The 57671-nt window shown below is 41.7% G+C and carries 57 protein-coding genes, 2 tRNA genes and 1 pseudogene; 16 read left to right on the top strand and 44 right to left on the bottom strand.

Translation table 11 applies throughout. The annotated features are described in order from the left end of the window. Positions 1-94 precede the first annotated feature (94 nt). Genes BMZ28_RS09055 through BMZ28_RS09045 form a run of 3 tightly spaced genes read left to right on the top strand, consistent with a single transcriptional unit; the run spans position 95 to position 2478 of the window. A complete protein-coding gene (locus BMZ28_RS09055) occupies positions 95-1588 on the top strand; it encodes a DNA-3-methyladenine glycosylase 2 family protein (protein ID WP_074822569.1) in 1494 nt (497 codons plus the stop codon). Further along, the gene (locus BMZ28_RS09050) at positions 1585-2097 is read left to right on the top strand and encodes a methylated-DNA--[protein]-cysteine S-methyltransferase (RefSeq protein ID WP_074822566.1); all 513 of its coding nucleotides are present in this window, start codon (positions 1585-1587) and stop codon (positions 2095-2097) included. Before BMZ28_RS09055 ends, BMZ28_RS09050 begins: the two co-directional genes overlap by 4 nt. Before the next feature lie 57 nt (positions 2098-2154). Continuing rightward, a complete protein-coding gene (locus BMZ28_RS09045) occupies positions 2155-2478 on the top strand; it encodes a YnfA family protein (RefSeq protein ID WP_047781529.1) in 324 nt (107 codons plus the stop codon). 43 nt (positions 2479-2521) lie between these two features. On the opposite strand, the gene BMZ28_RS09040 is transcribed toward BMZ28_RS09045, so the two are convergent. Beyond that, positions 2522-3430, bottom strand: a complete 909-nt coding sequence (locus tag BMZ28_RS09040; RefSeq protein ID WP_074822564.1) for a bifunctional helix-turn-helix transcriptional regulator/GNAT family N-acetyltransferase — start codon at positions 3428-3430, stop codon at positions 2522-2524. Between the two features lie 238 nt (positions 3431-3668). On the opposite strand from BMZ28_RS09040, the gene BMZ28_RS09035 reads away from it, so the two are divergent. Then, a complete protein-coding gene (locus tag BMZ28_RS09035; RefSeq protein WP_074822562.1) occupies positions 3669-3959 on the top strand; it encodes a hypothetical protein in 291 nt (96 codons plus the stop codon). A gap of 59 nt (positions 3960-4018) precedes the next feature. Here the strand turns inward: BMZ28_RS09035 and BMZ28_RS09030 are convergent, their stop codons facing one another. The 5 genes from BMZ28_RS09030 to frsA form a co-directional block, all read right to left on the bottom strand. Next, a complete protein-coding gene (locus BMZ28_RS09030) occupies positions 4019-5134 on the bottom strand; it encodes a DUF1266 domain-containing protein (RefSeq protein WP_074822559.1) in 1116 nt (371 codons plus the stop codon). Positions 5135-5214: 80 nt separating this feature from the next. After that, on the bottom strand, positions 5215-6468 hold the full coding sequence (proA, locus tag BMZ28_RS09025; RefSeq protein ID WP_074822556.1) for a glutamate-5-semialdehyde dehydrogenase: 1254 nt from the start codon (positions 6466-6468) through the stop codon (positions 5215-5217). Positions 6469-6479: 11 nt separating this feature from the next. Then, positions 6480-7583, bottom strand: coding sequence for a glutamate 5-kinase (gene proB / locus BMZ28_RS09020; protein ID WP_074822552.1), 1104 nt, complete (start codon positions 7581-7583; stop codon positions 6480-6482). Between the two features lie 116 nt (positions 7584-7699). Next, positions 7700-8098: a sigma factor-binding protein Crl gene (crl, locus tag BMZ28_RS09015; protein WP_074822547.1), complete on the bottom strand. Its 399-nt coding sequence runs from the start codon at positions 8096-8098 to the stop codon at positions 7700-7702. Positions 8099-8158: 60 nt separating this feature from the next. Next, complete coding sequence (frsA, locus tag BMZ28_RS09010) at positions 8159-9406, bottom strand: esterase FrsA (RefSeq protein ID WP_074822544.1); 1248 nt, start codon at positions 9404-9406, stop codon at positions 8159-8161. Positions 9407-10018: 612 nt separating this feature from the next. Between frsA and BMZ28_RS09005 the strand changes: the two genes are divergently transcribed. From BMZ28_RS09005 to BMZ28_RS08980, 6 genes are read left to right on the top strand one after another with little or no spacing between them, the layout of a single operon-like run. After that, positions 10019-10543, top strand: coding sequence for a Csu type fimbrial protein (locus BMZ28_RS09005; protein ID WP_074822541.1), 525 nt, complete (start codon positions 10019-10021; stop codon positions 10541-10543). A 38-nt stretch (positions 10544-10581) separates the two neighbouring features. Then, positions 10582-11109, top strand: a complete 528-nt coding sequence (locus BMZ28_RS09000) for a Csu type fimbrial protein (protein WP_164720462.1) — start codon at positions 10582-10584, stop codon at positions 11107-11109. A gap of 10 nt (positions 11110-11119) precedes the next feature. After that, positions 11120-11686 (top strand): Csu type fimbrial protein, encoded by a 567-nt coding sequence (locus BMZ28_RS08995; RefSeq protein ID WP_074822537.1) that lies wholly within the window; start codon positions 11120-11122, stop codon positions 11684-11686. Between the two features lie 26 nt (positions 11687-11712). Further along, positions 11713-12492 (top strand): fimbrial biogenesis chaperone, encoded by a 780-nt coding sequence (locus tag BMZ28_RS08990; protein WP_074822532.1) that lies wholly within the window; start codon positions 11713-11715, stop codon positions 12490-12492. Between the two features lie 17 nt (positions 12493-12509). Continuing rightward, positions 12510-15050, top strand: coding sequence for a fimbria/pilus outer membrane usher protein (locus BMZ28_RS08985; RefSeq protein WP_248296100.1), 2541 nt, complete (start codon positions 12510-12512; stop codon positions 15048-15050). Positions 15051-15056: 6 nt separating this feature from the next. Further along, positions 15057-16046 carry a Csu type fimbrial protein gene (locus BMZ28_RS08980; protein ID WP_074822529.1) on the top strand — a complete coding sequence of 330 codons (990 nt, stop codon included), beginning with the start codon at positions 15057-15059 and terminating at the stop codon, positions 16044-16046. A gap of 72 nt (positions 16047-16118) precedes the next feature. Here the strand turns inward: BMZ28_RS08980 and gpt are convergent, their stop codons facing one another. Both gpt and BMZ28_RS08970 read right to left on the bottom strand, forming a co-directional pair. Next, positions 16119-16577 (bottom strand): xanthine phosphoribosyltransferase, encoded by a 459-nt coding sequence (gene gpt, locus BMZ28_RS08975; RefSeq protein WP_047781539.1) that lies wholly within the window; start codon positions 16575-16577, stop codon positions 16119-16121. A gap of 151 nt (positions 16578-16728) precedes the next feature. Next, entirely contained in the window at positions 16729-17229 is a 501-nt protein-coding gene (locus BMZ28_RS08970) for a glutathione peroxidase (RefSeq protein ID WP_074822526.1), read from the bottom strand. Positions 17230-17526: 297 nt separating this feature from the next. On the opposite strand from BMZ28_RS08970, the gene BMZ28_RS08965 reads away from it, so the two are divergent. Then, positions 17527-18987, top strand: coding sequence for an aminoacyl-histidine dipeptidase (locus tag BMZ28_RS08965; RefSeq protein WP_047781541.1), 1461 nt, complete (start codon positions 17527-17529; stop codon positions 18985-18987). A gap of 162 nt (positions 18988-19149) precedes the next feature. Here the strand turns inward: BMZ28_RS08965 and dinB are convergent, their stop codons facing one another. After that, positions 19150-20205, bottom strand: a complete 1056-nt coding sequence (dinB, locus tag BMZ28_RS08960) for a DNA polymerase IV (RefSeq protein ID WP_047781542.1) — start codon at positions 20203-20205, stop codon at positions 19150-19152. A gap of 78 nt (positions 20206-20283) precedes the next feature. Next, positions 20284-21285, bottom strand: coding sequence for an FAD:protein FMN transferase (locus BMZ28_RS08955; RefSeq protein ID WP_047781543.1), 1002 nt, complete (start codon positions 21283-21285; stop codon positions 20284-20286). Positions 21286-21923: 638 nt separating this feature from the next. Here BMZ28_RS08955 and BMZ28_RS08950 point away from each other — a divergent pair. Continuing rightward, entirely contained in the window at positions 21924-22661 is a 738-nt protein-coding gene (locus BMZ28_RS08950) for a L,D-transpeptidase family protein (RefSeq protein WP_074822523.1), read from the top strand. Positions 22662-22670: 9 nt separating this feature from the next. Here BMZ28_RS08950 and BMZ28_RS08945 read toward each other — a convergent pair whose 3' ends face one another. The 26 genes from BMZ28_RS08945 to BMZ28_RS08820 all read right to left on the bottom strand — a co-directional run bounded on the left by BMZ28_RS08945 (position 22671) and on the right by BMZ28_RS08820 (position 46534). Next, positions 22671-23438, bottom strand: a complete 768-nt coding sequence (locus tag BMZ28_RS08945) for a class II glutamine amidotransferase (protein ID WP_074822522.1) — start codon at positions 23436-23438, stop codon at positions 22671-22673. 54 nt (positions 23439-23492) lie between these two features. Then, positions 23493-24071, bottom strand: coding sequence for a D-sedoheptulose 7-phosphate isomerase (gene lpcA, locus BMZ28_RS08940; RefSeq protein ID WP_047781546.1), 579 nt, complete (start codon positions 24069-24071; stop codon positions 23493-23495). A gap of 108 nt (positions 24072-24179) precedes the next feature. Further along, positions 24180-24788: a hypothetical protein gene (locus BMZ28_RS08935; protein ID WP_047781547.1), complete on the bottom strand. Its 609-nt coding sequence runs from the start codon at positions 24786-24788 to the stop codon at positions 24180-24182. Between the two features lie 155 nt (positions 24789-24943). After that, a complete protein-coding gene (locus BMZ28_RS08930; protein WP_047781548.1) occupies positions 24944-25480 on the bottom strand; it encodes a tail fiber assembly protein in 537 nt (178 codons plus the stop codon). A gap of 2 nt (positions 25481-25482) precedes the next feature. Continuing rightward, a complete protein-coding gene (locus BMZ28_RS17575; protein WP_197723506.1) occupies positions 25483-26949 on the bottom strand; it encodes a phage tail fiber protein in 1467 nt (488 codons plus the stop codon). Positions 26950-27086: 137 nt separating this feature from the next. Further along, positions 27087-28559, bottom strand: a complete 1473-nt coding sequence (locus BMZ28_RS08920) for a hypothetical protein (RefSeq protein WP_074822517.1) — start codon at positions 28557-28559, stop codon at positions 27087-27089. A gap of 90 nt (positions 28560-28649) precedes the next feature. Further along, complete coding sequence (locus BMZ28_RS08915; RefSeq protein ID WP_074822515.1) at positions 28650-29003, bottom strand: hypothetical protein; 354 nt, start codon at positions 29001-29003, stop codon at positions 28650-28652. Further along, complete coding sequence (locus tag BMZ28_RS08910; RefSeq protein WP_074822513.1) at positions 29003-30037, bottom strand: hypothetical protein; 1035 nt, start codon at positions 30035-30037, stop codon at positions 29003-29005. The genes BMZ28_RS08915 and BMZ28_RS08910 overlap by 1 nt, the downstream gene beginning before the upstream one ends. Before the next feature lie 127 nt (positions 30038-30164). Continuing rightward, entirely contained in the window at positions 30165-30602 is a 438-nt protein-coding gene (locus BMZ28_RS08905; protein ID WP_169052211.1) for a tail fiber assembly protein, read from the bottom strand. 22 nt (positions 30603-30624) lie between these two features. After that, entirely contained in the window at positions 30625-32436 is a 1812-nt protein-coding gene (locus BMZ28_RS08900) for a gp53-like domain-containing protein (RefSeq protein WP_074822510.1), read from the bottom strand. Positions 32437-32505: 69 nt separating this feature from the next. Further along, positions 32506-34152 carry a hypothetical protein gene (locus tag BMZ28_RS08895; RefSeq protein WP_074822507.1) on the bottom strand — a complete coding sequence of 549 codons (1647 nt, stop codon included), beginning with the start codon at positions 34150-34152 and terminating at the stop codon, positions 32506-32508. An 85-nt stretch (positions 34153-34237) separates the two neighbouring features. Further along, the gene (locus BMZ28_RS08890; RefSeq protein ID WP_074822505.1) at positions 34238-34828 is read right to left on the bottom strand and encodes a tail fiber assembly protein; all 591 of its coding nucleotides are present in this window, start codon (positions 34826-34828) and stop codon (positions 34238-34240) included. Further along, positions 34828-36084 carry a phage tail protein gene (locus BMZ28_RS17625; protein WP_074822502.1) on the bottom strand — a complete coding sequence of 419 codons (1257 nt, stop codon included), beginning with the start codon at positions 36082-36084 and terminating at the stop codon, positions 34828-34830. Before BMZ28_RS17625 ends, BMZ28_RS08890 begins: the two co-directional genes overlap by 1 nt. Further along, positions 36081-36734, bottom strand: a complete 654-nt coding sequence (locus BMZ28_RS08880; RefSeq protein WP_074822500.1) for a baseplate wedge 1 family protein — start codon at positions 36732-36734, stop codon at positions 36081-36083. Before BMZ28_RS08880 ends, BMZ28_RS17625 begins: the two co-directional genes overlap by 4 nt. Beyond that, complete coding sequence (locus tag BMZ28_RS08875; protein ID WP_074822497.1) at positions 36731-37876, bottom strand: baseplate J/gp47 family protein; 1146 nt, start codon at positions 37874-37876, stop codon at positions 36731-36733. Before BMZ28_RS08875 ends, BMZ28_RS08880 begins: the two co-directional genes overlap by 4 nt. Before the next feature lie 33 nt (positions 37877-37909). Further along, on the bottom strand, positions 37910-38257 hold the full coding sequence (locus BMZ28_RS08870; RefSeq protein ID WP_074822495.1) for a contractile injection system sheath initiator: 348 nt from the start codon (positions 38255-38257) through the stop codon (positions 37910-37912). Next, positions 38247-38957: a Gp138 family membrane-puncturing spike protein gene (locus tag BMZ28_RS08865; protein WP_074822491.1), complete on the bottom strand. Its 711-nt coding sequence runs from the start codon at positions 38955-38957 to the stop codon at positions 38247-38249. Before BMZ28_RS08865 ends, BMZ28_RS08870 begins: the two co-directional genes overlap by 11 nt. After that, complete coding sequence (locus BMZ28_RS08860) at positions 38950-39771, bottom strand: phage protein (RefSeq protein ID WP_074822488.1); 822 nt, start codon at positions 39769-39771, stop codon at positions 38950-38952. Before BMZ28_RS08860 ends, BMZ28_RS08865 begins: the two co-directional genes overlap by 8 nt. Beyond that, on the bottom strand, positions 39758-40084 hold the full coding sequence (locus BMZ28_RS08855) for a phage baseplate plug family protein (protein WP_047781560.1): 327 nt from the start codon (positions 40082-40084) through the stop codon (positions 39758-39760). Before BMZ28_RS08855 ends, BMZ28_RS08860 begins: the two co-directional genes overlap by 14 nt. A 19-nt stretch (positions 40085-40103) precedes the next feature. Then, positions 40104-40877: a phage baseplate protein gene (locus tag BMZ28_RS08850; protein ID WP_074822484.1), complete on the bottom strand. Its 774-nt coding sequence runs from the start codon at positions 40875-40877 to the stop codon at positions 40104-40106. A 3-nt stretch (positions 40878-40880) separates the two neighbouring features. After that, positions 40881-42734, bottom strand: a complete 1854-nt coding sequence (locus tag BMZ28_RS08845) for a phage tail protein (protein ID WP_074822481.1) — start codon at positions 42732-42734, stop codon at positions 40881-40883. A gap of 160 nt (positions 42735-42894) precedes the next feature. Beyond that, entirely contained in the window at positions 42895-43284 is a 390-nt protein-coding gene (locus BMZ28_RS08840; protein WP_047781563.1) for a phage tail assembly chaperone, read from the bottom strand. Beyond that, complete coding sequence (locus tag BMZ28_RS08835; RefSeq protein WP_047781564.1) at positions 43284-43715, bottom strand: phage structural protein; 432 nt, start codon at positions 43713-43715, stop codon at positions 43284-43286. The genes BMZ28_RS08840 and BMZ28_RS08835 overlap by 1 nt, the downstream gene beginning before the upstream one ends. A 67-nt stretch (positions 43716-43782) precedes the next feature. Further along, on the bottom strand, positions 43783-45288 hold the full coding sequence (locus tag BMZ28_RS08830; protein WP_074822478.1) for a DUF3383 domain-containing protein: 1506 nt from the start codon (positions 45286-45288) through the stop codon (positions 43783-43785). Between the two features lie 13 nt (positions 45289-45301). After that, complete coding sequence (locus tag BMZ28_RS08825) at positions 45302-45859, bottom strand: phage neck terminator protein (protein WP_126467864.1); 558 nt, start codon at positions 45857-45859, stop codon at positions 45302-45304. Between the two features lie 321 nt (positions 45860-46180). Continuing rightward, positions 46181-46534, bottom strand: coding sequence for an antiterminator Q family protein (locus tag BMZ28_RS08820; protein ID WP_047781567.1), 354 nt, complete (start codon positions 46532-46534; stop codon positions 46181-46183). 148 nt (positions 46535-46682) lie between these two features. On the opposite strand from BMZ28_RS08820, the gene BMZ28_RS08815 reads away from it, so the two are divergent. Continuing rightward, positions 46683-47381: a LexA family transcriptional regulator gene (locus BMZ28_RS08815; RefSeq protein ID WP_053007634.1), complete on the top strand. Its 699-nt coding sequence runs from the start codon at positions 46683-46685 to the stop codon at positions 47379-47381. A gap of 138 nt (positions 47382-47519) precedes the next feature. Here BMZ28_RS08815 and BMZ28_RS08810 read toward each other — a convergent pair. Together BMZ28_RS08810 and dnaQ are read right to left on the bottom strand one after the other, a co-directional pair. Then, a tRNA-Asp gene (locus tag BMZ28_RS08810) sits at positions 47520-47596 on the bottom strand. A gap of 115 nt (positions 47597-47711) precedes the next feature. Next, positions 47712-48476 carry a DNA polymerase III subunit epsilon gene (gene dnaQ, locus BMZ28_RS08805; protein WP_074822475.1) on the bottom strand — a complete coding sequence of 255 codons (765 nt, stop codon included), beginning with the start codon at positions 48474-48476 and terminating at the stop codon, positions 47712-47714. Between dnaQ and rnhA the strand changes: the two are divergent. Next, a pseudogene (gene rnhA / locus BMZ28_RS08800) lies at positions 48421-48991 on the top strand (ribonuclease HI). The gene dnaQ and the pseudogene rnhA overlap by 56 nt on opposite strands. Before the next feature lie 13 nt (positions 48992-49004). On the opposite strand, the gene BMZ28_RS08795 reads toward rnhA, so the two are convergent. Next, positions 49005-49724: a class I SAM-dependent methyltransferase gene (locus BMZ28_RS08795; protein WP_047781569.1), complete on the bottom strand. Its 720-nt coding sequence runs from the start codon at positions 49722-49724 to the stop codon at positions 49005-49007. A gap of 44 nt (positions 49725-49768) precedes the next feature. On the opposite strand from BMZ28_RS08795, the gene gloB reads away from it, so the two are divergent. Together gloB and mltD are read left to right on the top strand one after the other, a co-directional pair. Next, positions 49769-50524: a hydroxyacylglutathione hydrolase gene (gloB, locus tag BMZ28_RS08790; RefSeq protein ID WP_074822472.1), complete on the top strand. Its 756-nt coding sequence runs from the start codon at positions 49769-49771 to the stop codon at positions 50522-50524. A 76-nt stretch (positions 50525-50600) separates the two neighbouring features. Continuing rightward, positions 50601-52115 (top strand): murein transglycosylase D, encoded by a 1515-nt coding sequence (gene mltD, locus BMZ28_RS08785; RefSeq protein ID WP_047781571.1) that lies wholly within the window; start codon positions 50601-50603, stop codon positions 52113-52115. A 23-nt stretch (positions 52116-52138) separates the two neighbouring features. On the opposite strand, the gene BMZ28_RS08780 is transcribed toward mltD, so the two are convergent. The 5 genes from BMZ28_RS08780 to BMZ28_RS08765 form a co-directional block, all read right to left on the bottom strand. After that, the gene (locus tag BMZ28_RS08780; protein ID WP_373876069.1) at positions 52139-52933 is read right to left on the bottom strand and encodes an endonuclease/exonuclease/phosphatase family protein; all 795 of its coding nucleotides are present in this window, start codon (positions 52931-52933) and stop codon (positions 52139-52141) included. Positions 52934-53140: 207 nt separating this feature from the next. Continuing rightward, positions 53141-54370: an HlyD family secretion protein gene (locus BMZ28_RS08775; protein ID WP_047781572.1), complete on the bottom strand. Its 1230-nt coding sequence runs from the start codon at positions 54368-54370 to the stop codon at positions 53141-53143. A gap of 29 nt (positions 54371-54399) precedes the next feature. Further along, positions 54400-56532, bottom strand: coding sequence for a peptidase domain-containing ABC transporter (locus BMZ28_RS08770; protein ID WP_074822469.1), 2133 nt, complete (start codon positions 56530-56532; stop codon positions 54400-54402). Positions 56533-56641: 109 nt separating this feature from the next. Beyond that, positions 56642-56785: a hypothetical protein gene (locus BMZ28_RS17500; protein ID WP_158487442.1), complete on the bottom strand. Its 144-nt coding sequence runs from the start codon at positions 56783-56785 to the stop codon at positions 56642-56644. 781 nt (positions 56786-57566) lie between these two features. Then, positions 57567-57643: transfer RNA gene (locus tag BMZ28_RS08765), tRNA-Asp, on the bottom strand. Positions 57644-57671 lie beyond the last annotated feature (28 nt).

The following is a 57671-nucleotide window of genomic DNA, read 5'->3' as shown; positions in this document are numbered from 1 at the left end:
AGAGGTGCAATATTTATCATGCCGTCACACTATATCAGCACGAAAAAACGGATATGATTCTAACGACTGACCACGGTGTTACAGGCAAATGATAATGGCCATGACAAAAGGCAATACCATGAAATTTAAGTCACTACCCTGGAGCGATGATTTCATGTATCAGGCTATCCTGAATCATGAGCAAAAATATAACGGTAAATTTCTAACCTGTGTGAAGTCCACCGGTATCTATTGCCTGCCCTCCTGTCCGGCCAGAAAGCCATTGTTAAAGAACATTCGTTTTTTAGCCACCGAACAAGAGGCGATTGCCGAGGGATTCCGCATTTGCAAGCGCTGCCGCCCTGACTTGTTCTATCGTGGTGAAAATCAGGATGAAAACCTGTTTAATGAAATGTTAGTACGAATTCGCGCCCATCCGGCCGCTTTCCAAAACATTGGCACTCTGGCTAAAAGCTGTGGTGTCAGCAGTACCAAACTTAATGAGTTAGTGCGTGTTCACGCGCATATTTCCCCGGCAGAGTTATTAAATCGGGAACGTATTGCAGCGGCCTGTCTCGCGCTGGTGACGACCTCCCAAAAAATATTAGATATCGGCCTTGCCGTTGGTTTCGAAAGCGAGGCCAGTTTTCATCGCCAGTTCTTATCCCAAACAGCGATGACGCCAAGTGCCTATCGTTCATTACGCGATACCAGCGAATTTACCTTAAAGCTACCGGCAGACTTCACGCCAGACTATGCCTGGCGTTACCATTTACGGGATAAAAGTAGCCTATCTGAATACCTTGATGAACATGGTTTTACCAAGGCGTTATGGATTAATCACGTTCCTGTGATTATTCGTCTTAAAATAGATAACGCCACTGCATACTGCTACTGGCAGCAACCTTCTACATCTGACGTTAATTCTCAGCCCGTAGGCATACTTATACACCAGCAGGTGATACGCCTACTGGGATTAAATACCAACGTCAGTGCTTTTCAATCCAGCGCTAAACAAAATAGCCAAATGGCACGACTGCTCGCTCAATCATCGCCCCTTTATATCCCGATGACTGCTACGCCTTTCGAATCACTGGTGTGGGCCATTATTGGGCAACAGATTAATTTAACCTTTGCCGCCGCGTTACGTCAGGCCCTTATCAAGCTAGCTGGCCCTGTCGTCAGCGATAGCTCGTTGCATATACATCCATCGGCAATCAATATCGCCGCCTTAGAGCCCCAACAGTTAACCGACATTCGTTTTTCACGAGCTAAAGCACAATATTTGATTACCGCCGCCAAAGCGATTGTTGATGGCGAGCTTGATCTTGACCAATTGGCAACCGGTTCAGCGATTACAGCGGAGAAAAAGCTCTGCGCTATTAAAGGTATCGGCCCCTGGACCGCCCGCTACACCATGATGCGTGGTTTGGGCTTTGCTGACTGTACTCCAGTAGGCGACAGCGGATTACACACGGCGCTACAACAGTTTTATCAGTTAGATAAACGCCCAACTGCCACCGAGGTTGAACAGTTAATGAAGCCTTTCAGTCCTTTTCGCACACAGGCCACCACGTATCTATGGGAAAGCCTAAGGAAAAAATCATGAAGCAAACCTATAAAACCTTACGCCAAGCGGTCATTATCGGCATATTTGACAGCCAATTTGGCGAGCTGGCCGCCTGGCTAGATAGTGATAATCGGTTAATTCGTCTCTCATTTCATATTGAAGACGATCTACAACATGCGGTGGAAAACGGGGTATTGCGAGACGATAATCGAGTCCAATTTATTGCCAGCCAGATTGAAGAATACCAACAGGGTAAGCGGACGGAATTTAATATTGCCATCGGCCTAAACGGTACACCTTTTCAAATGAAAGTCTGGGATGAGCTGAATAAGATTCCGTTTGGTGAAACCATCAGTTACCAAACGCTGGCAACGCGAGTCGGTAATCCCAAAGCCTCACGTGCGGTAGGCAGAGCAAATGGAACGAATCCAATTAGCGTCATTATCCCCTGCCATCGCGTGATCGGTGCTAATGGCTCGCTTACCGGCTATGAAGGTGGTGTATTGATTAAAGAAAAGCTGTTGGCTTTCGAGAAAGGGGCCAAATAATCCTTATGGCCTGTGATAACATCAGCAATAACTTACCGGTCATTACTGAGCAGATTGATGTTTAAGATCCTATTTCTATTTATTGCCACCGCGCTGGCTGAGATTATTGGTTGTTTTCTCCCCTATTTGTGGTTGAGAAAATCAGCATCCGTCTGGATATTACTCCCGGCGGCAGGCAGTTTGGCACTATTTGTGTGGTTGTTAAGCCTGCATCCCGTCGCTAGCGGTCGGGTCTATGCGGCCTATGGTGGGATTTACGTTGCTACTGCGCTGGTCTGGCTCAGGTTAGTTGATGGAGTCAAATTATCGATGTATGACTGGCTGGGTGCTTCGGTGGTGCTGGCTGGAGCATTGATTATTATTTTGGGCTGGCGAACCTGATAGCCATAGAATCAGGAGGAAGCCCGTGTCTTCCTCCGACTTATTAATGTAGTTCTTTTAACATCAATATTTCACAGGCATGATGCCCACTGTCGCCAATTCGCTCGGTAACGTACTTAAAACCTAGCGATTCATACAGTTTTAATGACTCCTTCAACACCTCAGTACTTTCTAAATAGCAGTAGTCATATCCGGCTTCCGCCGCAAACGCCAGCGCGGCCAAAACCATACGACGAGCAATGCCCATCCCTCTGACGGAAGGCAGGAAAAACAGTTTCTGTAACTCACAATAACCCTGCTGTATTGGTGCAATACCTACACCGCCAGACACTACGCCATCCAGTTCAACAATCCAATAGCGACAACCCTGCTGCTGATAAACCTCAGACAATTGATGTAGAGCTGGATCGGAAAAGCTAAACCCTTCACGCCCCAGCAAGCCATATTCACCAAAGACGCTTAAAATAATCTCAGCCATGGCGGCATTATCTCTGACTTCTATGGGCCGAATAGTAACTGTGCGCTCAGCCTGTCGAGCAACGCTACGTATCGCCGACACATAAGTTTTCATGGCGGACATTAATGCACCATATTCCTGTGAACTCATTTGCCCCAGGATTTTAGCGTTGTAACGATTAGCTTTATTATTGAGATCGGCTAACTGCTCCCTGCCTTTCGGCGTAAGCTGATTTAAGCTACTGCGACCATCTTGTGGATTAGGCTGTACTTCAATCAATGCCAACTGTTTTAAACCCTGAAGAGTGCGGCTAATGCCAGACTTATCGACTTTAAGCAATGAAGCCAATACCAAACCAGACAGCGGTTTTTCCTCTAACTCAATCAGAATATGCGCTTGTAGAGGAGAAAGAGTCGTTCCACTTACCCATTGGTCCATTACGCCCAATTCCCTGACCAAAGAACGAGATAACCGCCTTAGTGATTCTGGTTCCATTGCTATAACACCCCAATAATTAGTTGCGATAATTAACTAAATATAGCTTACATTAACAACCATATTATGGAAATACCCTTCACTTGGTTAACAGCACGTATGGCGTTTGACATCAGCGGAGAATGAAATAGTCTGAATTAACCTATTTTGCGCGGTATACATTCCAACAACGAATCATTTACTCACAAAAACTCGTCTATATTTATTAAATACGGATTATTTAAAAATGGAGCAACCAATGGGAAAAATACTTGTTGTATCACTGCTATCGCTATTTGTTCTGGCGGGCTGTAACAGTACACCAACGGTAGGTAACTGGTCCAAGATCAACACATCAGCGGAAGAGGCTGATAATGATAAAGTTCAGTGCGAAACGGAAAGTAAATCATCCACTAATCCCGCTTTTCATCGCGATCCTGTCGGTGAAGTGGATTCCGATCAAGTCATTGATAGCGGGTTAATTAGAGAGCAGCAGCAGATTAACTTAGTTGGGGAGTGTATGCGGGCTAAGGGATATAGCAATGATTGATTCTGAATGATAAAAGCCAAAACCCGCATAAATATGCGGGCTTTTTGAGATACGACAAATCACATAATAACAGTTTTATTTATTACGGATGAAGAAAACGCTAGATCCGAGCTCTTCATAAAACCATGACGCATATCATCACTTAACGATATGCCAGGTGGCGTAGGCCACGGTAATAACGTTATTGGCCAGTCACAATGCGCCTTATAGTTATTATATTGCTCCAAACGATCTTTAATCATCGAATAGTCATTCGACCAAAAAGCGTGCCCCAACCGATAATTATTATAATAACTGTCAAAACTATCAAATAACTCATAAATCATATCAGCCGTTTTTAATATATTATCCCAGGCCAATCTTTCACTAATAATACCGGCACAGAAACAATTACGGCTTAGCTTAATCACTCGCCACAGATCAAACGCCCATACCAGTGCTGGTGGTCGCCCATCTTTACCTGATATAGCACAGCTTTGAATATAATCTTTTGGTAATTCAATCAGCGCAGCTAACGTTGTTACCATTGAGCCGTTATTCTCCTGATGCATATTGACAAAAAAATGTCTGGAGTGCATGCCAGCCCAAAGTTTTTCAACGATACTCTGATAACCATCAATATCAACGATTCCCCAATCATCATACAGCCCTTCTCTATGAGCTTGAGGTGATGATGGTTCTAATAATGGGAATGTTTCAGCCGGTTGTTTTAATCGAGCAGTTAATGGGTAATGCTCCAGAGTTTCAATCCAAAAGCCATATCCATAGGTAGCGACAATATCAAGACGCAAAGCCAAACGCTTACGCTCATCTAACTGAGTTAAATTTCCCTGATGATAATAACGTTGTTGTTCACGCACCGGCGCTCTCAAAATCCATTGCGCCATCATGATGATAATTACAATGCCTACCGCAGTACTGGCCCAGAGAGAAAAAAAGATATTTAACCTGCCTGAAACATTATCCAGACTGTCGATGCCAACGAAAATTAGACATGAAATCCCAATACCAATCGCCGTCGCTATTACGACTATGATACCAATAATGGCCATTAGCGGGTGTAACAGTCTAATAACCCCCTGCAATTGATTATTTTGATATATCTGCCAAACAACCTTATACCCCTTAACCGGAAAATCCCGGAAAAGCGGATGATTCTGCATCAATTCCTTCATAAAGCCACGGTCTTCCTTCAATAAAATAAAAGCTGCTCAACAATCGATGGCAGCTTTCAATCATATATAGAAATAATAAATTAACGGCGGATCAAATCATCACCGTAGCCAATCCACTTATACGTGGTTAATGCTTCTAATCCCATTGGACCACGAGCATGCAGCTTCTGGGTACTAACGGCAACTTCTGCCCCCAGTCCAAACTGACCACCGTCGGTGAAACGCGTGCTGGCATTAACATATACCGCAGCGGAATCTACTTCAGAAACAAACCGATTGGCATTAATCAATGATCGGGTCAGGATGGCATCAGAGTGGGCACTACCATAAGTACGAATATGCTCAATGGCCTCATCCATGCCCTCAACCACTTTGACGTTTAAATCCAACGATAACCATTCCTCACCATATTCTGGATCGTTAACCGCCACCAATTTCACCTCACCACCGCTGAGGTACATCATTGCTTCAGGTGAGGCATGTAACGTCACACCACAACTGTGCATTCTCTCGCCCAATTTAGGCAGAAACTCTGCGGCAATCGACCTATGAACCAACAACGTTTCCAGCGTATTGCAGGTGCTTGGGCGCTGAGTTTTTGCATTCTCAATAATGGTTAACGCTTTATCAAAATCCGCACACGCGTCCACAAATGTATGACACACGCCAATACCACCGATAATCACCGGAATCGTTGAGTTTTCTTTGCAAAGTTTATGCAGCGCTGCCCCGCCACGAGGAATAATCATATCCACATAGCGGTCGAGCTTAAGTAGCTCATTAATTAAAGCGCGGTCGGGATTATCAATAGATTGCACCGCAGCGGCCGGTAGACCGCACTTCTCTAATGCTGACTGAACCACTGCCACCATCGCCTGATTGGTATTAACCGTTTCTTTACCACCGCGCAAAATCACCGCGTTACCGGTCTTCAGGCATAAGGAGGCCACATCAATCGTCACGTTAGGCCGTGATTCATAAATCACGCCAACCACCCCTAAAGGCACGCGACGGCGCTGTAAACTTAAGCCGTTATCCAGCTGTGAGCCATCAATAATATGTCCAACCGGGTCGGTTAAACGATAAACATGGCGCACATCGTTAGCAATCGCCGCTAAACGGGATGGCGTTAGCTGAAGACGATCGATCATCGCTTCACTTAGGCCCGCTTGTTTAGCTTGCTCGATATCTTTTTCATTAGCGGCCAGAATCACTTCACTATTGGCTTCCAGCGTATCGGCGATAACGGCTAAAGCCTGATTTTTCTTAGCGGAATTTAATACCGCCAGCTGATAAGAAGCCTGTTTAGCAGCTCGTCCCATTTGTTCTAACATTGGTTACACTCCTAATTGATGATCATATCGTCCCGATGAACGGCAACCGAACCATATTCATAACCTAATATGGTATCTATTTGTTGAGAATGGTGACCGGCGATCATCCGCATTGCATCACTATTATAACGCGCTACACCATGGGCCAAATCTTTGCCCGCCAGATCCCGAATACGGATCACCTCTCCGCGAGAGAAGTCCCCTTTCACCTCTTTAATCCCTTTTGGCAATAAAGAGCTACCTCGCTCCAGCATGGCTTTAACTGCACCATCATCAATACTAATTTCCCCCGCCGGCGGTGCGCCAAAAATCCAGCGCTTACGGTTTTCCAGCGGTGAGGTTTGGGCATGAAAACGTGTGCCAACAGACACATCATTAATCACATCACCAATCACACCTGGCTTACTACCAGCAGCAATAACCACTTCGATCCCGGCTCTGCCAGCTACATCTGCCGCCTGTAATTTAGTGGCCATTCCTCCGGTACCCAAACCGGAAATGCTATCACCCGCAATACCGCGCAAGGCATCATCAATACTCTGAACCTCACGAATTAATTCGGCATCTGGATTATGGCGCGGATCGGCGGTAAACAGGCCTGATTGGTCGGTTAGTAATAACAGCTTATCGGCCCCGCCCAGAATAGCAGCGAGGGCGGACAGATTATCGTTATCGCCCACCTTAATTTCAGCGGTAGCGACCGCATCATTTTCATTGATCACCGGAACAATCTGATTATCCAATAACGCCTGCATCATATCGCGAGCGTTTAAAAAGCGTTCACGGTCTTCCAGATCGGCTCGAGTGAGCAGCATTTGGCCGATATTGATTCCATAAATAGAGAACAACTGTTCCCAAAGTTGAATCAAACGGCTTTGCCCCACAGACGCCAATAATTGTTTGGAGGCGATCGTCGCAGGAAGTTCGGGATAACCCAGATGTTCCCTCCCGGCAGCAATCGCGCCGGAGGTCACAATAATAATACGGTGCCCAAGTGCATGCTGTTGAGCACATTGGCGAACCAGTTCAACAATATGAGCACGGTTTAAACGTAGTGAACCACCCGTCAATACACTGGTTCCTAACTTCACCACCAGCGTTTGGCTATTATTCATAATTATTCTGCCGTTAAATGCTAAAAAATGATGCAAGAGACTCTTTTTATCAGGTGTCGCGCGTTATGCCAACAGGCATAACGCGAAATAAACAGGAATTGGAGAAAAATATCGAATCAGGCGGGAGATTTATCCTTCGCGGCGGCGCTTACCATTGGCCGAAACGTTAACTTAATCGAGGTTAAATAACGTTCGAGTTTCTGTTGAAACTCCTTTAAGTTCTCATCGATTTCTTTCTGGACATCAGCATCTTTGATCGGTTTTACCTGCCAGTCCCCGGCTTTGTCATAAAGCCCGATTTGAGTACGGTAAGTAAATCCCTGCTCATCAGCTTCAATATCCATCCACCATCCCCAGAACTCCCTTTTTTCCGGAGAAGGCTTGCTGCTAACACACACCGTCAAACAATCAAAAAAATAGTGATTTCCTTTGCATTGAGACTCCCTAATGTAAGGCCCCAAACTCACAAACTCTTTCAGTAACCGACTTCTTGGGTGACCATTTGGTAACAGCATTATGTTTTACCCCTATGACTCTACTTTTTAACATTTATTTGGTTAAAAACCCGTCAGATACTAACATAGTTTCTGTTTAATCCATCCTGTCAATTGTTCCAGTCCGCTATTTAAGTTACTCAGCAATGGTGTCGAAGCGACGCTAATTAACTTTCCATCACAAGCCGACGAGACGATCAACTTTGATTCAGACAGCGGGCTAAACACATCTTTTTCAAAGGCCACTGAGCACATCGGCGCCGGACAACCTCGCCCCAACAACCCCTGATTTTTCAATGAATAACGACTGAGCTCAGCGTGTAATACATTATCGGTAGTTGAATCTAACTTTAAGCGGCTGGCAATGGTGTCTCTGTATACCATTGGGGTTAACCGTTGATTGTCTTTATTAACGAACAAATCATGCACAATGGGACCAACGCAGGCCACGCCGCGTAAACGTCGGGACTCAAGATAACCTAAACGAACCGCAACATTGGCGCCAAAGCGAATACCCAATGCCACAACGCGTTGGTGATCCACCCAAGGAACCTGATCCAATTGATTCAGCACCTGACGATGTAGCTGACTGGTATCTTCCGTGAGCGTCCATTTAGAAGAGAAACCGATAGAGGGTAAATCAACGCATAACATCGCAATGCCCTGCGGCGCTAGATATTGACGAAACAACTGATGATAATCACTTTGCAGATTATCTAAACCACCGCACATTAAAACCGTAGGATAAGGGCCGGTTCCGGTTTGTGGCAAATGAAGAAACCCGGTTAGCGTTCCACCTTCTACTTTGAACTCAAGAGATTTCAGTTCATAAGGCAGATAGCTGGCGGCCTCTCGATAAGCGCGATCGGCCAGTAACTCCGCCTGTTGAGCTAACACGTCACCGCGTAAGTGAGGATAGCTGGCGATGCTGTATAAATGGCAGGCTTTCAACCAATAACGCCCAGCCTTGGCCGGATCTTTACAGGCTAAATCCAACGCCTCTTTTTGCCAATGCATGCCTTGTTTAGCCCATTCATAAATCCAGTTGCCGCCCCGGTAACCGACTACCGTATCCAACATGAGATTATCAGTACGTTCATTGGTCGAAGCGGCAATTCGTGACAGAACCTCTTCAACCTCAATGGGATCAACACCGCGCCAGGCCCAAACAGTTTTATTAATCATGCGGTACCAGTTTGACTGAGTTTCCCCATCCAACGGTGAATTGATGCTGGCCGTTGTCTGCACGACACGTTTAACTAACGTGGAGGTTTCCGGATGTTTAAAAGAAGGTTTAAACAGCACTTCTGAAAGGTTGGCTTTTGGCATGATAGCGACGGCGGTCTCCTGTATGGCTTGGTAACAGCGATTTATAATAACAGGTTTAAAAGCATGACTTCTGTAGTGTACCCAATAAACGGTAGCAGATGAAGGTAACCTTCCCTGTCTTTACGCAATACCCGCCGTCATTTTGTTAGAACACCATTTTGAGCCAAGCCCAATTTATTTTCCTACTAAATTACAATGTTATTATCTAAACGTTCGATTAAAACGTTTAAAATATTCGATAGAAATAAATTTTTTATAATATATCTGGCAAAAGAGAATACTAACGATAAAAAAACATCATTATTAATATAAATAAAGATGAATATTTAACACCGCTTTAATTTTAAAACCATCGTCTCATGAATCGTTAGTTTTAATCAAACCAACGAACTGATATCAAAAACTTTTTCTGAAAAAGCAGTAGGAATCACAGTTTAAAAAAAATCAACGTTAAGCATTGGAACATTTTAAATTCCTGACTATATTCATTATTAACAACCTAAATTCATCATGCTTAATATTTATTTATAGTTGGCAAACGCTGTCTATTCTATTCACTCAGTAGATTGCAAAGCATTTAAGTTAAACAATGACAATGTCCGGAGTTGCTGTATGAAAAAAATATTCATTACACTGGCCTGCATTACATCTGTAATCAGTGCGACAAATGTTTTTGCTGCCGGTAGCGTCAGCGGAAGCTTGGGCGTTCAGTTAACCGTAACCAATGGGTGTGCGATTAATGGCGATGCGGCCTCAACGGGTTCCGCCAACATTGGTACCTTGAATTTTGGCAGTACTTCAAGTCTGGCAACGGCAATTACCGGTACCTCAGCAGGGGCGACCAGCGGTGCAATTAAAGTTCAGTGTACCAATACGCTGCCCTACTCTGTCGATCTGGATAATGGTGTCAACGCTGACGGGGCCTCACAACGTCGTCTAAAGCAGGGCACTGAATATGTGACCTACAACCTGTATAAAGACTCCAACCGTAGCACGCCTTGGGAAAGTGGAACGCCGCTAACCAAGACCTCAACCGGTGCCCCTGACGATCTGATCGTTTATGGTCAAGTGCCGCCGCAATCCACCCCATCAGCGGGCACCTATGCTGATACTGTGTTGGTCACTGTAAGCTGGTAAATCAAACCGATTAGAAGATAGCTATATCAGGGGCAGGAATGAGTGTATGCAACAAATGTAATCAATCCATTGTATTGATGCTGACATTTATGCCCCTGTCACCGGCTTTTAGCGTAACCACCAAGTCTGCCTCGGTCACCATTAGCGCTAACGTGGTTGCCGCCTGTAATGCGGGTTCTATATCAGGTGGCAACACCACCTTCGGCACGCTTAATTTTGGCACCTACAGCATCTTAAACCAGGAAATCAAACTAACGGGGCAAGCGAATGCCGGAGCGATTCTGGTGCAATGTGCACCCGGCGTGAATTATCAAATCGTCATGAATGGGGGTAACAGCGGTAATACAAATCAGCGCTATATGTCAGGTAATCAATTTGCTCAACATGTTAATTATAATTTATATAGCGATGCTAACTATTCCACCATCTGGGATGGCACTACCGGGATCACCAAAACGGCTACCGGGCAACAGGAGTGGGTAAATGTTTACGGACGTGTTCCAAGCCAGTCCTCTCCCGTAGCAGATACCTATACTGATACGGTTCAAGTCACTGTAAGCTGGTAGGAGACGCTATATGTTATCTTCTACTTCTATTCGATATCTTCGTGTCCCCAGCCAGTCTATTTTTCTAATTTCGCTGTTTGCTGCTTTTTCCATTTCAGCTGATATCCGCCAACAAAGTTTTTCCGTCAATGCCACAATTACCCCCGGCTGTATTTTAGGTACTGGTAGCACTGATACTAGCAATTTCGGCAATATCAATTTCGGCAACAGCATTGCCACCCTATTTAGTAATGTCGATATCACCTCAACCCAAAATGCAGGCTCCATCGTTTTAAAATGTACTCCAGGGCTCAACGCAACACTTAGCATCGATAGCGGCTTATATAGCGGCGGAAGCATCACGAATGGACGATTAATGAAGCTCACCAGCGGAACAAGTACGCTTAAGTATCAGCTTTATCAAAATGTTAATCACACGACTATTTGGGGGAATGGCAGCAATGGAGGGCCGACGCTGGGCGTCTCGGCTAATGGAACCGTTCAACAATTCGACATTTATGCCCGTTTATTTTCGACAACCGTGCTTCCTGCAGTAGGTCAGTACAGTGACACGGTACTTGTCACTGTTAGTTATTAATTTTTTTATTTACGGATGAGATAAACATGAAAATAACAAAACGACTCAATCTTTTTTTGATTCCCCTATTCATTGGGTTTTGCCTCTATAACCAACCTATTGCCAAAGCAGGCTCCATTTTAATCTGGCCTATCGATCCGGTGATTGAAGACGACCAAAATGCCACCGCTCTCTGGCTGGAAAATAAAGATAGCAAACCGGCTTATATGCAAATTCGAGTTCTGGAATGGCAGCAGCTCAACGGTGAAAACCAATATCAAAAACAAAACGATATTGCCGTTAGTCCTCCTTTCGTTTTAATTGAACCGGGCAAACGCCAGTTAGTCCGACTAATAAAAAATACTCAGGTACCGGCCAATCAGGAACGCGCTTATCGAATTCTGATTGATGAAGCCCCTCGGGCTAAAAAAGCAGATGAACCCGACGACAGCAAAAATGTCAGCATTGGCGTTAAATTCCAAATGCGTTATTCGGTTCCTTTATTCGTCAGTGGGTCAGGCGTCTGGACCAATCCGGATTACACCAAAAATCGAGATATCAAAACCGCGACCGCCCCAAAACTTAGCTATCGCCTGACCAATCAAAACGGCCAACCATCCATTGAAATACGCAATGAAGGAATCGTTCACGCTCGCCTGTCACAGCTGAGCACCCAATCAGGTACAACTTTAGTCAATGGATTACTGGGCTATGTTTTACCCGGAACAACCATAAATTTACCGTTACCTGGAAATATCAATTCAGGCAATAAACTACAGGCTTTGATTAATAATAATCCAGATCCCGTTCCGTTAATCAGACATTAATAGTTGCTGAGTTGAAAATGAATAGCGGCAATGGCCTGAGCTTTATCGGACTTTCACGTTTTATCCTCTCGTCTGGGATGGCTACTCGTCTGACTTTTTTACTCGTTCTCATCTCTTCTGCAACGCATGCATCGGATAATAAACACCTTCCACCTTCACCAGCAAAAACGACATCTGCAATGACAGAAAAAGTAGATTTACCGCCGCAGCCTGTTGCAGAAAACGATGCTCTACCGGAAATGTCCTTAATGCTGGAAATGGTGATCAATGGTCGCCCAACAAATCAGGTTGTTCCTGTTACCTACCGAAACGATCATTATTACTTGTCTGCTGAGTCCTTTAATCGGCTTGAACTACCAATAAAAATCGCCGATGTACCGGAAGTAGAAGTTGATACGCTGAAAGGACTTAATGTCAGCTATGAAAGTGCCACACAGCAGCTTTTAATCTCTATTCCGTCTGACCTTTTGCCCAAACAGCATATTTCTGATTATAGAACCACAGAATTTACCCCAGCAGAAAGCGCCCTTGGGTTACTGTTTAACTATGACATTTACGCTAACCACTCTACGGGCAAAACACAGACGGATTATACTTCTGCCTACACTGAGCAGCGACTGCTAGGTGCTTTCGGTATTCTGTCCAACACTGGCGTTTACAACCATAACATTCGCTCTGACAACAACGGCCCTACCGATAACCGCTATCTACGTTATGACACCAAGTGGTACTACACTGATGAACAGCGTATGCTCAAATACAGTGTGGGAGACATTATTACTGGTTCGCTGCCATGGTCCACATCGGTCAGACTGGGTGGGCTACAGGTTTCACGAAATTTCTCAGCACGCCCTGACCTGATTACTTATCCATTACCACAGTTCGCTGGGCAAGCGGCAGTCCCCAGTGCAGTGGACGTTTATATTGATAGTTATAAATATTCCAGTACTAATGTGAACCCTGGTCCATTTGCCATTGAAACCATGCCCTATATCAATGGCGCTGGCGATGCCACCGTCGTTGTTACCGACCCATTGGGACGTCAGGTCAATACCTCTGTCCCCTTTTATGTTTCCAGCGATTTACTCAAGCAAGGGCTCTTCGACTTCAGCGCATCCGTTGGCAAAATCCGTAATAACTATGGCGTTAAAAACTTTGATTACGATAATAGTGCCGGTAATGGAACGCTGCGTTATGGCCTGACCAACTGGATGACGCTTGAAGGCCGCGTAGAAGGGGCCAGCGCGCTAAAGGTTGAAGGTGCTGGTGCTAATATCATGCTGGGTTCCTTCGGTGTATTAAGTGCTTCATACAGCACCAGTCAAGCCAAGGCCGGGGCATTCAAGCCGGTCAATGACCCGGTATTTTCTGACGGTTCCCATCCCCAACCGGTCAGTAACTCAAAAAAAGAGAACGGCAATCAAAAGTCCATAGGCTATTCCTATAACCAGCGTTATTTTAATATCCATGCGCAGCGGGTCATGCGTGATGAAGAATATGGCGATCTCTCAAGCTACAAAAGCAGCTATCGATTAAACAAACAAACCGATCAGATTACCGGTAGCACTTCACTGGGGCAGATCGGAACGCTAGGCGTTGGCTATTTCGATATTCATAATTTTGATAACAGCCGCCTTCGACTACTCAACCTTTCTTATAACACCACCCTGTTTGGCAATAATAGTCTGTATGCTTCTATTAACCGTGAAATTGGTACTTCCGGCTATAGCGCCCAACTGATTATCAATATTCCGTTAGGAGACATGGGAAGTGCCTCAGTCACCTCCAGCCGAGACGAACATAATAATTGGTCACATCAGGCATCCTATAGCCGTTCCGCCCCCACCGATGGAGGACTCGGATGGAATGTTTCCTATGCCCAAAAACCATCTGGGCAAAGTGATTACAAACAGGCTGGTCTGGACTTTTCTGGCCGAAAAATGCGTATTCAGGGAGGGGTATACGGCAGTGATGATTATACCTATTGGGGTGAACTCAGCGGCTCGCTGGTGGCTATCAAACAGAATGTCTATGCCTCCAGAGCGATTAATGACGCCTTTGCTCTGGTCTCAACCACTGGCTACGCCGATATTCCGGTTAAATACGAAAACCAGTCTCTGGGTAAAACCGACAGTAATGGATATCTGCTCATTCCAACCGTCACCTCCTATACCAATGGAAAATATGAAATTGATCCGCTCAATTTACCTGCCAATATTAAAGTTTCCGAGGTCGAAAAATATCGATCCATTCAGCAAGGTGGTGGAGCGGTTATTGAATTTCCGGTCAGCAAAATTATTCCGGCAACCCTAACGCTGGTGGATACCAACGGTGTGCCGATTCCCAGGGGCAGCATTATCTATTTAAACGGGAAAAATAACGTTAGCTATGTCGGTTGGGATGGGGATTCCTATTTAGAGAACCTGAGTCAGGAAAACCAGTTAGTGGTACAGCGAGCTGATAATAATAAACAGTGTCAGGCACATTTCAGTTTACCTAAGCCGTTACCAAAAGGTGTTCTGGCCCTTAATACGATCGTCTGTTCAGGAGAGCAATAGAGCATAATGATAAAAAATAAAACCGCTATCCATATTACCATCAGGCTGGTTAAAACCAGTATTATACTGTTCCTGTTATTTCGAACGCTGGCGGTCGAAGCAGCCTGTTCCGTGGCGGCAACACCGAACCCAATCAATTTTGGTACAGTCAGCTCTTTTACCGTTTACAACACCAACCAGAAAACCTTAGGCCCTGGGGGACTCAGCTGCAACAGATTAGCGATTCAAGTATTACCCAGTGACTATCTGATTGCCACGCTGACTTCAGATAATCAGCTGTATTTAGTTAATGAACAAAATTCAAGTGCCAAAATTCCCTATACGGTGTATGCCGATAAAGACTATAAATATCCTTACCCACTCGGTACTCCGTTTAACTTCAGCACCTCCATACCCGGCGTTAACTTGCTTTCATTACTGGGCGTTAGCCTCGGGTTTTCTACAACTCTGTATGTGATGACCTCGGTGAATGCCAATGTCCCTGCTGGCGTTTATTCTGACTATATTCACGTTAACTGGAATTACGGTATCTGTACCTCCCTGATCTGTATACCGCCGCTAACGGGGATTGATAAAGGAAACGCCACATCCACTATCAAAGTCACACTCACGGTCACCAAGGATTGCATGATCAGCAGTACGCCAGATGTTAACTTCCAGGGTCAGGCATTAGTGGAACAGTTCACCTCGGTTAACAATAACATTATGCTGACCTGTACCTTACAAACCCCGTTTAAAGCCTATTTCAGTAATGGCAGTAACTATAGTGCGCCCTGGCGCCAGATGAAAAATACAACCACCACGGATATGCTGCAATATAATATTTACTATCCTAATACCACTACCGTTTGGGGAAATACCGCGCCAGCAACCAACAGCGGAACCGGCACTGGCGTGACGCAAAGTCTTTCTTATACTGCAACCATTAATCCAAACCAGCCGGAGAAACCGGCCGGAAGTTATACGGATACCATTATGTTTACGCTGGAATATTAACGTTTAAAAGAGACAGACAAGCCAAAAAAATAAGGCCCGATATTATCGGGCCTTATTCTATTAATCTAATAATCAGCAATCGCCAATAGGCTTAACGAAAGTAATGCCCATATCCCAAGGCTGCTCAATCCAAGTGTCCTGAGGAATATCAACCACGTAGTCATCTACCAGAGGTCTACCGGCCGGTTTGGCAAAAATCGTCACAAAGTGCGCTTTCGGGTACATATCACGAATAGCTTGTGCAGTGCTGCCAGTATCAACTAAATCGTCAATCACTATAAAGCCTTCACCATCACCTTCAGCACGCTTCAAAATTTTCATTTCACGTTGGTTGTCATGGTCATAGCTGGAAATACATACCGTATCAACGTAACGGATGCTCAACTCACGCGCTAATAAAGCGGCAGGAACTAAACCACCACGGCTTACCGCAATGATGCCTTTCCATTGTTCTCTTGGCAGTAAACGACGGGCAAGCTTGCGGGCTTCCATTTGCAACATATCCCAGGTGACGACGTATTTTTCGCTCATATCAATCGAATCCCAGCCAACTAAATGTGGCTTTCCTAATATTCAGGGGAAAAAAGTTGCAGGGGATTATAGAGATGCCGGCCAATAAAAACCAGCGGTTAAATCAGACAAAAATCCACCCGCTTATTACTAACCATGAAAAATCATAAGGTTAACCTAAGCGAGATAGGTTAAGCCCCTGAACAATTTTTTCCGTCAGTGCTTCTGGTTTGGTTACAGGCGCAAAACGTTCGATTTTCTGCCCCTGTTCAGTAATCAGAAATTTGGTGAAGTTCCACTTAATGGCCTGATTCCCCAATAACCCCGGTGCCCGTGATTTTAAATAGAGATACAGTGGATGCGTATTAGCGCCATTCACCTCAATCTTGGCAAAGAGCGGAAAGGTGACTCCGAAATTCAACTCACAAAATGCCGCAATCTCCTGATTATTGCCCTTTTCCTGATGACCGAACTGATTACAAGGAAAGCCTAAAACCATCAATCCGCTATCACGATAAGTCTGCCAAAGTTGCTCCAGCCCTTTATATTGTGGCGTAAAACCACACTCACTGGCGGTGTTGACCACTAAAATAGCCTTGGCTGGAAAATCGGCCAGCGTTTTAGCCTGCCCCGTGATGGTTGTTAATGGAATCGAAAACAGATCTTCTGACATGAAATACCCCGATAAATTTATGCTGCTATTAGTCATTATAGCGAATAAATCATCTGATATTAGCGATAAACTAAAAAGGGCTATCTATATATATAGCTCTACGGTTAATATTCAACTATACACAACGGTGGATAACAGTTAAAAAAGTCATCCATGATTAAACAACACAATTCATACATCCGTTGCTGCTATTTCAATGATATTCTGTGACGGAATATCACCCATGATTATCCCATATTATTCATAACGGCGCCCAAAACCGGCTGCTGACTAAAAGATTGTTACAGGAGACTTATCGTGTCTGACTTAGCTCACCTCTCGCCACAACATTTATGGCAACACTTCGCAAAAATCTGTTCTATTCCTCATCCATCTAAACATGAAGAAGCCCTGGCACAATATATTGTTAACTGGGCCAAAGAGAAAAAATTTCACGTTGAACGTGATGCCGTCGGTAATATCCTGATTCGCAAACCGGCTACGGCAGGCATGGAAAACCGTCAGTCTGTAGTTTTACAGGCGCATCTGGATATGGTTCCGCAAAAAAATAACGATACCGAACATGATTTCACCAAAGATCCGATCCAAACCTATGTTGACGGCCAGTGGTTAAAAGCCCGTGGCACTACCCTAGGCGCAGATAACGGCGTTGGCATGGCATCTGCGTTGGCGGTTTTATCCGATGACAGCCTGTCCCACGGCCCTATTGAAGTATTACTGACCATGACCGAAGAGACCGGCATGGATGGTGCATTTGGTTTACAGCCAAACTGGCTACAAAGCGAAATTCTGATCAATACCGATTCAGAAACCGAAGGCGAAATTTATATGGGTTGTGCCGGTGGTATCGATTGCATCACCGATCTGGCGCTAAACCGAGAAGCCGTACCCAACGGGTATCAAACCTTTAAGCTGTCTTTAAAAGGACTAAAAGGCGGACATTCCGGTTGCGACATCCATCTTGGTTTAGGTAATGCCAATAAGCTGATGGCCCGTTTCCTGTTTGCCCATGCCGCAGAGCTTCAGGCTCGCCTGCTTTCTTTCAACGGCGGTACCTTACGCAATGCCATTCCTCGTGAAGCCAGCGTAGTCCTGAGCCTGCCAGCAGCCCAAGCCGAACTGCTGAAAAAAACCTGCGCCGACTTCCTGAGCGAAATTAACCACGAACTGGAAGCCGTTGAGAAAAATATGGCATTGTTGGTTGAGCCATGTGAATGTGGATTTCAGGCTCTGACGGCTGATAGCCAATCTCGCCTAATCAGTTTAATCAATGCCAGCACTAACGGCGTGATCAGAATGAGCGACTCGGTTAAAGGTGTGGTCGAAACATCTCTTAACGTTGGTGTGGTGACAACTGAGCAAGACAGCGCTCAAATCCTCTATTTAATTCGTTCATTAACCGACAGCGGCAAGCAGTATGTGGTTGAAATGCTAACCTCGCTGGGCGAGTTGGCTGGAGCCAAAGTGAACGCGAAAGGCAGCTATCCTGGCTGGCAACCAAACCCTGAATCACCAGTGATGAATCTGGTCAGTGAAAGCTATAAAAAGCTGTTTGATACCACACCACATATCATGGTGATTCATGCTGGCCTGGAGTGCGGTTTGTTTAAACATCCATACCCTAAGATGGATATGGTTTCTATTGGGCCAACCATTACCGGCGCACATTCTCCGGATGAGCAGGTCCATATTGCCAGCGTTGGCCGTTACTGGCAGTTGCTGACACAGGTATTGAAATCGATTCCTGAACGTAACTAAACCATCAATATAAATTAGCGACAAACGGCGGATATTTATCCGCCGTTTTTATGTTCATTCTATCTGTCTCAATCCTGATGGGCCTTTATTCGACACCTAATTAGTTTTAATCCAGCAAGTTTGCTATTGAAAAAATTGATAATCCGAAAAGGGACAATTAGGTTATGAAAACAGCGGAAGCTGCCGTTCTATCTGGGGATCAACTAAGGTCACATGCAAACCAACTAACCTAACGCCCCTATTTTGACGTCGTTCTTGCCATATCTGCTCAGCAACCGCGAGTAAATCGTGACGATCGAGTCTCTGCCAAACGTGTTCCTGAGTGGTCAATTGAAAATCATTAAACTTCAATTTTACCCCCTGTCGTGCAATACGTAAGTCAGGGCGTATCTTGGTTAAACGCCGCTCCAGCTCAGGATAAAGCTGTTCAATCACTTTCAAACAACTTTGCCAATCGTGAATATCTTCGGACAGAGTGGTTTCCACCCCGATAGATTTGCGCTGCCTGTCGCGACATACCTCACGCTTATCAATCCCATTACAACGTTCATACAGAATACGACCAAACTTACCAAAGTGATTCAGTAACATAGCCAGATCATAATTCTGCACGTCTTTACAGGTATGTAAGCCCAGCTCCGCCAGCTTCTTACCCGTCACGGTTCCCACGCCAGAAATTTTGCCCAGCGGTAAATCAGACAAAAATTCCGCCACTTTATCTGGAGCAATAACAAATTGGCCGTTAGGTTTATTCAGATCGGAAGCAATTTTCGCCAAAAATTTAATCGATGCGATGCCTGCTGATGCCGTAAGATTGAGTTCTTGATAAATGGACGCGCGAATATCCTGAGCAATCAGCGTCGCCGAGCCATTGAATTTTGGGCAATCGGTGACGTCCAGATAGGCTTCATCTAAAGACAGCGGTTCAATGATTGCAGTATAGCGTTGGAAAATACCGTGGATTTGCCGGGAAATACTTTTATAAACGTCCATTCTACCCGGTAGCACTTTCAAACCAGGGCACAGTTTAAGCGCCTGAGCAACTGGCATCGCACTATGAACCCCATAACGACGGGCGATATAGTTAGCCGTACTGATAACACCGCGCTGTTCCCTGCGCCCGCCGACAGCCATAGGAATATTCGCCAGACTCGGGTCATCGCGCATTTCCACTGCCGCATAAAAACAGTCCATATCAATATGTATGATTTTGCGCACGCCATATCCCCACGCCTTTAGACTGTATAAATATACAGTCTAAAGGTTTTCTGCTCAAGGAAAATGACCTGTGTAAAATCAGTGTATTGCTACTTTAGCCTTAAATGCCGCAGAGTAGTGCTCAACAAAATCATTATCAGATTGAGTAATCACCATGACTGGAATACCCAGTTTATCAGCCAAGGCAATGCCTTCCTCCGGCCCCATAACCCCTAATGCCGTAGAAAATCCGTCGGCGGTCATACAGGATGGACTCATCACGGTGATAGAAACAATATTGTTGGTAACCGGCCTTCCAGTACGGGGATCAATTGTGTGGGAATACCGAACCCCATTCACTTCAAAAAAGTTACGGTAATTGCCGGAAGTCGCCATGGATATATTCCCCGGCTCAACCACTTCCTGTACGGTTTGTTCAATACCGGCAGATGGTTTTTCAATCGCTATACGCCACGGCTGTTTCCTGTCGTTAATACCTCTTGTTCGAACTTCACCGCCAATATCCACCAGATAGTTTTCAATACCCACAGACTCCAAATATTCCGCCACCGCATCCACACCATAACCTTTTGCGATGGAGGATAGATCAAGGTACAGCTCAGGAATCAGTTTCACCAAAGCGTTCCCTTCAACCTTCAACTTATCCATTCCAACCCAGGCTCTTCGCTTTTCCAACTCGGCTTCAGTCGGTACTTGGTCTGTATGAGCTTCAGGCCCAAATCCCCACAGGTTTACCAATGGCCCAACGCTAATATCCAAAGCACCTTGGCTCAGTTGATTAATGCGAATGGCTTCATTCACCACTTTTACCGTTGCCGCAGAAACAGGGAATGGTTGATTGATCTCCCTACTCTGATTAAAACGACTTAATTCCGAATCAGGGCGGTAGGTTGACATCTGGTTATTCACTTCTTCCAGTAACAAATCTATTTGGTTGTGTAATTGCGATTCGGAGGGTGAATCTGATGAAGCAATATATTTTATTGAGTAGTATGTTCCCATTGTCTGTCCATTAATGGCCGATTGTTGAGGATTACAACCGGAAATAAATAATGTACTGATAAAAAATAATAACGACATCAATGAATTAGATAAATTACTCAAAATGTTACCCTATACTATAATAGTTAAATACCAACAACCGAGAACCCGAATCAATATGGCTAACACAATATTATCCATTAAATCGACTTTATCCAAATAACCAAAGCGGTGGTATATACCGATGCTTATATTCTTAAATTAAATTGACTTGTTGGCCACCTCGCTCATAGCAGAGCTATTTTAACTGATTCACCGCTCATTATTTCGAACAAGAACAATATAAAAAAAGAGCGGAGAGAGAATAACCATTTACTGGAATACGATCTGATGGCCACAAAAAACCCGCTATCTTATCGGGCTTGCTACACTGTTATTATCGACTATTTCTAGCGGGCAGCCTGATGCGACTTTCTTCGCTAAAATAACGATAAATTCCTCATTCATTAATAAAAACCGATGGCTGCATCAATATAATAAGTTAGAAATTATTACATAAATAGAAATTATCATTAATTTACATGAGGTTAAATAAGAATATGGTATTTATAATTAATGAAATATCATTACTCTTTTTTTATTTTATGACATACACTACGCGGCAGGAAATTGACTATAAATACAACAACTCTAAATTGATTAGCTACCAAAACATGTATTTCACAACGAGAAAAGAAATGAGCAAATATCTCATCGTGCTCAGCGCATTATTACTATCACCGCTTTCGTTTTACGCCAGCGCACAGTCAGTCGATCCGTTTATGGTGGAACAACCAACGGTATCACCAGATAAACAACGCTTACTGGGTAAGCCTGTCTATATTCGCATTATCAAAGAAGAGAAAAAGCTGGAGCTATTTGTTCAAAATCAGGGGAACTACCAGTTAGTACAGGCTTACCCTATTTGTAACTACTCCGGTGGGCTGGGTCCTAAACGCTATCAGGGGGATTTTAAAAGCCCTGAAGGCTTTTATCAGGTTACCCGCCAAAGTCTGAATCCTAACAGCAAATTCTATCGCTCATTCAATATTGGTTATCCCAACCAGTTTGATCAACAACACGGTTTCACCGGTAAACACCTCATGGTGCACGGCGACTGTGTTTCTAGTGGTTGCTATGCCATGACTGATAAACAAATTGCTGAAATTTATCAGTTTATTGATTATGCCTTGATTAACGGTCAGCCTCAGGTCGATATTAATATCTTCCCTTTCCGTATGACCAACGAGAATTTACAACGCTATAGCCATTCGGTGCACTACGATTTTTGGCAGCAGTTAAAATCAGGCTATGACTTCTTTGAGAAAACCCATCAGCCACCGAATATGATTGTGGTTAACGGGCGTTATGACCTTGCTCCTCAGGGATTACTGGCGAATAACCAACAGAAAACTAATAATCCGTTTTCACAATAACCAGTAAAACTAGAGTACGCGTTCACCAAAATGAAACAGGGCAAAATCTCCCGCTTGGATTTTTTGCCACTGTTCATTTCCCGTTAAGGGCTGAGTAGCAATCAGCGTAACCACATCATTCGCTGTGGTCTCCTGCTGAAAATCAATCTCCACATCCTCATCCAATAAGGTTGCCTTACCAAAAGGTGCCCGACGCGTTAACCAGTGCAAATTAGTTGAACAGTAAGCCATGACATAATGGCCGTCAGAAAGCAGCATATTAAATACGCCCTTCTTCCTGAGTTGTTCGGCACAGCTAGCGATAAATTTGAATACTGCTGGCCAATTAGCCGGCTTGCGCGGGTAACGCTGCTTCAACTGTTCAAGTATCCAACAAAACGCATACTCGCTATCGGTTTCACCAATCGGCTGAAAAAACGGCGTTTTCAAACTACGGTAGCCCGTCAATTGTCCATTATGGGCAAACGTCCAGTTACGCCCCCAGAGTTCACGGGTAAAAGGATGGGTATTTTCCAGCGCCACCGCACCACGATTAGCCTGACGAATATGGGAGATAACCGCACAGGATTTTATGGGGTAGTCCTGCACCAGCTTGGCAATCGGTGAATTATAGCTGGGTTGAGGGTCACGAAATGTCCGGCACCCTTTCCCTTCATAAAAGGTAATTCCCCAGCCATCTTTATGCGGGCCGGTACGCCCACCACGCTGCATTAATCCAGTAAAGCTGAAGCAGATATCCGTCGGCACATTCGCGCTCATTCCAAGTAACTCACACATCCCGCTCTCCCTCTCCGCAACAACTTACGACAGCATAATCAAACACTGAGATGCTTATTTAACCATCTCTTTTTCAACTAACAACATCAGGATATGAATCACTTTAATGTGTATTTCCTGAATACGATCGGCATAGCCAAAATGAGGAACACGAATCTCTACATCGGCTAAGCCATCCATTTTGCCACCATCTTTACCGGTCAAAACAATCACTTTCATGCCTTTTGCTCGGGCAGCATCAATTGCTTTTAAAATATTAGCGGAATTTCCAGAAGTGGATAGGCCAAACAGGACATCCCCTTCACGGCCAACGGCTTCCAGATAACGGGAAAAAACATAGTCATAGCCAAAATCATTACTGACGCAGGAGATATGGCTAGGATCGGAAATAGCAATAGCCGGATAGCCAGGACGGTTTTCACGATAACGACCAGTTAACTCTTCCGCAAAATGCATGGCATCACAGTGAGAACCACCATTACCGCAGGACAATACCTTACCACCAGCTTTAAATGAATCAGCCAGCAATAACGCCGCGCGCTGTATCAATTCAATATTGGCGTCATCACTGAGGAATTTTTGTAATACTTGCGCAGCTTCATCTAATTCACTACGGATTAAATCCTGATACATGAAAAACCTCTTTTTTATTCATCAATATTGGTAAGTCATTAACCGTCTAGTTTAGCGGATAGCAGCCCTAGCGAGAAGCCCCATAATCCTATGCCGCCTTAACTGATGTTATTCTGTATTGCTGTTTTGGCTATCCTGAGGATATAGGCGATTCAACTGTTGCCGATTAGCGGCCCACACCAATGGCAACAGTAACACCGAAGAAAGTGCAGCAACAATAATCGCCAACACCCACAACGTGGCACAAACGCTACGAATATTATGAGACCAGTTTGCCCGATAACTGAAAACCATCAATCCGGTCGTCGCCAACGCAGCAATAACGCTAATGTTATAGATCATACTGATGGTGGCATCACGCTCTGACATTCCCAGTGTGCCAAAAACAATCACCAGATAGATCACCATACATGCTATGCCTAACATATAGCTGGGTTTCTCCCGACCAAGCTGAAACTGTTGAGTCACATCTATCAACGCTTGGCGATCGTCTCCTGCTATAAACGGATCAACCCATCCACTGCGCGGCCCCTGAGAAAATAGCACTTTTTTACCCTTCTTAATTACCGCAGAAGAGGCACTTTCTTGCGCCACCACACTACCGCCTTTTTTCCAGACCAGTTCTAAACCGGCAATACGCTCAGATAGAACCTGAAAAAAACCGGTAACAAATTCAGCATCAAATTTTTTCTTGAACAGTAATTTTAAGAACCACATAGCGACCTTTGGAAATCGGAACAATGACAGGATTAACTTACCGCAAGATTAAGACTAATTCGCGCGTTGGTGTAAAGAGAAATGTGTGGAATTCAAGAAATAGGTTTGTTGTTGCTATTTGAAACAGGACAACCGAAGAATCTTATCTATCAGCTTTATGGTTTTTCTGGCCAAACAATATCTGAAGGATTAGCGATGACCAACCGATTTAATAACACTCGATACTTCTTCCATTGTAATAATTTTTCTTGATCGTTGCTTTCTGCAAGATCCAGATTTATTGCATCCTTTAACAACTCAATTTGATAATTAGCCTCTTGTAATAACGTGTTCTTTCGCTCTGTTTGTTGTTCTATTACATAGCTAGACTTCTGTTCAATATCCTCAATCCAGCGTTCGCCATCCCAAAAGTCAAAAGGTTGTGGTTTCTGTAATGTATATCCCACGGGAACATCACCAACTTGATGAATAACAATACTTTCTTTCGTCTCCGTTGAGTAGGCTATTTTACCTCGTAAATCGATGATTAATTGCCACTGACCATTTGCCTCGCACGGCCAGTAGCCCGCTTTAAATTCAGGCACAATACGTAATGCATTATCCGGAGTAAGTGAGTCGCTATTTGCCTCTAATGAAAATGTATAGGGTCGATAACAGTGCCTATCATCAAAATAATAGTTAGTTGTTGTCATAGCTAAATGCCTAAATAAATTGCAGGCGTCATTCCCATATTTAAAGGGCGATTTTCTTCAGCTGTTGGAACAGTAAATGATGCATCAAATGTTAATTCAGAAACTTGCGTATAACCAGACGTACCATTCTGATGACCTTTTATCGCTTTTGTCGTTTTAAATGCACCAGAACTGATAACATTACTCCCTCCTCGGCCATCACTGACATTATTAATAACACCATTAATATTCCGAATAGCATCATCCTGAATATGACCAACCTGTCTTGAAATGCCATCAACCGATCTCAAAAATACACCTCGCCCATCTGAATGAAAGAGATTAGGTAAATTAATGGTATTATTTATTACTTTAATACCCCAGTCAGTCTTAAATGATATAGATAAAGAGTTAAGCGCCTTCCCTTGAACAGATGTTAACGAATACTTATCACCATTAGTAAAATACCAACCAACAGGTAATTCATTCTTTCTAAAAGGCAATAATTGAATAGAACCAACTGTTGTTTTCTCTATATGGCGGCTAATATTATCCGTTGTAATAATTTCCTTCCAAACTAGACGACTATCGGTATTCATTTTATAACCATACCAAAGTCTAGAACTCTGATAAGAATAGAACATACAACCAAATCCCTGCCCAATATCTCTATTACATATCTTTTCAATATAGCCATAAGATATCGGCAATTGATACCCACCCGATTGAACACACATAAACTTTGCCCCAATAGGCAAAGATAGAATATCATCATCTGATGAAATAGATTTCATTGGTGAGCCATTGGTTCTACCAATATTAGTTGAATTATCAAGCATTGAATTAGTATTAATACCATGATTAAACGTTACCTGACCACTTTGCCAATTTAGTCTAATCGGCCTTAAGGAATTCCAGGTGCCATGGGGATCGTTATTATTAGTAAACAATATATAATAATCATAACCATCAAACCTTGAAATTGCCGCTCGATTCTTAACCATAATTCGGTGAGCATCTAAGTTAGTTGTTTTAAGCTCGCCAGACATGGTATCACCAGATTTACTTACTGCTCCAACATCACTAGCGTTTAATACCAAACTCCCCGTTTTACCATTAACACTATTTACCGGAATAAGTTTTTTAATCTGTTCAATGGTTAACGCAGTTTCTTTCCACACGGTATTAGCTTTTGGTTCTATTCCTTTACTATTTCGTTCTGCTAGCCAAACATCTTTGTTATAAGAAACTAGCGCCCCAGCGGGATAGTCTTCCGTTTTTGACCATTCGGCAATACCTCGTTGTAACAGGTAACGAATGGCTTCATCGGTACGTTGGCCTAAGGCATTAAACCACTCCATCGGTGGAATACCGCCGGTTTTATCAAAAGCCACGCCCCAGCCGCGAGAAATATCGGGGAATGGTTTTACTTCATCTTGCTTTGATGATTCAGCAAGAATTTTTTCATCTGGCCGCTGATAGATAGTCATAATTTTTATCCATATATTTTTATTTAATAAGTACGCAAAAAATCCGACGAATAATCGGTATTAATATATCTGTAAGTTAATCTTATTAACTTCATTTATAGAAAGAAGGAGGTTAAGGAAAAACTGAAGCTATGTTTTTACTGAGTTTTAGGTGCCGCTACAACTGACGCACCGTCAAATGGGAATTTGTTCGCACTGAATTGGGATTGTACTTCAGCGTAAAATTGAAAATACATGCCTCCCGGCATAATCTGTTCTAAATAAACAGCATCTTCATTTTTTACTTTCTGAATAAGTTCATTGCTTTCGGTTTTAAAGTCATATGATTTCCAGGTTTCTGGATTTCGGTTATATTTATTTTCTTCAAGAGAAACGATATCACAAGTAAATCCGATTTTTGCATTGCCATTACTCTTCTCGTCTAAATCATAGGTTTTTCTTGCCTGTTCACCGCATCGTAATCTGACCAAATAATCAGGAAATTCCGTGCGAAAAAGTTTAACACCACTCCAATGAAGATAAGGTAGTGTATATTCAGAAGTGATATCACTAGAAGAACAGTAGCTATAATAACCAGAAGAACCATCTTTTCTTGCAATTAAATTCCCTCTTCCATCCGAAACTTTAATCGTCATTTTACAATTATTATAACCAACAATCCTGGATCCATAGTTTTCCTGAGCCCTCCTGATTGCCTGAATATCGCAATCCATTTGAGTATCAACCCCCTTATTAGGAATATCATCAGTTCCTGAACCACTGCAATATTGGGACCATAATGATATATTCTGTTTTCTTTCACTGAGATCAATATCCGTCCCATTGCCACATCCTGAAATCTCAAAATAAATAGGATATACCTCAGCGGAAGATAGATAAGGTATCATCTTACCCTCAACACATATTGATGGTTCTTCTTCATCCCAATATTCTGGTGAATCAAAGTAAGAGTTCTTATCCACCTGTAATATAAAAGGATAGTCATTACGCATTTTTGTACATGTCCATTCGGACTCATCAGTACCACTAACTTCACTCTGCCAGTAGAGATAAAGACAAAAACCCTTTTTAGCCTGCCAAATATGGCGGCCAGACGTTAATGTTTTTAACAATGGAATATCAAAGACAACGTGTAAGTCCTCGTCTTTATCTGATCGATGCTCAACAATATTCTCTGAATTACTTTGAGTTGCTTCCTCTTTTACCCATTGTCCGGCACATCTTACGTAACGTTCGCCATCTTTTGGCGCTTCGATAATAAAATTGGCTGAATCAATCGTTAAAGCGCTTTCCCTCCATACGGTATTCATTTTTGGTTCTATGCCTTTATTGTTTTTTTCCGCCAGCCATATCCTTTTATCATAAGAAACAACGGCGCCCACTGGGTAGTCTTCCGTTTTTGACCATTCAGCAATTCCACGCTGTAATAGGTAACGAATAGCCTCATCGGTACGTTTACCTAAAGCATTAAACCACTCCATCGGAGGAATACCGCCGGTTTTATCAAAAACGATTCCCCAACCGCGAGAAATATCGGGGAAGTCTTTTACTTCCCCCTGTTTTGATGACTCAGCGAGGATTTTTTCATCTGGACGTTGATAGATTGTCATTGAGTGTTACTCATAAAAAATAGCCAGCGAATAAATCAATAGCCGCTAACTACTGTAATTAATGAAATATAAAATTTATTTGGGAATAATTTATTGAGGCTGAATAGGTCTAAATGAAGGATCGGGATAATTTATATTTTGCTCAAAACGCCATTTCCTTAATGCCTTTCTATATTCTACCCAAGCTGGTCTTGTGGCTATTACGGAATCATCGTCATCATCATGTTTTAATAATTCATCAGCAATTACACGCATTTGCTCAGAAATAAAAGCGTCCTCAATGGCCGGATCGCCCTTATGCCATAAACCATCTAATTTGGCATGCCAATCGCCGTCTGCTGGGCGCTGAGATAACATCTTAATGTAACCGTCAAATGGCAGGGATTCGCTTGTGCTGCTATCAATCAGTTGCTCTGAAGTATTTACTTTTGCATATACTTTCATTATGTTACCTTCCAAACTTTTACTCTAAATGGAGCAGAGGTTAAATCAGCAATGGCGTGAGGAGATCCTGTATTGTATGGCTTATTTAAGACTTGAATATTACCACTTTGCACAATAATTTTATCATCATCATATTGATAAGCTGCTGTACCATGGCCACCTGATGAATAAATAAATCCAGGAGCTCCCCATTTATCTTTAAATTTGACTTCCACCATACATATAACACAATGACCAGGAAATGGATTATCAACAATGACTCGGGTATTTAAACCAATTATCATTGGATTATCTTTGGTACCCTGTGGATATAAAACAGCCATTTTTGGAAGGTAATTAGCAATATCGTAAGCTGTAATAAACTCATTCCATTCGGTCCAAACTCCATTTCTAGCAATACGTAATGACATATTATTACTATCTAATCTTATTCCAAGTTGAGCAGCAGCTACATCCGTATCCTTTATATGTATAAAATAGCTATAATTATAAGGCCTCTCTCCAACTGACCTTGGACTTGCTAAATAAAATCCAGTCCCTCTTGTAGTATCATCTATACTCCCTTCCCCAATATTTATTTTCGCACTACCAAGTCCAAAATCCCCTTGTTTTAATGCCCCAACATCCCCCGCATTTAACACCACATTCCCCGTTTTCCCATTCACACTATTAACAGGGATTAATTTACGGATCTGTTCAATAGTTAATGCAGTCTCCTTCCATAACGTATTGTTTTTAGGTTCTACACCTTTGCTGCTTTGTTCCGCCAGCCATACCCCTTGATTATGAGAAACTAAGGCTCCCGTTGGGTAATCTTCTGTTTTTGACCATTCCGCAATACCTCGTTGTAATAGGTAACGAACAGCCTCATCGGTACGTTTACCTAAGGCATTAAACCACTCCATTGGTGGAATACCGCCGGTTTTATCAAAAGCTACGCCCCAACCGCGAGAAATATCGGGGAAGTCTTTTAGTTCGCCCTGCTTAGATGACTCAGCGAGGATTTTTTCATCTGGACGTTGATAGATTGTCATTATTTTACCTGTAAAAAAACAGTGCCTTTATGCACTAACATAAAGGCACTGTTATCTAAATAATAAGATAGTCATTAGAAAATAAAATATAAATAATTAAATTAGAATTAATATATAAATTAATTTATCAATCAGGTAAATATGGCCAATGAATAGTATTTTGTGAACAATCCACTCTGCTTAATAAAATTCTATATTTCTTCCACTGTTCTAATTTATCCCTATCACCCAAAACGTCCATATTCAAATCAATAGCATCTTGTAGTATATTAATTCTCTCTGTTGCCTCAGCAGTTAAGGAGGTTCGTTTTCTATTGTTGACTGATGTTACTTGCTCTTTAGTCAAAATAATCTCCTGAGCCTTAAGGATATTATCAATAAACACAATCTCCTTACCTTTAGATTGTTCAATCAATAATATCTCGTATTCACTCTCAGATAATTTAATCACATCAGAGGGAATATCATCATTTATACTAGAGATGTAGAAACCTTTAGAACTTGGGCTATAGTAATACTCAATAATATGTTTATGATTATACTCATTTAAATTTTTATTTATCATTTTCATTACCATATATTATCAGTTAATAGCCAATCGCAATCCATCTGACCGTTTCATTATGGCCATCATTAAATAATGTAGCTCCCGTTCTTGTTAAATTACTGAAGTTCATACCGGCCTGATTAATACCACCACCAATTTTGTTTATAGAACCAGAACCTGAAAGATGAAAACATTGATTAATAAATGAAACGGGAAAAAGAAAATTCATTGCTTTATCCACCGGTGCATCTATTGAACCCCATTGTATAATCAACCCACTGGGTAATTTTTGATAACCATTTACACCAATTAATGCATTGAAACAATTACCAATATTAGCAGTTGTAATAATTTCAAATAACTTACTCCAGTTTCCTTGAACATTTTGTTGTAAATAGGCTGTTGGAATATTTGCTGCGTAACCATTTATATCAGGAGTGACCAATAATCGAGACACCCAGCTACCTTTAGGATTAGTCCCATTCGCTGAATAAGGCATCGTTATTCCCATGAATCCAGCATTAGGGCCACCAAATGAAGGAGGTAATGCATTTCTTGCTGCAACTTTAAATCCCCCCCATTGCTCACTTAGATCATCTGTAAATTTATTATTCGTTTTACTTATAAACGGATTAAGACTTCCTATTCCATAATCACCTTTCATAATTACCGGATCGTTTGATGATATTGTTTTGGATGGCTCAACATAAACAATCTTTTCAGGTTCAATATCTTGCCAAATAAGTTTATCGCAAACGCTGATATAAGATGGATGATATCCACTTAATCTGGTTAAGCCTAAAAAGCCACCGTAAGACGTGCTTTTCAACCAAAGTTCTACCGTATTATCCACGGCATTGAATACCCAGCCATAACGGTTTTGATGATCTGGATGCAATGATGGGGTAATAATTTGGTGAATAATAGTCGCTTTATTACTCTCTGTACGGCAGCTAAACGATACATACTCTAAATTATTATTTGGGCTACCAAAGTTATTAGCGCCAGAAACTAAAAATGAAACATTTCCTATATCAATCCTATTTATTCTACCCGTTGCTATTTTGGCATATCTAACTTGTTTACTGGTTGAATCAACAACTAATTGATTAGCAACTTGGTTAACCGTCGGAATATTGATACCATTTTTTGTTACGTTACAATTTTCGAAATTCCAAACACCTGAAATTTTACTTGCATCAGGAGTAAACCGAAATCTAGTTGTTGTCCCGCCGGCTCCATTATCTGTTGCTATACCAAATGTATGATTACAAAATAAATCGGCCTTAAATTTATTTTGATGATTCGTGACTAAACGTACCATTGCAAGAGCACTTTTTTGAACGTGTAGATCACCATCCAAAACTCCACCTAACTTATCTAACGCCCCAACATCCCCCGCATTTAACACCACATTCCCCGTTTTTCCATTCACACTATTAACAGGAATTAACTTACGGATCTGTTCAAGGGTTAATGCCGTTTCCTTCCATAACGTATTGGTTTTCGGCTCTACACCTTTGCTGCTTTGTTCCGCCAGCCATACCCTTTTGTTATGAGAAACTAGAGCTCCCGTTGGGTAATCTTCTGTTTTCGACCATTCAGCAATTCCCCGCTGTAATAGGTAACGAACAGCCTCATCGGTACGTTTACCTAAGGCATTAAACCACTCCATTGGTGGAATACCACCAGTTTTATCAAAAGCCACGCCCCAACCGCGAGAAATATCGGGGAAGTCTTTTACTTCGCCCTGCTTTGATGACTCAGCAAGGATTTTTTCATCTGGACGTTGATAGATTGTCATTATTTTAGCCACTATATTTAATATATAGAAATCAACCTGACTAGCCATCAGTTTCACTCTATATTTATTACCTATTTATAATTAAAGTTATTTAAATTAAAAAACTCTATAAATAATCTATTTATATATCGCCAATCTAAAAGGAAATTCTGCGATAGACGTGGATGGATAATAATTCACGGGTATCCCAGAGGCATCTCTATTCTTAGCTAACAAAGTCTGACCTGTCACAATATTTAATTCTGCATGCTCTATATCTCTAATAATATTAACACCATATGAATACCACTTTTGAGCACCGTTATTGAAATGAGATAGAAAAACAAGCTTTAACCACCTTGTTTTCCCATCAGAACCGATTACTCTACATTGAGGAACATAAGTTACACCTTTACCAGCATATTTATCTTTAAAAATATAATGGCTATTCATTGAAATAATTATCGGGTTTTCAGAGGTTCCAGTTAAATAATCATATTCAATATTTGATAACATATGATCATTAATATTAGCCGTAGTTATTGCCTCTACCGGTTTCCCCCAACCGTTTAAAGCATATTCTTGAAAAAATACCGCCGGTGTTTTACTTGCTACACCATAGGGATCTGCAGAAAATAATATTCTATAAGAATATGGTAGGCTGCTTGTCCTATAAGGAATGGTTAATCCTGCGCATCCCAACATACCTGATCCTTTCATTGATTCAGGTAATTCATTTGGTGGTGAAGCTTGAAATGTACCATTTTGCTTTGTTATATCATCAGTAAACTTGCTATCCACAACAAGATTTTTGGAGCCAAGGCCGTATTCACCATCAACTAATAAATTCTTTCCATTTTTGGTGACGTTACAGCTTTCAAAATTCCATGTATTCTTATCAGAAATCCATCTTAATCGGGTTTTATCACCATCCTGACCAGTAATATAGTGAATAAATGTATCATCACCACTAAAAGCATTTCTATATACACGATTTTTCTTTTTAAATGTTAACGTTGGTGCAATATCTTTATCTATAATTACCTCACCGGAAAAGGTCCCTCCCGATGATAAAATAATACTTTCCCAATTACTCCATATCCAAGAACCAGTACTTTTATTACCATGCTTTATATAGTGAGTACCCTCATGAAATAAAATTAAAGTACACGCACAATTAGCATCATACAGTCGACGTTTGACGGTTAAAGTAGCCCCCCACACTTTATTATCATCCGGAGTTCCAATATATTTTCCTGATAAAGTGAATTCATTATTTGACGATGTCACCAAATCGCTAGAAAAATTAGTACCGGCAGGCAATAAAGGTGATCTTGTACCTAAACCAAAGTCTCCTCGTTTTAACGCCCCAACATCCCCCGCATTTAACACCACATTCCCCATTTTTCCATTCACACTATTAACAGGAATTAACTTACGGATCTGTTCAATGGTTAATGCAGTTTCCTTCCATAACGAATTGGTTTTCGGTTCTACACCTTTGCTGCTTTGCTCCGCCAGCCATATCCCTTGATTATGAGAAACGAGCGCTCCTACCGGGTAATCTTCTGTTTTTGACCATTCCGCAATACCTCGTTGTAATAGGTAACGAACAGCCTCATCGGTACGTTTACCTAAGGCATTAAACCACTCCATTGGTGGAATACCGCCGGTTTTATCGAAAGCCACGCCCCAGCCGCGAGAAATATCGGGAAAGTCTTTTACTTCCCCCTGCTTTGATGACTCAGCGAGGATTTTTTCATCTGGACGTTGGTAGATTGTCATGAGTTATATCCATATTTACTTGATTTTTTTAAATAAAAAAGCCGCGATAATTTTTCTATGATTATCGCGGCTTTGATTAAGCAGACTATTCTGGTTGTTCTGGCCATTGAATATTTGGTGCCGTCTCAATATCAACGCGGTTGAGTAAAATACGATATTTACGCCAGGTCGTTAATCTGTCCCGATCGTCATCAAGTTCAATACCAAACTCAATGGCATCAGATAAACGCACGATTTCATCTTTGGCTTGCTCATCCCGCTGCTGTTTTTCTATTTTTGCAGTATCAACTTCAGCCTGATGCTCAGCGTTCTTATCTGTTACCCACCGATCATCATGCCATTTATCATAAATCGTCATCGGTTTTAATAGTGTCAGCTCTGCCGGAATAGGCCCTAACTCAGACATAATCTGCTCAGCACCGTTATGTTTTACATAAGCTGTTTCCCCCCGATGGTCTTCAATATATTGCCATTCACCATCTCTGCGACAAACAGCAAACCCAGCTCGACTCACAAAAGGCTCATCAAGATAACTGTATTGAGGCAATCCTATACCGGCAACTAAAAGCTCATCGGTTGAATTTAAATATTCGCCAGTTATTGAATCAACGTTATAAACGCGAATGATCCCTTCATTATTGGCTAATCCATACTTATCAAATTTAATATTATTCATTATGCCGCCCTGACTATATATAAAAATGCAATATTACGGGGACGGGTTTCTTCTGCTGTTCTCACCTCTCGGGATGAATCAAACATGACATTTGTCCCCCAACCATCACCAGAACCACTTTTAATGCTGGTACTCCAGCGGCTATGTAAATAAGCACTTCCGCCAATCCAGTCATAATTCCTGTCGATAGAACGAAAGTACCCTGTGATTTTTTGCATCGCATCATTCTGATCCGTCAATATCCCTCGCGCCTCATCAACACCACGCCCATCATCCCAGCCTCGAATAAACTCACCGCGTAAATCAGGCAAAGCACCAGCGGGGTAAGCTTTCGCTAAAAGAGGAAAACGATTTTTATCAAAGGATGCGCCATTACACTTTAACCAGCCGGAAGGTGGATTTATATTCGGCCAAGGCATGGGGACGCCCACCGGGGTTGTAATCGCAAAGCTATTCACATCGGTGATAACCAATTGCCAGTTAGACCAGCTATTGCCTCGCTTAATCCGAGAAAATTTTTCACCGCTATTGGCTACCGTTAGGTCCTGATAAACCGTATTTACCCCGACATGAACCAGAATATAGCTATCGTTTAGTTTGGGGATATCTTTCACCGTACTGGCGACAAAATAGAACCCTGTAGTAAGCAAGTTATTTGCCGTTGTGACATTGGTATACTGGGTCTGCTGATTGCCTAAACCAAATGCCCCAACTTGCATCAGTTGATTATTGGCGACACCAACATCACGCAGTGCTGCGGCTCCTAGTCTCAGGTTCTTACGCACAATCACCGGGTCAGCATCAGCCAGATTTTTGCTTCGTTCAAAACTGCCCACATCCTGAGCATTAAGAACCACATGATTTAGCTTACCATTCACACTTTTGACTGGCACATCCGGAATTAACCGTTTAATTTCTTCAATGGTTAATGCGGTTTGTATCCAGGCGCTGCTCATTAAGGGCTGTTCATTGATATTCGCTCTAACAGCAACCCACATTTTATTTTTGTGCTGAACATAAGCATTAAGGGGATAGTCTTCCGTTGCTGACCAGTCTGATATCCCTTTTTGTAGCAGGTAACGAATTGACTCATCCGTCCTTTTACCTAACCCATTAAACCATTCCATTGGTGGGATGCCATCTGATTGTTCAAAAGCAACTCCCCATCCTCGTTCAACATCAGGAAATGACTCAACCTCGCCTACTTTGGCTGATTGAGCAAAAACCTTCTCATCCGGTCTTGTATATTGACTCATAGTATTCTCGCAAATTGTCCTTCATTAAAAGCATACGCACCAACGCCTCCCAATAGGCCAAAGGGCTTATTCGAGATAGCTGTATAGAAATAGATATTGACGCCAGCGGGTCTGGGTAAAATATCCAGCTGGGTGATGGCATAACGCTTAAATGTTGAAATATCATCGGATTTAATCACAACAGAAAGCGACATATCATATTGGTCGTAGGCGATCGATTCAGAATTAAAAATAAAACTTAATAGTTCAGTAATATTTTCAATAGTGCCGGTCATATAATTTTTAGCGATCCGACAACGAATTAAAAAACGATAGTCTTCATCATCCAGTATTGCTGACTCGGCTAAAATACTGCCTTTTTTATACCACCTGCCGCCTGACTGCCTTTTTTGACTAAAGCCCTTACTATTTAAAGAAGCCCAAAAGCCAAATAGCTCTTTTGACATCGCATGATTTAATATGCGTGACTGTCCAACGTGTTTCCCAATCAAATCAAGATTTTTACCCTCTGCGCGATCAATATTGAGTGCTTCAACCAAGCTAATTAAACCCTGAGCCGTTTTTTGATATTGTTCGCTAACCAGCTCAATGGTTGCTTTAGCCTTTGGCTTATCTTTATATTGCCAAATCAGTAACTCACTATATTTCATCGCACAATCACCTCAATATCATCAATATGAATGTTGGCAATTTCACGAATATTAATATCAATATTCTGCGCTTTTAGAGGTTCGCCCTTACGGGCAATAAATAACTTATCAACCCAAAAGCCCTGAGTCTGATTAATCGGCGTATATAAGCGTGAAATATTCACTGACTGACCAATAGAGAATGTCATTTGACTAATCGCCACTTTAATTGCATCAATATCAATGCTGGTAAAATCTTGATTACGGCACAGTTCTAAATAAACTTGGCAGTTTGCCCACTTAGGCCGATCAAAGCAGATATCTCTGGCAATATTTTGTGTATCACGTACTACAACGGATGTTTGACCGAATAATCCGGTTCCTGCAGTTTTTCTATTAAATACGGTTTCTGCAATCAAATAATCATCGCCACCGTCAATAATGACATTGATAGAATGCGCCGGAACCTGATTTTTATCCGGTTCACTGGTCGAGTTTTCCAGAATCATCACTTCTTTAACGTCAGGTAATTGATTTAAGCTGGCCACTAAACCATCAACGTTATTTTTCGCCTGTTTAGCCCGTGAACGAAAAAAGCGTTTTCTAAACACCGGATCGCTTTCTTCTTCCTGACCAATCTCCGCAGCATAACTGCTCAATGCATATCGCCAGCCTAGAACAACGATTTCAATTTTTAGTTCTGTTTTTTCGCTAACCGGGTAGCTGCCTAAATATTCACTGCGAAAATCGGCCACTGCCGACCCCTGAGCATTTAGCGTGACATCATTGACCAGCAACCAGCGATTTTTATTTGGATCGCTAACAACAGCGCCTGAATAAATTTTGGTAAACGGATCGCCAGTAAGTACCACATTACGTAAGTAGCTATAGCTTGCTTTTCGTCTAATTAACCCTGCGTAGGCAGCCCTTTGTTCTAGCCACACGCCTGTTGCATGATCCGGATCCAGAGCTTGATAAATCACTTCTGCCAGTTCTTCTAAATCAGCTTTAATCTGTCCAATTAAGCCAATCATTTGACCATCTGGAGAATCAGGATCCAGATTAATATCATTACCATAAATACGTTTGAAACCGGACTGCAGCTCTTCAATTATTGTGTTTAGCCTTTCAGGAACATAGCCTGTATGTGTAAGTTGTCCCATATTTCACCTATAAAAAAACCTGCTTCCGCAGGTTTAAGTTTTTACTATTAATTGTTGGTCATATTGGTCGGTTAAATAAACGGACACCGTCATTTGCCGACTATCGGGATCTAAGCGCATGGTGAACTCGTCTAATGATTTAACCCCTTCCGTTTCCAATATCTGTAATTTAATTTCTCGTTCGAGTCGGGATAAATCAAAGCTTCGTTCAAAGTGCGGCAACCAGGGAATACCATGTTCCAGATCGTGTACCCAATCACCTTTAAAGGACAGTAATCGGGTCTTGACTCGCTGTGCAATAGATTCGCTATCCTGCGCATAATTAAAACGTCCCAAACCAAATGACCAATCATGGTTTTTATCTAATCGTCTAACTCGCATTCGGTGCTCCTGTTGTTCCTCCTGAATCGCCAGGGTGACTGTGATTGGTTAAACTCACTCCATTGGCAATCACATCACCTGCAACTTTAACCGTGCCAGAAATACTGGCCGATGCGCCGCCACTCCCTCCTGAACCAGCCATTCCGCCCTGATATGTCAAAAGTTGCTCAACAAACAGAGGACATTTGATAATCATCTGCTGGCCATCGACCTCAATGCTGCCCGAGTCATCAATTTTGACATAAGCTGAATTATCCACTTTACGTATCGCAATACAGTCCATATCAAACGCCGGTATCGCTTTTGGTACTGAACTAATCCCGGGAATAAATGACGCATCAGATAAATCAAATAAACGATAATCTAAAGGTTTACTGTGATCCCCTGATTGAAACCAACCATCAATACAGCGTTCATTAATAATCACCTGCCCTTCATCACCAGGTTTAACTGGAAACGTTAAAGCAAATTCACCTGCTCGAGGAAACTGAACGGGAACATCTAGCAGTACCGGTAAAGAAATAACCGTATCATCAATGAGAACTTGATCGATCATCGGTTGAATTTGGGCTGTTTGTAACGCTGGGTTAAATGCAACAACTTTGCCAGGAAAAGCGGTGTGTATTTGTAATAACGTTGCCTTGATTGTGCTGGCAATCGCATTATCCTGTGAGGGCATACTGGTTGATAGCTCACTCATTCTTTTCTTCCCTTTTATTGATTAACCGTAATGTGGTTTTCCAGTCACCGCCAATGGCATCCCCCTGATGCAATACACTAATCACTTTATAATCACCGTTATGAATACTTTCGATGGATTCAATACGGACCTTGCTCCCCACCTGTATTTGCGGATTAAGTAAACAACAGACTTCAAGATCTTTATCTGACGTTGCCGGTGAGCCAATCATGCCGGTATCTTGTGATAACACCGTAATTTCTTTATTCAGAAAACGATCGTTAGGTAAGAAAACCAACTCTCCATCCTGAATCGACCAATCGGCATTATGCTTTATCGCAATATCACTCAGTAAATCACGTGAGGCTCCATGCAAAACCTTACCGCGCGGCAAGCTTAACTCGGATTGAATATCAATCGAGCCGGGTTGGGTATTTTTCATTGAGTCTGACAGCGCCTGAATAATATGCTGATCGGTACACCCTGATGCTAACGATCTTGAAATAAATGAATTTCTATAGTCAACATCGCCGTCAGCACATTCCAATTCAATAAGAATATCAAGCCCATCACGTACAACTTTCGTAGTCTTAATGTTGCCTGCATAAATCATGTTCAGCCGATCGTAGCCGACAAATAATTTGAGATATTTAAATTGTAATGAAATTAATTGCTCACGATGGCTTTGATTAAGATTCCAAATTTTAATCTGGGCCGGATTAGGTTTTTTATCAATGGTTTTACTGATAGAAAATTCTACGCGTAAGTTATTAATGGAGATCCCATCATTTTCATCACCAATATCAAGCCGAAACTGGCGATTAAATTGCCTCATCCAATACCTCTGATTTTAAACCAACGTGCAATACACAGCGAGAATCCAGATCGTCCATAAAAATAGGATCTAAACCCAATTGCTCCTCATCAGTTAAATAAAAATAGTATTCAGTCGGTGAGCGCCAAAGAATTGGGGTACCCACCACCAATGCAGCCCCTTGTACAATAACCTTTTGCTTTTTCACATCATAAACATCCATAAACCATTGGGTACCAATACTGTTATAGCGTAAAGTCACCCGTAATTTACAGTCTCTAATCGTGAAGTGAAATTCTTGATAAGGCATTGATTTTAATTTTATTTTATACATATCAGCCTCTAATTGAAAACTACTTAGGAGCAACAGAACCCACTGACGTCTTTGCACAGCCTTGACTGGCAGCCCGTCCTGATAATTGCTTTTCATTTTTTAGAATAATACCAACGCCATTTATTACTTTTGATTGCACAATAAATACCTCTCTGGCAGTAATTGAAAAATCAGCGAATCCTTCAGAACTCTGACTAACGGATAAAGATTCAATTAACATATTTTTATAGTGCTTAATGCCGGTTGTAATCTCTATTGTCTGACCTAGCTTTTGTAACGCCAGAAAGTCATCATAAATACGTTCAATACGATTACTTTTCACTGAGCGATCTTTCAGCCAAGCTTGAGAGTTATCCGGCGACCATGGCGTAATGGCATGTTTTGCTTCTTTGGCGCTATCGTTATTTAAACTGGCATTTTTCTTGATCCTTTTTTGACACAGTTTTTCTGCATAATCAGTTCTATTTTTTAATCCCGGAATAGAAACGTCATTCACAAAATCCTTATTACCGCGAATGGTTGGCGAAGCAGTATTAGAAAAAGCCTCCTGCTCACTGTCATAATCAACAACAAGGCCAGAGATACTAATTGATATTGGTGTCACCATAGAATGGTCAGTAACCGATGCACCAAATTCAACCGGATTTTCGGTAATTTTCAGCTGTGAACCATGTTGTTCTGACTTGGTCACATCTAACGTTAAATGCCCCACTCTACGGTTATACAAGCTCACCCGTTGCTCTTGATTAGAAATAGAAGCGCGGGATTTTCCTCGTTTATTTGATATTGGCATGGTTTATACCTTTAGTTGTGCCCGGTTATCTTCATAGGTTGACACATCCCTTTGTTTTAATTTTTTATCAATAATTTCAGCAACTAAGTGGGGATTATCCGATGTGATATTCATATGAACCGTCTGCTCACTATGATTATTAACCGCAATATCTCTATCTTTAGCACTTCTTATTTGATGGGAAGCCCTTGTTCGAGCGGAATCAACGGCTTTGGGAACTTCACTAACCGTCTTCAGCGTTTTATCGACAGTGGCACTAATATCATCATCGGAACCAAAGCCAAAGAAGCTACCGATAGCAGAAAAAATACTGGTTACTGCCGAAAACTTATCTTTTATCCAGCCGATGACCGCATCAATACCACTTAAGACCCAATCCCATGCGGTCTCAAAAGCATCGCTAATAATGTCAGGAATATCCGCACATGCGTCTTGAATAAATGCGATAAAATCTTTAAATGCCTGTAATGGATTGGAAACAATGCGCCAAATTAAACTGAAATAACCAACAATAAGGTTTTTAAAAAAATCAAACAGCCCCATTACAAACTGTTTAACCGCATTAAACCCCTTGACTAAGGGCTCCCAAAATCCTGCCAGACTTGACTCACCGCCATCAAGGTAATTGCAGAAGTCTTGAAATAAAGCGTATAAGCCAATTAACGCAGCAATAATCAATCCAATTGGGTTTGAAATAAACGCAAGCCTTAGATACTTAGCAAATAAAATCACTGTTGCAATGGCGGTAATCAGGATCTCATTGAATCCAGCGGTCCCATTAATAACGGAAGAAATCGCTTTCACAACCATTGTTAGTATATTTGCTAAGAAAGAAAATACTGAACCTAATGCAGCAATAAATTGATCAACAGATTCTTTATTCTCTTTCAAAAATTTAAGTAGTTGCTCACAAATATCAAGTAATATCGGCAAAAAAGCCGCTAATAATTCTTGAAATACTTTATCTGTGACTTCAGATATTTTCTTCTGCACTTTTTCATACTTTTCCGCTAATCCCTCCATGCCCGGAATTTTGGACATATCGCCCAATATATTAAAAGCATGAGAAAAAACCCCTTTGAGTTTGGAGAACGTAGAAAAAATGGTTAGCCCTCCTTTTTTTATCCCGGAAAAAGCTTTATCCATACCAGAACTTAACTTACTCATTCCCTGAGAAAGTCCGGCCGGAATTTTTGACAATAGAGGAAAAGATTGCTGACATTTTTCAGCCAACTGACTAAAAAATTGTTTACTTGATACTATTGCCTGACTAAACGCCCCATCGACCTTATCCGCCATATTCTGGCTAAAAACCGCCAGTAGACTAATAAAGCTGGTTCGAACCCCTTTAAAGCTGGTCATTAACTCATTTTTCTTCTCCGACACAAAGTCAATGAATTGGCCAAAATGGTTACGTAGCTCATCGAATTGCTGCTTTATCGCTGCAAATTTACTAATATACTGAACAAGCAGGTTCAACTTTTCTGACAGTAATACCGCTTGTTTTTCGATCCCTTCCAGACCTGATAACTTAGCGATTTCAGTAAGACGAGAAGAAAAACCGATCACCCCATTTTCTAATCGAGTAAAAATCGACGTGGTATGGCTTGATTGTGCGGTAATATTTTTAAAAACATTCGATTGAGACTTATCTACCCCACTGAATAATTGGTTAATTTTAGAAGCACTACTCTCAATATTATTAACAATATCTTTTGTCATTCTGGAGTGTGATTGATTAAATTTCTTAAGCACAGCTTGTTGCTGAACTTCCAATACTCCTGAAAGTTTGAGTAGCGCAGCATTGAGTTTATCCATTCCAGATGATAAATCTGATAATTGCCCTACTGCACTCATGTTATTGGCTTCTCATTATGCTGGCGTTGTATCTCATCCCATTCCGTTATGGCTTCATGAAATGAGCATAAATCACCAATTGAATAAATTGTTTTTAGCTCATTCAAAGTACAAAGGCCCCGCATAACGGGGCCAAAAATGAACCAATCAGTAGAGCCTGTTACTCTGTCTTCGGTAGAAGACCCGATAACAGACTCTCGCCGCCAGAGAAAAAATCAGAAAATTGATATTTCACCCCCTCAACAAGCACATTAATCATATGAGAACGGTATTTATTAAAGTGTTCATTAACTTTATTGCTTAGCTTAAAAGCATTTCCTTCAATGGAAACCGAAGTATGCTCAAACACCAATTTTTCAATGTCATTAACCACTGGATCGCCTAAATTAGACAACAGCGTACCGATTGAAACTGGTTGCTGACCATGACCAAACTCTAAACCACGCAATAACGAAGCGGCTTTTTTTAATGCACTCCAGGCTGCAACGGCATTGGCTGGCGTCATAACATAAGTCACATCATCAACTGAAAATTCTTGTTTCATTTCCATTAGTTTGCATATCCTTTTTCAAAGCGGAAATCCATTTTTTCAAATACGATGGTCCACGTTTGGGCATTATGACCAGCACCGCGAACGTAACCAGGTAATGTGGTTAAATAACCTTTCGTGGCCGTCACTTGGTCTTCATTAAGTAAATCGCGAATTTCTAATGTGAAAGGAACAAATGTTTTTAGATTTTCTTGCTGACGAGCCCATTCACTAAACTGTTTGTTATCTGCTGAATGCTGTTTAATTTTTAATGCTAACGTACCCGATTTATTTGGCTCCCGGATAAAAATACCTTTACCATCTGCACCAATTGTCATCGCCCCCATATCTGTTGCCCGAGTAGCGCTAATCACATCTGAGCCATCGGCCCAATCACTCATCACGACACCATTTAAAATTACTACTGTTTGTTGTGGGTCAAAAACTGCCATCTTATTTTCCTTATAAAAAAAGCCCTAAATGGGCCTAAAATTAATTAATAATAAATAGATTGAAATATTAACGATTGAAATTCACCATCACATCGACAGAATGAATGGCTCCTGCTAACTTAACTGCAACTTGGATTGGTGGTGATTTACGTTGTTCACGGTCGGATATTGATAAATTATCAACGGTATCAGCCCATACATAGAAACCATCGTCTAAGCGATCGCCTGAATTTAATGTACCAAAGCTATCTCCATTCCATACCCCAGGTGCAAAAGCACCGTTTTTAATACCTTCTAAACAGACTTTCTTCACCGCAGCAATTAATCGAGCGGTTCCAGCGTCAGTTAAAGGAACTTTGGTTGGTGACTGATAAAGCACAGCAAAGGTTTCTTTTTCAACTGCATCAATAAACCAGTCAAGAATATGTACTTCATCAAAGAAACGTTTGCCAAGCACAGTGCCTTCCGCCACCATGGCCGCCTGATCAAAATAGGTGTAATAGTTCAGACCTAATGCTTTACATTTATTTGCTTCGGTCAGTGTTAAATCATCCGCAGAAACGCCCGGTAATGACTTAAATTTCATGGTAATGGTTGAATTATTGGCAGAAAAATTAACGGCTAATGCTCGAGCTAACCAAGAGTTAATCGCATATTGATCGTTCTTATCATATAAAACCACTGTGCGATCGTTCTGTTTATCCACCAGCTTTTTGAAAATATTGCCATTACTATTTTCAATATGAGAGGATTTTAACGTTGTTAAACCTAACACCTTTTTATCAGAGGCTTGAATCCAGTCGGACGCGGCTTGAATTTCACTATCGGTTAATGCCGCAACAATACTTGCTGCATACCAATTTGGATTTTTATTTTGCAATGCGGTAAACGCTTCCGGCAATGATTGCACGGAGATTGTTGCCGCATCGCCACCTTTCAGTTTTTCAGCCTGCCCATTTTCCAACTGTAGCAGTTTGCCAATATAGGTGCCGGATAATGCTGAATCAACGACATAATCAACAGAATGTTGCTGCCCGGCATTTTTAGCTTTAATAATAAACCGCTGCCCAACTTCATCAAAGATGACGTTAATTGGGCTGGTTTTTGGCAACAATGAATTAATCATGGTAGCAATACTGGTGAAGCTTGATACGCCGCTTGATAAATCCAAGCCTGAAATATCAAACTTCTGACCATCAGCAACCAATGATAAATAGCCATCGGTAATATAGGCCATATCGGCTAATGTTGTGCTAACAGGATATCCTTCAACCGCCGCTTCAACCGCCGAAATCGTCTGAGTCGTGTTATTCCAACGCGCAATAATAAGCTGTTTTGGTTTTGGCGTTTGGGAAAAAAACAGACGTGATGCCGCCGCAGTTTCAGAACGTGAGCCAAATGCTTTTTCCACATCATTTTGTGTGGCACATTCAATAAATACGGTATTGGGATCGGTAAAAACATGACCATATTCTGGTGTGAATAGCGCTAACGTGCCAAAGTCGCGTCGAAATGGCGCTACTGGTGATGAGTTAAGCTGTACATTAACAATTTGGGATAAAGGTAGTGACATATTTCTCTCTTTCTTATTTTAAGTTATTGGTTTCTGTATGAACAACCAGACCGCAAGCGTCCATGCGTCGCTGTTCTACATCCACATTGATTTTATGAGTTAAGATCAATTCCATTGATACAGATTGTTCTGGTATTGACCCTTCATTTTGTTGCCTTATCGGCGACGTTTTAAGAAGGCTTAAATGTTTTCTTTTGAATTCACTTTTACCTTGGCTGGAATGAATTACACAATAAGCGCGCATCATTAATTCATAGGCTTGTTCCCCATAGGTTGTTAAACGAATAGTTGATGAACAATCAACAGTGACACGTTCAATTTCATCATGATGAAGAAATTCCAATTTTGCTCCTCCTAAAGGAGCTACCTCTAATAATGCCAATGCAGCAAGAGGACTGGTCAAATTGGGTTGAAATGAAGCTGTAATTTGTTCATCTGTTAAACGTAAAAGAGACTTGAGAATATCTTTTACACTGTAGATGGATAATGTTTCTGTTGGCATATTAATTACTCTTATCACCAATGAAATAGGCAATATCTGTCCTCTCACTATAAAAATAGCAAGAGGCATGTTTAAATCCCCTAAATGAATGATTAATATAATCCGCTGTCAGTTAAAAATAATAAAAAACAAATTACATATGCAATATTTCGTTCTAATAACCTTTAACTTACCCAACGTTATTATAATGAATAAAACTATAACACCAGCTTAATTATAATTAGCTGATATAATTTTTAAATGTATAAAATGACCTATCACGCATTTCTACATTCAGCCATATTTAGATAATAAAAAACCAGCCGAAGCTGGTTATGATAATTACCATTAACTCAAATAAAGTTATTAGATAGACATAAAAAATAAAGTCTGATATTTCATTTAAATACTTTAAGCAGCGACGTCCATTGCATCATCAATCTTAGCTAAAACATATTTTTCAGCATAATTTAATGTTTCAGAAATAGAATGAGGCCGTTTGCCCATCACCTTAGCCTGACGGTTACATGAAATCCTATTTAAATAATAAGAAGTTAATACCGCATAAGCGAACGGATCCGAACTCCTTAATCTTAATACAGATTTATCAACCAACTCGGCTTCATCTTCAGTTAAAAAAGGACGATAATCAAACTGTTGATTGACCGATATAAACCCCGAAGAATGAGAAGGAAACTCAGTACCTACTCGTTTAGTGCCTCTAACATTTGCCCAGCCCTTTAAGACTGTTTTAATATCTCTCATCACTATTTTCCCTGTAGTCATCCTAAGCTATACACAAAATGTTAAAGCACATGCGCAAACATGTCAACAAAATAAACAAAATGTTTATTGCAATTTTAAACCGTTTGTTTAAAAATAGTTTATATAAATTAAAGAAAAGGGAGATATCATGGGCTCATTATCAGAAAGACTAAAACAAATAATGACAGAAAAAAATTTGAATCAAACAGAATTAGCCAAACTTGCTGGTGCTTCACCACAATCCGTCACTAACTGGTTAAAACGAAATTCAATGAGTAAAAATGTTGCACGCATTATTTGTGAGAAGACCGGTTACTCTATTGATTGGCTATTATTCGGTCTTGGTCAAGATGCACATACTGATACTAATTTAAAACCATCACGCCTACAGCCCATTACCTGGGAAGAGATATCGACAACAAATACTGAGTTTGTTGAAGTTCCAGTTTTAGACATTCATCTCTCAGCCGGCGATGGGTACTACAATACAGAAGAAAATGAAATCTACACGCTACCTTTTAGGGCTCACACACTCAGGCGTGAAGGTATTCATGTTGAAAACTTAAAGGTCGTCAGAGTAACGGGTGACAGTATGGAGCCGAAACTTTCTGATAACGATACTGTTTCTATTGATACCGCAGATAAAATTGTGCGCGATGGAAAGATGTATGCTATCCGTATTGGCGACGTGCAAAAAATTAAAACATTGATACAGAACTCAGATGGCAGCATCACCATGCGCTCTTATAATGCAAACTATAAAGACGAGATTGTTGCTAAAGAACAAATAGAATGTGGGGAATTTACCGTTATAGGACGAGTATGGTGGATCTCATCAATCGTTTAATGCCATCTTCCCGACAATATTGATTGAATTGATAGCGGGCTAAAATAATAAATCAAACATTTAATCGATCAAATAATGAACAAAAATATCATGCGCATAAAAAAATACCAGACACTAAGGTCTGGTATCTTAAAGTAGTGGCGGAACGGACGGGACTCGAACCCGCGACCCCCTGCGTGACAGGCAGGTATTCTAACCAACTGAACTACCGCTCCACTCGACTTTCCTTGGAAAGCGGGATGATAGTAAGGTTCCGTGCAGCGGGAGTCAATGAAAATTTACTCAAACAGAATCATTTGCACACAAATTCAGCGAACCGAATAAAAACAGCTAATTAACGGTTTCTCCGTCAACGGGTGTGCGCCAGAGACAACTGCCCCCTTTCTTGGCAATAAGATCGAGACGTGATTCGTGGGCTTCCACCTCTTCATCAGAGGCATAAACAATTTTGAGAGCACTTTCGGCACGAACAAGACGCTGAATTTCGGCACCTCGGGCTTGAGTCTGCGTCTCACCATCAACAGAAAATGATAATGAGGTTTGGCCACCGGTCATCGTTAGATAAACTTCGGCCAAAATTTCGGCATCGAGTAAAGCGCCGTGCAGCGTTCGGCGGCTGTTATCAATATCTAAACGGGTACATAGCGCATCCAAACTATTACGCTTGCCCGGGAACATCTTACGCGCCATTAGCAATGAGTCAGTTATCGTACAGAATGACTCAACTTTCGGATAATCGCTACGTAACATGCGAAACTCATGATCCATAAAGCCCACGTCAAACGACGCGTTGTGAATCACTAATTCCGCACCATCAATAAACTGATAAAAGTCATCGGCGATTTCCGCAAACGTTGGTTTATCCGCCAAAAATTCGTCGCTAATCCCATGTACCGCATAAGCATCCGGATCAACCAAGCGGTCGGGCTTAATATACACATGAAAATGCCTGCCCGTCAGGCGACGGTTCACCACTTCAACAGCACCGATTTCAATAATTCGGTGTCCCTCATAGTGAACCCCAACCATATTCATACCGGTGGTTTCAGTATCGAGAACAATCTGTCGTGTAATTTCAGTGCTTATTGGTTCCATTTTGTGTCAGACTTACCGTTTTCAACTTTATGATGAGTCTACCAGATATGCTTAAACAGGTAGAAATATTCACCGATGGCTCCTGTCTGGGTAATCCTGGGCCCGGTGGCTATGGTGCTATTTTACGCTATAAACAGCATGAGAAAACCCTTAGTGCAGGATATTTTCTCACGACCAATAATCGGATGGAACTTCTGGCGGCCATTACCGCTCTGGAGTCGTTAACCGCTCCCTGTAGTGTCTCCCTGAGTACCGATAGTCAGTATGTACGACAAGGTATCATGAAATGGATCCATAACTGGAAAAAGCGGGGTTGGAAAACTGCCGATAAAAAGCCGGTTAAAAATGTCGATCTTTGGTTACGGCTCGATCAGGCGATTACTCACCATAATGTCGAATGGCATTGGGTAAAAGGCCATGCCGGTCACGAAGAAAATGAACGTTGCGATATTTTAGCCAAAACAGCGGCTGAAAACCCAACGCTAACCGATACCGGTTACACCCCTGAAGCCTAGAATAAACTAAAGTTTAATCGCCATTCGGCATATTTTTCGTTGCGCCAACGGCACCAGACCTCACACGAAAACGTTTTTTAAATGATAAAAGCGGATTCAACGTTAAAGGAATGGTCCGTTTGCGGGCAATAATTAAACTCTGACAACCAAAAGCCGGTATGTGAGTGCTCAAAAAACCGTTTTGTGCTCCCCAAGGCACGCTCTGAAACTGTGAATGATACAGCACTTCATAATTCAGCAGGCTTAGCCAGTCAATCATACGCATTTTACTGAACATACGGCTGGCATAGGGGTGTTTTTTTCTTACCATCGGCACCATCTTTCCGATGCCAACAAAGCTGAACGGATTGAATCCACTGATGATTAACCAGCCATCATCAATTAAAATGCGATCAACTTCGCGTAAAATACCGTGGGGATCTTCCGAATAGGCTAAGGTATTAGCCAATAAACAGGCATCCAGGGTTTTATCGATAAAGGGCAATTGCAGGTTATCCGCATAAATATCTATCTGTTCGCCCGATGCAGAAACATTAATATGGTGAGCAATCTGACATTTTTCTGTATTGATCGCCGCACTTAGATTACCCAGTTTCAATAAGTGAAAACCAAATAATTTCGGCCACCATGGTTCTAATTGTTGCTCTAACGCTATACGATAAGCTCCCCCATGAGATAACTCATCCCAAGATGCTGGCGGTGCGATAATTTTATCTGTGCGGGCAGCTCTCATGAATTATTATCTCTATTAGTAGCATTTAAAATCAGGGGACCATCATGCATCTTATCAGTATTCCCGCATTTCAGGACAATTACATTTGGCTATTAACCAAAGATAGTCAAACAACCATCATTGTCGACCCCGGCACGGCTCACCCCGTAATTCAGGCGTTGCAACAACATCAATTAACACCTGATGCCATTTTGTTAACCCATCATCACAACGATCATACTGGTGGTGTAGCTGAGTTAGTTAGACATTATCCAGCGCTAAAGGTTTATGGGCCTGAAGAAACTCGCAGTAAAGGGGCGCAAATCATCGTTAAAGAAGGCGATCATGTTGTCGCTGGAGGAATGACGTTCTCAGTACTTGATGTGCCGGGTCATACCATCGGCCATATCGCCTTCTATTGCTCACCTTATCTGTTCTGCGGTGACACACTGTTTTCAGCAGGATGCGGACGTATATTCGAAGGCACTGCTAAACAGATGTACCATTCAATTCAAAAGCTAGCTGCATTGCCCGATAACACAAAAGTATGCTGCGCTCACGAATATACGCTGTCTAATTTACGTTTCGCAAACTATGTTTTACCAGAAGATATCGACATTGAAACATATCAGCAACAAATTGAGCAATTAAGGGCAGAAAACCAAGCTTCAGTGCCAACTGAGCTACAGTTAGAACGAAAAATTAATCTTTTTCTAAGATGTCATCAAATTGATTTACAAAGAAAGTTAGGCATCAATGATCCAACTATCGAAATTTGGCAGGTTTTTAAACAGTTAAGAGCAATGAAGGACAATTACTGACGCTTTTTGTTGAGTTATAGCGCCACTCCAAGTATTATCGGTCGACTTTTAATCAACCAATAATATTTTAATGCATATGAAGGCCAAAGCGATTTTATTCGCTTCTGTATTACTTGTCGGATGTCAGAGTACTAATCATCAGGTTTCGACACCAACAACGAAGCAGAATCCGTCTTCAGCTAATGACTTTTTTGCACGTAATTCTCAAACAGATATCGACTGGCTTATGGATGAAGACGGCCAGACTGAGAAAAATTTATGGCAGGCTGTCAGTGAAGGGCTGGAAATGGAGATTCCGCAAAACGAGCGGATTCGTGAACAAAAAGAGTACTACCTCAAACACAAGAGCTATCTCCACGATGTAACGTTGCGGGCTGAACCGTATGTATACTGGATCGTCAGCCAGATCAAAGATCGTGATATGCCAATGGAACTGGTACTACTTCCCATAGTGGAGAGCGCTTTTAATCCCAATGCTACCTCCTCAGCCGCAGCTGCGGGAATATGGCAAATTGTACCGACAACTGGCCTCTACTACGGTCTTAAGCAAGATAAGTGGTATGACGGGCGCAGAGATGTCGCACAGTCAACAACCGCAGCGCTGGATATGTTGGAGCGCTTAAACGGTCTGTTCGATGGGGATTGGCTATTAACAATTGCTGCCTATAACTCTGGCGAAGGCCGAGTACTCAATGCGATCAAGGAAAATCAGGCGAAGGGTCGTCCTACAGACTACTGGTCTCTGAATTTACCGAAAGAAACAATGCGCTATATTCCCAAACTGCTGGCTCTCAGCGAAATGGTGAAGAACAGTGACCGTTACGGCCTCGATCTGCCAAATAGCAATCTGAATCGTGCTTTGACCCGTATTGAAGTGGGCCAACAAATCGAACTCACTCAAGCGGCGAAAATGGCTGACATGCCGCTGCAAAAGCTAAAAACCTATAATGCTGGCTACAAACATAATGTCACCGCCCCTAATGGCCCACACGCAATTATGCTGCCGGTTAAAAATGCCAAAAAGCTAGAGGCATCACTAACCCGTGGTGAAATGAATCTGGTTAACTGGGGTGAGCATCGTGTTGTTCAGGGTGAAACCATTGAAATTTTAGCTAAACGTTATGGCATCAGCATAGATTCAATCAAGCAAGCAAATAATTTAACTGCACAGGTTGCCCCTGGTCAGAAAATTACTTTGCCGCTATCTGGTGAATATATCGCTCAGCTAACGGTTCAACAAGCTCAGATAGCGCAAATCGCCAGTAGCCGAGCAACCTCAAAGGTTAAATACGCCGTTCGCGCAGGTGATACCCTTTCTTCCATTGCTAAACGTCATAAAGTTAAAACCAGCGATATCCAAAGTTGGAATAAACTGGCTAAAAACAGCAAACTGAAAGTGGGACAAACGCTCCAGATTACCCGCAACAGCAGTAATCGTGGTATCACTTATCGTGTACGTAAGGGCGATTCTCTCACTAGTATTGCCAGACGTCATAAAGTCGATATTAATGATGTGCTGAAGTGGAATTCAAGCCTGGAGGATGTACACAATCTTCAGCCGGGTGATACGTTAACGCTGTATAAACGCTAATCCTGTCTCTCCACGCTAATTCGTCATGGATTAGCGTGGAACCTCACCAGTAACGGATTGTGGTCTGATGCTTCCGTCACTAAAACCGATGCTTCTTCAACCTGTAATCCACGATAAAAAACAAAGTCCAAAGGACGGCCAAATGCTTTTTTTCGCCAATCGCGAGAAAAGCGGACTTCCTGTAATCCTGTCAGCGTTGAAAAACGATATAACGAATGTAATCGCTGCCTACTCCAGGCATTAAAGTCTCCGGCCAGTATTACCGGTCCTTTATGTTGAAGGATCTGCTCACCAATCGGCTTTAACTGCTGCTTATAAATATCGACACCAATGCTGAAATTAACCGCATGGATATTCACCACCATCAGCTGCCGCCCATCATCTAATGGATATACCGTTACCAAAGCCGATTTAGATAGACGTAACAGCGGTTCACGTTCCCTTAAAGGGCAACAATAAATAGGATTCGCGCAAGACAGCGTCATGACCCCAAGTGAATACTGAGGCATAACAATTGCTGGTACTTGATCTGTTGCCAGATAGTTAGAGGTCGCAAAATGGAGCAGCTCAGGTGTAGTCTGGGCTTCTTGTAGCAAAACCAGTTGGCTTTCTAAGCCGTACTTTTTAAGTACGTTTAACCAGTTTGTTCGCTGCTGTTTGAAGATATTCCACACCATGACGCTTAACGCGCCATTCGTCGGTAAAGACTGAAGCGGAGGCGTGATTAACTGCCCTGTATCAGCAAGAACACCAGGGAAAATACGTTCGGCAGGTAATCCCGCCGCATACCTCATGGAAAAATTTTTTTTCCGCACCATTAGAGCCTGTCATTAAGAAATTCTCTTCCTGAGATTATACACCCCATCCATGAGCAGAAGATAAAGATTACTTTATCCTGTTATAGGGGTTTCAAACCAGAAACTCAACGTTAAACCAATAATAAAAACGTCAAGAACGGTCATCACGATGCATTCATCAAGAATAGGTACCAGATAATAATGAGTAGGCCCTACGCTCTACTGCACTTAAAAGAATCGCTGACGAACTCTTTCCAGCGGACTTAACAACAACATGATTAGTGGTTTACGGTCAATGGTCAAATCGGCATTTAGCGTCATCCCACCCAATAATAAATGTTGGCTACCGTAAGCATCACGAAATGAAGGAGGGATCGTTAAACGTGCCAGATAGTAGTTTTGTTTTACATCCCCCTCAATCATCATTGACTTTAGATCAATGGCAACCGGGTGCATTTCTTCCAGTTTAGCGGTGACTGAACCATATTTATCTACCGGAAAAGCATCAAAACGTAGTCTGACTTCTTTATTCATTTCCAAATTACCCACACCGGTTGCCGGTATGTACAGATATGCCTGCATATACGCAGGCTCACTCAAGCGAAGCACCATTACGGTTTCTTCATTCGCTAAAAGCCCCCTGCCTTTCGGTAAGTTAATAGAGAGAATCGTACCATCTGAGGGAGCCAGTACCGCAATTCGGTTAGTGCCATCCGTCAGAATCTGGCGCTTAATATCGCTGATCTGAGTCCGTAGCGTAAACTGTTCATTCTCGATACTATTAATTTCAATTTGATGGGCGCTCACCGCGGCACTTTTACGATTTTCCAGATCCAAAATATTACCGTTTTCAATCTTCTCATTAAGCTCTTGCGTTAGCATATTGCTATTCACTTCATCCAGTTCGGTACGTGAAACCAGACTTTTTTCCGCTAGCTGCCTACTGGCTTGATATTTACGACGAGCGTTAGCACTGAGTGTTTTAAGCTGCACTTGCTTAGTGCGCATCGTCTGCAAACTGTCATCGTACAATTTTTGCTGCTGCTCAAATCGTTGAGTCTGCTGCTGCTTCAAATTATCCAGTAATGATAAGCGAGCCTTAGCGCGCTCTAACTCAAGGCTTAAGCGCTCATGGTTATATTTACTTAACGGCGTACTGCCAACGCCATGATCCTTGGATATCCAAAACAAAACACTATTGGCAGTCACTTTCTGCCCAGGAATAACGGCAAATTCAATCAACGTACCAGACTCTGGCGCTTTTACCTGTATATCCCCTTCGGGACTAATTAAAATACCGCGCGCAGCAACGCTGTCATTGAATTTGAAAAAAATAGAAAATAGAATAAAACACACCAGTGCGCTAATAAAAAGTAATATTACCGAACGCAAATTCACCAGACTGATTCGGTAAAATGAAGCGGTATTACGTGCTGATAAATCTGATTTATCTTCCATGGTGCTCTTTCCTTTTGCGATCATATTACTTAACTTTGCTGCTGCAGATAACGTTTAGGTTCATCAATTTCAATCAACTTACCTTGTTGTAAAATATACAGTGCTCCCTGCTGATAAACTTGTTCAGGCGTATGAGTAATAAAAATCAGCCCCAGATCCAACTCTCTCAGATTGTGTAAAATCTTATGCGCCGTTTTCTGATCCATATTGGCGGTTAATTCATCACACAACAAAAAATCAGGCTGATGGTACAACGCTCTGGCTAATACTAAACGCTGCTTTTCCCCAGCGGAGAGATAAGAGTCACCGGGCATAATTTCAGTTTCATAACCATGAGATAGCAACTCAACAACCTCTGCTATCTCAGCAATTCGACAAACCTCTTTCACCCGGGATAAGTCTGGCTGATAGCTAAAGCCAGAAATATTTTCCAGAATCGTCCCAGAAAACACATGTTCATCAGCATGGATAACTCGAACATGCTTACGTAATGATTCAGGAGTGATCTCTTTTTGATTGATGCCATCATAGAAAATATCGCCGCTGGTAGGGCTTAACATCGCATTCAGCATTCGTAGTAATGTTGTTTTACCCGAACCACTCGGGCCAACCAGCACGACTTCTTGCTTTCGATGCCAAACGGTAGAAATATCATCCAGAATCAAAGCGCGATTAGGGTAAGCAAAAAAGAGATTATTCAGCTCAATTTGTTGTAATGGATGAGGACAGCGTTTATTACCAAAGCTTTTAGCTTCTGATTCCGTCGCCATCATGTCAGAAATTCGTGACAATGGCGCTTCTAATGCGGCTTTATGCAGTAAACCTTCAGCAACATCAACAGTGCTATCGGCAAAATATTGCTTATAGGAAAGGTAGGCATAAAGCATACCAATTGAAATCTCACCTTGAATAACCATCCAGGCACCCAAGCACACGACTAGCAGTTGCTCGGCATTGACCACCATCATCGAACCAGCATTAAACTTGGCCGTAAGTTGATCTTTACGAATGCGGGCTTCAACAGACCGGCGCATGGCCTTATCCAGAACCGCTCCCCGGCCAGCTTCGATAGCACTGGATTTAATACAGGCAATTCCTTCATGAGTTTCAGCGAGTAACGATTCATATTGGGCTGATTCAGCAATCTCTTTATCCACCGCTCGTCTAAACGGCCGAATCAAAGCATAACGGATCAAGAAGAATATCGACATGAGCAGTAGTGTCCATGCCGCCATCTCAACGTTATACAAAAACATGCATATCAGGCTAATCAATGCCATGACGATGGAATAAATCAGCTTGGCATAACCATTACTGATAAATTCTGAACAGGCTTCCAATGACTTGTCTATCGCCAAAACGGTCCCTAAAGGACGACGCTGAAAATACGATAACCCCAAACTCAAATTATGCCGCCAGGCCGTTTGGCTCAATTGGTCATAACTCAGATTACGCGCCACAACCTCCAACAACGTTCTTAATAATTGGGTCATAGCCTGAAACAAAAAGACCATTGAAAAAATACAGGTCAATAGAATCGCCAGATCAAAATCACTTTTCTGTATCGCCTGATCGATAACCAACTGAACATAGGAAGGAACGGCCAACAGCAACAGCAATCCGAAGAACATCAGCATTAATAGAATAATTTGATTCTTACCGTGCTCATTGACCCAACTAATTAAAGTCCCCATCTTTAATGCATCAGAAGGCTGACGCTTTTTAAAGCTGGTTGTTGGTCTTAATTCTAATACGTATTGAGAAAACAGGGCGCGGGCTTCTTCTAATGTATATTGTTGCTCCCCCAAAATGGGGTCATGTACGCAAAGAGTGGAAGAAGTTGCTTCGGTAATAACGACAAAATGTGAATTGCGCCAAAATGCAATAACTGGAAAAGTTAGCTGTGGAACATCTTCAATTTCCCCTTGAAGAAGTCTTGGCGTCATTCCTTTCGTTATAGCAAATTCAGCTAAATCTGCGATAGAAGTTCCTCCCTCTAAAGAGATTGGATATTCTCGCCGTAATTCAGAAAGCGTTGTACGATGGCCATAAGCGCCCATCACCATAGCTAAACAAGCTAATCCACATTCTGTATATTCATGTTGAAGTATAAGTGGTACCTGATGAGGAGAAGTCAGGCTTCCTGGCCATGAAAAGTTCATTTTTTATTATTCAAATTATTAATATCGTATTCACCCTATTTAAGGAATTAAAAGGGTTTATATAGCGCTCTCAATATATGAGAGCGCTAATATTACTTACAGATAAGAATTAACGAGGGCCAGTACCGCCGCCGTTACCGCCACCACAAGGTGGTTTTGGTTTACAAGGTCTGCAAGGCTTCCAGCAGATCAGTTTCCAAATCAAACAACCGCCAACAGCTTTCTTACCATGATGAAGTTCAATCTCTTTCATAATAATTTCCTTATTTTGAAATAATGCGAATACGCCACTTAATTAATAATAACTCCATGACCATATAACACATTGGTTAATTAATAATTACTTAGCAAAAATAATAAAAAGTCTTAATCGCTAAGTCGAAATGATTATAGAAATAAGAAAATAGAATTCAATACCAGAAGAGTTGTTCAATAAATAGCAAAATTTAACCCATCACAGATGAATAAACTAAAAAAAAACCTCAATTGAGAGTAAGCAGAATTAAAATTTAAACAGATAGAATAATCAACTGATATTAGATGGGAAAATATAAGATACCAGTATCACAAAAGAGAGAGAATAAGATTTAATAAAAATCAATAATAATATATGAGATTAAAGTTCATGTGATATTCCTTGTATATCAATATATTCTCACTTTTATTATGATAACCAATAAAATTTCAGTTATAAAAACAGCTTCTCACATATGATACCAATAAAAACACACCATCATACTGACAGTAAAAACAAATCAAGATATCCTCGGCGAGGAATAATTTAAGAAATAACACCCAATACTTTGTAGCGATAAGTAAATTAGATAGATAAAAACCCATGTTTAAGCATAGCTTTAATATCTGCTCTTAGACTAATCATATCTATTCCATCTATATAGATAATCAAGCGCTAAATGCAGAGGACGATGGCTATAAAATAATATCCATATTGATATATGAGAGAAGAATAGATAGGTATGTTTAAAACTCACAATAAAAAAGGCCTGCTATCATAGCAGGCCTTCTAAAATAAGTGGCGGAACGGACGGGACTCGAACCCGCGACCCCCTGCGTGACAGGCAGGTATTCTAACCAACTGAACTACCGCTCCACCGATTCTGTATCGTTATTAAGTCAAT

This window comes from Pragia fontium DSM 5563 = ATCC 49100 (assembly GCF_900112475.1).
Classification (GTDB): domain Bacteria; phylum Pseudomonadota; class Gammaproteobacteria; order Enterobacterales; family Enterobacteriaceae; genus Pragia; species Pragia fontium.
The sequence above is the reverse complement of the archived record's forward strand: the minus strand, read 5'-3'. Positions and strand labels throughout refer to the sequence as shown.

What these genes read in the sequence shown, in the direction of transcription:
- BMZ28_RS09035 (WP_074822562.1), top strand. Translation starts at nt 3,669, where the DNA reads ATGGGAAAAATACTTGTTGTATCACTGCTATCGCTATTTGTTCTGGCG.
- BMZ28_RS09040 (WP_074822564.1), bottom strand. Translation starts at nt 3,430, where the DNA reads ATGGAACCAGAATCACTAAGGCGGTTATCTCGTTCTTTGGTCAGGGAA.
- BMZ28_RS08985 (WP_248296100.1), top strand. Translation starts at nt 12,510, where the DNA reads ATGAATAGCGGCAATGGCCTGAGCTTTATCGGACTTTCACGTTTTATC.
- BMZ28_RS08880 (WP_074822500.1), bottom strand. Translation starts at nt 36,734, where the DNA reads ATGAAATATAGTGAGTTACTGATTTGGCAATATAAAGATAAGCCAAAG.
- BMZ28_RS08870 (WP_074822495.1), bottom strand. Translation starts at nt 38,257, where the DNA reads ATGCGAGTTAGACGATTAGATAAAAACCATGATTGGTCATTTGGTTTG.
- BMZ28_RS08950 (WP_074822523.1), top strand. Translation starts at nt 21,924, where the DNA reads ATGAGCAAATATCTCATCGTGCTCAGCGCATTATTACTATCACCGCTT.
- BMZ28_RS17500 (WP_158487442.1), bottom strand. Translation starts at nt 56,785, where the DNA reads ATGAAAGAGATTGAACTTCATCATGGTAAGAAAGCTGTTGGCGGTTGT.
- BMZ28_RS08990 (WP_074822532.1), top strand. Translation starts at nt 11,713, where the DNA reads ATGAAAATAACAAAACGACTCAATCTTTTTTTGATTCCCCTATTCATT.
- frsA (WP_074822544.1), bottom strand. Translation starts at nt 9,406, where the DNA reads ATGCCAAAAGCCAACCTTTCAGAAGTGCTGTTTAAACCTTCTTTTAAA.
- BMZ28_RS17575 (WP_197723506.1), bottom strand. Translation starts at nt 26,949, where the DNA reads ATGACTATCTATCAGCGGCCAGATGAAAAAATTCTTGCTGAATCATCA.
- proB (WP_074822552.1), bottom strand. Translation starts at nt 7,583, where the DNA reads ATGAATAATAGCCAAACGCTGGTGGTGAAGTTAGGAACCAGTGTATTG.
- BMZ28_RS08915 (WP_074822515.1), bottom strand. Translation starts at nt 29,003, where the DNA reads ATGAAAGTATATGCAAAAGTAAATACTTCAGAGCAACTGATTGATAGC.
- BMZ28_RS08970 (WP_074822526.1), bottom strand. Translation starts at nt 17,229, where the DNA reads ATGTCAGAAGATCTGTTTTCGATTCCATTAACAACCATCACGGGGCAG.
- BMZ28_RS09045 (WP_047781529.1), top strand. Translation starts at nt 2,155, where the DNA reads ATGTTTAAGATCCTATTTCTATTTATTGCCACCGCGCTGGCTGAGATT.
- BMZ28_RS08905 (WP_169052211.1), bottom strand. Translation starts at nt 30,602, where the DNA reads ATGATAAATAAAAATTTAAATGAGTATAATCATAAACATATTATTGAG.
- BMZ28_RS17625 (WP_074822502.1), bottom strand. Translation starts at nt 36,084, where the DNA reads ATGAGTCAATATACAAGACCGGATGAGAAGGTTTTTGCTCAATCAGCC.
- BMZ28_RS08780 (WP_373876069.1), bottom strand. Translation starts at nt 52,933, where the DNA reads ATGGTGCGGAAAAAAAATTTTTCCATGAGGTATGCGGCGGGATTACCT.
- BMZ28_RS08835 (WP_047781564.1), bottom strand. Translation starts at nt 43,715, where the DNA reads ATGGCAGTTTTTGACCCACAACAAACAGTAGTAATTTTAAATGGTGTC.
- dnaQ (WP_074822475.1), bottom strand. Translation starts at nt 48,476, where the DNA reads ATGGAACCAATAAGCACTGAAATTACACGACAGATTGTTCTCGATACT.
- BMZ28_RS08770 (WP_074822469.1), bottom strand. Translation starts at nt 56,532, where the DNA reads ATGAACTTTTCATGGCCAGGAAGCCTGACTTCTCCTCATCAGGTACCA.
- BMZ28_RS08845 (WP_074822481.1), bottom strand. Translation starts at nt 42,734, where the DNA reads ATGAGTGCAGTAGGGCAATTATCAGATTTATCATCTGGAATGGATAAA.
- gloB (WP_074822472.1), top strand. Translation starts at nt 49,769, where the DNA reads ATGCATCTTATCAGTATTCCCGCATTTCAGGACAATTACATTTGGCTA.
- BMZ28_RS08875 (WP_074822497.1), bottom strand. Translation starts at nt 37,876, where the DNA reads ATGGGACAACTTACACATACAGGCTATGTTCCTGAAAGGCTAAACACA.
- BMZ28_RS08920 (WP_074822517.1), bottom strand. Translation starts at nt 28,559, where the DNA reads ATGACAATCTATCAACGTCCAGATGAAAAAATCCTCGCTGAGTCATCA.
- BMZ28_RS08900 (WP_074822510.1), bottom strand. Translation starts at nt 32,436, where the DNA reads ATGGCTAGTCAGGTTGATTTCTATATATTAAATATAGTGGCTAAAATA.
- lpcA (WP_047781546.1), bottom strand. Translation starts at nt 24,071, where the DNA reads ATGTATCAGGATTTAATCCGTAGTGAATTAGATGAAGCTGCGCAAGTA.
- BMZ28_RS09030 (WP_074822559.1), bottom strand. Translation starts at nt 5,134, where the DNA reads ATGAAGGAATTGATGCAGAATCATCCGCTTTTCCGGGATTTTCCGGTT.
- BMZ28_RS08935 (WP_047781547.1), bottom strand. Translation starts at nt 24,788, where the DNA reads ATGTGGTTCTTAAAATTACTGTTCAAGAAAAAATTTGATGCTGAATTT.
- BMZ28_RS09055 (WP_074822569.1), top strand. Translation starts at nt 95, where the DNA reads ATGGCCATGACAAAAGGCAATACCATGAAATTTAAGTCACTACCCTGG.
- BMZ28_RS08820 (WP_047781567.1), bottom strand. Translation starts at nt 46,534, where the DNA reads ATGAGAGATATTAAAACAGTCTTAAAGGGCTGGGCAAATGTTAGAGGC.
- BMZ28_RS08850 (WP_074822484.1), bottom strand. Translation starts at nt 40,877, where the DNA reads ATGCCAATATCAAATAAACGAGGAAAATCCCGCGCTTCTATTTCTAAT.
- BMZ28_RS08860 (WP_074822488.1), bottom strand. Translation starts at nt 39,771, where the DNA reads ATGAGGCAATTTAATCGCCAGTTTCGGCTTGATATTGGTGATGAAAAT.
- BMZ28_RS08890 (WP_074822505.1), bottom strand. Translation starts at nt 34,828, where the DNA reads ATGAATAATATTAAATTTGATAAGTATGGATTAGCCAATAATGAAGGG.
- gpt (WP_047781539.1), bottom strand. Translation starts at nt 16,577, where the DNA reads ATGAGCGAAAAATACGTCGTCACCTGGGATATGTTGCAAATGGAAGCC.
- BMZ28_RS09005 (WP_074822541.1), top strand. Translation starts at nt 10,019, where the DNA reads ATGAAAAAAATATTCATTACACTGGCCTGCATTACATCTGTAATCAGT.
- BMZ28_RS08865 (WP_074822491.1), bottom strand. Translation starts at nt 38,957, where the DNA reads ATGAGTGAGCTATCAACCAGTATGCCCTCACAGGATAATGCGATTGCC.
- BMZ28_RS08995 (WP_074822537.1), top strand. Translation starts at nt 11,120, where the DNA reads ATGTTATCTTCTACTTCTATTCGATATCTTCGTGTCCCCAGCCAGTCT.
- BMZ28_RS09000 (WP_164720462.1), top strand. Translation starts at nt 10,582, where the DNA reads ATGAGTGTATGCAACAAATGTAATCAATCCATTGTATTGATGCTGACA.
- mltD (WP_047781571.1), top strand. Translation starts at nt 50,601, where the DNA reads ATGAAGGCCAAAGCGATTTTATTCGCTTCTGTATTACTTGTCGGATGT.
- BMZ28_RS08930 (WP_047781548.1), bottom strand. Translation starts at nt 25,480, where the DNA reads ATGACAACAACTAACTATTATTTTGATGATAGGCACTGTTATCGACCC.
- BMZ28_RS09050 (WP_074822566.1), top strand. Translation starts at nt 1,585, where the DNA reads ATGAAGCAAACCTATAAAACCTTACGCCAAGCGGTCATTATCGGCATA.
- BMZ28_RS08840 (WP_047781563.1), bottom strand. Translation starts at nt 43,284, where the DNA reads ATGGAAATGAAACAAGAATTTTCAGTTGATGATGTGACTTATGTTATG.
- BMZ28_RS08825 (WP_126467864.1), bottom strand. Translation starts at nt 45,859, where the DNA reads ATGCCTCTTGCTATTTTTATAGTGAGAGGACAGATATTGCCTATTTCA.
- BMZ28_RS08895 (WP_074822507.1), bottom strand. Translation starts at nt 34,152, where the DNA reads ATGACAATCTACCAACGTCCAGATGAAAAAATCCTCGCTGAGTCATCA.
- BMZ28_RS08830 (WP_074822478.1), bottom strand. Translation starts at nt 45,288, where the DNA reads ATGTCACTACCTTTATCCCAAATTGTTAATGTACAGCTTAACTCATCA.
- BMZ28_RS08815 (WP_053007634.1), top strand. Translation starts at nt 46,683, where the DNA reads ATGGGCTCATTATCAGAAAGACTAAAACAAATAATGACAGAAAAAAAT.
- crl (WP_074822547.1), bottom strand. Translation starts at nt 8,098, where the DNA reads ATGCTGTTACCAAATGGTCACCCAAGAAGTCGGTTACTGAAAGAGTTT.
- BMZ28_RS08980 (WP_074822529.1), top strand. Translation starts at nt 15,057, where the DNA reads ATGATAAAAAATAAAACCGCTATCCATATTACCATCAGGCTGGTTAAA.
- BMZ28_RS08855 (WP_047781560.1), bottom strand. Translation starts at nt 40,084, where the DNA reads ATGTATAAAATAAAATTAAAATCAATGCCTTATCAAGAATTTCACTTC.
- BMZ28_RS08945 (WP_074822522.1), bottom strand. Translation starts at nt 23,438, where the DNA reads ATGTGTGAGTTACTTGGAATGAGCGCGAATGTGCCGACGGATATCTGC.
- BMZ28_RS08795 (WP_047781569.1), bottom strand. Translation starts at nt 49,724, where the DNA reads ATGAGAGCTGCCCGCACAGATAAAATTATCGCACCGCCAGCATCTTGG.
- BMZ28_RS08910 (WP_074822513.1), bottom strand. Translation starts at nt 30,037, where the DNA reads ATGACAATCTATCAACGTCCAGATGAAAAAATCCTCGCTGAGTCATCT.
- BMZ28_RS08775 (WP_047781572.1), bottom strand. Translation starts at nt 54,370, where the DNA reads ATGGAAGATAAATCAGATTTATCAGCACGTAATACCGCTTCATTTTAC.
- BMZ28_RS08955 (WP_047781543.1), bottom strand. Translation starts at nt 21,285, where the DNA reads ATGTCGTTATTATTTTTTATCAGTACATTATTTATTTCCGGTTGTAAT.
- proA (WP_074822556.1), bottom strand. Translation starts at nt 6,468, where the DNA reads ATGTTAGAACAAATGGGACGAGCTGCTAAACAGGCTTCTTATCAGCTG.